This is a genomic window from Actinosynnema sp. NPDC059797 (assembly GCF_042732085.1).
In the GTDB taxonomy this organism is placed as follows: domain Bacteria; phylum Actinomycetota; class Actinomycetes; order Mycobacteriales; family Pseudonocardiaceae; genus Actinosynnema.
Genome location: NZ_JBHWIE010000004.1, coordinates 56518 through 114188, shown reverse-complemented (window position 1 = coordinate 114188; position 57671 = coordinate 56518). Strand labels below are relative to the sequence as shown.

Below are 57671 nucleotides of genomic sequence, written 5' to 3'. Positions count from 1 at the left end.
TAGCCCGTGATCAGCCACAGTGGACGGAACGGCTGACCATTGTGGACACCGGCCGCACGGCGTGGCACCGTGGGTGGTGTGTCGGACCTGAATGCGACGGCGGCGGCCCTGCTCGGGCTGCTGCACGACGGACCCAAGACCGGTGGCCAGCTCGTGGCTGAGGCCGGGGAGCGCTTCGGTGCGTTCTTCAGCGTCACCCGCAGCCAGGTCTACCGCGAGCTGCCCGCGCTGGCGGACGCCGGCCTGCTCCGCCTCGGCAAGCAGGGACCGCGCTCCAGCCAGCAGTACGTCCTCACGGCGGCGGGCAAGAAGGCGTTCAAGAACTGGTTGCTCTCCGAGCCCGGTCCGGACCACCTGCGCAGCCCGTTGATCCTGCGCCTGGTGCACGCCGGCTCGCTGACGCCCAAGCAGCGGCAGGGCCTGATCGACTCGGCGCGCGCCACCTACGGCGCCGAGCAGGACGCCGCGCGGGCCGCCGTCAAGACCGCCGAGGACGCCTACTCGAAGGCGGTCGCCGAGTTCGGCCTGGCCCACGCCAAGGCCGTGCTCAAGCTGCTCGACGCCATCCCGCACGGCTGAGGTGCGCCAATCCGGTCGCGCTCCGCGACCGGTCCTGGCGTAATCTTCTGCCGTGAACCCCGACGTCGAAGCAGACATCAAGGACCTCTCCGCCACGCTCGCGAGCATCGAGGCGGTGATGGACCTCGATTCGCTGCGCGCGCAGGTCGCCGAGCTGGAGCAGGAGGCGGCCCGCCCCGACCTGTGGGACGACCAGGAGAAGGCGCAGCGCGTCAACAGCCAGCTCTCGCACAAGCAGGGTGAGCTGCGCCGGGTCACCGGGCTGCGCGACCGGCTGGACGACCTCGGCGTGCTCTACGAGCTGGCCGAGGACGAGGGCGACGAGGGCAGCATCGCCGAGGCCGACGGCGAGCGCGCGAAGCTCCGCGAGGAGATCTCGTCGCTGGAGGTCCGCACCCTGCTGTCCGGCGAGTACGACGAGCGCAACGCGCTGGTCACCATCCGCGCCGAGGCGGGCGGCGTCGACGCGGCGGACTTCGCCGAGATGCTCCTGCGCATGTACTCGCGGTGGGCGGAGCGCCACGGCTACGGCGTGGACGTGTTCGACACCTCCTACGCGGAGGAGGCGGGCATCAAGTCCGCCACGTTCCGGGTCACCGCCCCCTACGCCTACGGCACGCTGAGCGTCGAGCAGGGCACGCACCGCCTCGTGCGCATCTCGCCGTTCGACAACCAGGGGCGCCGGCAGACGTCGTTCGCGGGCGTCGAGGTGGTGCCCGTGGTCGAGCAGTCCGACCACGTCGACATCGACGAGAAGGAGCTGCGGGTCGACGTCTACCGCTCGTCCGGCCCCGGCGGCCAGGGCGTGAACACGACCGACTCGGCGGTCCGCATCACCCACCTCCCGACCGGCATCGTGGTCTCCTGCCAGAACGAGCGGTCGCAGCTGCAGAACAAGGCCACCGCCATGGCCGTGCTCCAGGCGAAGCTGCTGGAGCGGCAGCGGCAGGAGGAGCAGGCGAAGATGGACGCCCTCAAGGACACCGGGTCCAGCTGGGGCAACCAGATGCGCTCCTACGTGCTGCACCCCTACCAGATGGTCAAGGACCTGCGCACCGAGCACGAGGTCGGCAACCCGTCCGCGGTGCTCGACGGCGAGATCGACGACTTCCTGGAGGCCGGCATCCGCTGGCGCAAGCAGCACCAGTCCTGATCGGTCAAGCCCCCGTCCGGCAGTGCTGCAAATGGGCGAGACGGGGGCTTTACCCCGCCGGTGAGTAGACTCGCGCCTCGTGATTCGCCTCGAACACGTGTCCAAGGTCTACAAGACCTCCTCGCGCCCCGCGCTCGACAACGTCTCCGTCGAGATCGCCAAGGGTGAGTTCGTGTTCCTCATCGGGCCGTCCGGGTCCGGCAAGTCCACGTTCCTGCGCCTGCTGCTGCGCGAAGAGGTGCCCAGCAAGGGCCGCGTGTACGTGTCGAACTTCGACGTCGCCAAGATGTCCCGGCGCCGCGTCCCCCGCCTGCGCCAGTCGATCGGCTGCGTGTTCCAGGACTTCCGGCTGCTGACCGCCAAGACCGTCGCGGAGAACGTCGCGTTCGCGCTGGAGGTCATCGGCAAGCCGCGCAACACCATCGTCAAGGTGGTGCCCGAGGTGCTCCAGCTGGTCGGCCTGGACGGCAAGGCCGACCGGATGCCGCACGAGCTGTCGGGTGGCGAGCAGCAGCGGGTGGCCATCGCCCGCGCGTTCGTCAACCGGCCCCTGGTGCTGCTCGCCGACGAGCCGACGGGGAACCTGGACCCCGACACGAGCCAGGACATCATGCTGCTGCTGGAGCGGATCAACCGCACCGGCACGACGGTGCTGATGGCCACCCACGACCACTCGATCGTCGACTCGATGCGCCGCCGCGTGGTCGAACTGGACAACGGCCGCATCATCCGCGACGACGCGCGGGGCGTTTACGGCGTGGGCCGCTGAACACCCCCTCCGAACCCCGACCCTGAGGAACGCTCCCCCGATGCGTACCAGCTTCGTGTTCAGCGAGGTCGTCACCGGCCTTCGCCGGAACGTCACGATGACCATCGCGATGGTGCTGACGACCGCGATCTCGCTCTTCCTGTTCGGCGTCGGCCTGCTGGTCGTCAACATGGTCGGCAAGATGCAGGACGACTACCTGGGCCAGCTCGAAGTGGCCGTCATGCTGACCAACGACATCAGCTCGAACGACAAGGACTGCACGCAGGAGCCGTGCCGGGGCCTGCGCACCGACCTGGAGACCATGTCGGGGGTCGACACGGTCGTCTTCGAGAACCGCGAGAAGGGCTACGAGCGGTTCCAGAAGATCTTCGAGGCCCAGCCCGAGCTGGTGAAGCTGGCCCGGCCGGAGGCCATCCCGGCCATGTTCCGGGTCAAGCTGGAGGACCCCGAGCGGTCCGACGTGATCGTGCAGGAGTTCAGCGGCAAGGCGGGCGTGAAGAACGTCGACGACCAGAGCCAGGACCTCGACCGGCTGTTCGGCTTCCTCAACGGCGTGCGCGACGCCGCCCTGGCCCTGGCGCTGCTCCAGGCCGCCGCGGCCCTGCTGCTGATCTCGAACACCATCCAGGTGTCGGCGTTCACCAGGCGCACGGAGGTCGGCATCATGCGGCTGGTGGGCGCGACCCGCTGGTACACGCAGCTGCCGTTCCTCATCGAGGCGGTGGTCGCCGGCGTGATCGGCGCCATCGCGGCGATCGGCCTGCTCGTGGTGACCAAGGTGTTCCTGCTCAACCGGGTGCTGGGCGAGCTGTTCTCGTCCAACATCATCCCCGAGGTGAGCATGGTCGAGATCCTCTTCCTGTCACCCGTCCTGGTGGGTGTGGCGATCCTGATCTCGGCGTTGACCGGGTACGTCACGCTCCGCCTCTACGTGCGCCTATAACCGCTGGCGCAGTCACGTAAGGTTGCGGTCATGGTCAAGGAGCGCGGTCAGAAGGTGATCGCGTCGAACCGCAAGGCTCGGCACGACTACACCATCCTCGACACCTACGAAGCGGGCATCGTGCTGGTGGGCACCGAGGTGAAGAGCCTGCGGATGGGCAGGGCGTCCCTTGTGGACGCCTTCGGCCAGGTCGACGACGGCGAGATCTGGCTGCACGCGCTGCACATCCCCGAGTACGTGGCGGGCACCTGGACCAACCACGAGGTGCGGCGCAAGCGGAAGCTGCTGCTGCACAAGAGCGAGATCGAGCGGCTGATCGGCAAGACCAAGGAGAGCGGCCTGTCGCTGGTCCCGCTCCAGATGTACTTCAAGGACGGGTACGTCAAGGTCGAGCTGGCGCTCGCGCGCGGCAAGAAGTCCTACGACAAGCGCCAGGACCTGGCCAAGCGGGACGCGCAGCGGGAGATCCAGCGGGCGCACGGGCGGGCGTTGAAGGGCCGGTACTGAAACCGGCCCCTCACGGTCCGCGGCGGAGCGGTTACGCCAGGTTGAGGTAGGCCAGCACGGCCCGGACCCGGCGGTGCTCGGAGGCGCCGGGCTCCAGGCCGAGCTTGGCGAAGATGTTGCCCACGTGCTTCTCGACCGCGCCGTCCGACACGACCAGCGACGCGGCGATGGCGCTGTTGGACAGGCCCTGCGCCATCAGGCCCAGCACCTCCCGCTCGCGCTGGGTGAGCGCGTCGACCGGGTTGCGCCTGGCCCGCACCATCAGCTGCATCATGACCTCGTGGTCGATGCTGGTGCCGCCGGCGGCGACCCGGCGCACCGCGGCCACGAACTCGGCCACGTCGGCCACCCGCTCCTTGAGCAGGTAGCCGACGCCGGTCGAGCCGCCCGCGAGCAGCTCGACGGCGTACCGCTCCTCCACGTACTGCGAGAGCACCAGCACCGGCAGGTCCGGCACCCGCTTGCGCGCCTCGATGGCCGCCCGCAGGCCCTCGTCGGTGAACGTCGGGGGCATCCGCACGTCCACCACGGCCAGGTCGGGCCGGTGCTCCTCGATCGCGGCGAGCAGCGCGTCGCCGTCCTCCACGGCCGCGACGGTCTCGATGCCCTCGTCGGCCAGCAGGCGCTGCACGCCCACCCTGAGCAGCACCGAGTCCTCGGCGATCACCACGCGCACGGCAACTCCGCCCGGATCACAGTCGGCCCACCGACGGGGCTCAGCACGACCACCACGCCGTCGATCGTCGCAGCCCGGTCCGCCAGGCCCGCGAGCCCACCCCCCGGACGGGCCTCCGCGCCGCCGCGCCCGTCGTCCACGACCTCCACGACCACGGAGTTCTCCGTGCGGGTCACGCTCACGTGCGCCGCGGTCGCCCCGGAGTGCTTGGCGAGGTTCGTCAGCGCCTCGGCGACGGTGAAGTAGGCGGTGCTCTCCACGGCCGTCGGCGGGCGCGGCTCGACGTCCACCTCGACCGTGACCGGGACCGGGCACCGGGCGGCCAGCGACGACAGCGCCGCGTCCAGGCCCCGGTCGCCCAGCACCGACGGGTAGATGCCGCGGGCCAGGTCGCGCAGCTCGGAGATGGCCAGCTTGGCGTCGGCGTGGGCCTCGGCGATCAGCTCGCGGGCCGACTCGGGGTCGGTGTCCAGCTTGCCGCGCGCCCGGCCCAGGCCCATGGCGACCGCCACCAGCCGCTGCTGCGCGCCGTCGTGCAGGTCGCGCTCGATGCGCCTGCGCTCGGCCTCGGCCGCCTCCACGCCCCGGGCCCGGCTGGCGGACAGCCGCTCGGCCTCGGCCGACAGCAGGCTCGTCCGCGTCGGGCCGAGCACCGCCTTGGCGAGCGCGGCGTGGCCCTTGCCCATGAGCTTGACCAGGCGGGCGGCGACCAGGGCGGCCAGCACGCCGAGCACGCTGACCGGGATGGCCTTGGCGAAGGTGTCGATCGCCCAGACGTCGCCCCAGGGCAGCAGCACCTCCCAGGTGGCGGACAGCCAGTGCTGGTAGAAGGGCAGCAGGACCATGGCCGCGACCGAGGTCCACAGGACCAGGGTGATCGTGAACTCGGCCACGCCCAGCGGCAGCATGAGCAGCCAGTAGCCGAGGTCGCGCCACGTCGCCGGGTCCTTGGTGATCGACTTGGCGCGGTCCAGGAGGCCGGTGGCGGGCAGCGGGCGGTGCGGGTTGGGGATGTCCACCCCCAGGGCGGCGCGCAGCAGCGCCCGCTCGCCGGACGCCGCCGTGCGCGCCAGGACGAGGGTCAGCACGCCCAGCGGCAGGCCGACCCAGATCAGCAGCGTGCTGACGCTGATCGCGGCCAGCGGGACCAGCAGGCAGAACCAGAACAGGCCGGTCGCCAGGTTGAGCAGGAGGTAACCGCTGGTCCGGACCACGTCCGGGTCGGTCCGCGTCGTCATGTTCCCCACTTTCACCGCCGATGTACCCGACCAGCATCGCCGGACCGGGTGACATCGGGCCATCAGGTGCGCCGGACAACAGCAGGTGGGGACAGCCCTACCGCCTCGTGGGCGGTAATGGGAATGAACGGCGGGCGGCGGGGCGTTATGATGTGCGCAGACCCAAGACCAGGGGGTGAACGGTTTCGACTTTGTGCGTTGATTCAAGGGAAGCGTGCCGGTGCAGGCGAGAGACCACCGCAAGCGTCATCGCAAACCAATAAGCGCCGAGTCTAACGACCAGCGCGCGTTCGCCCTCGCCGCCTGAGGCTAGGAGCGACGCTGTCGGCCCGGAGGAGCCTCCGCTCCGGTCGCCGGCATCAGCTAGGAGGCTCACCGCCGTCCCCGGCCACGGGGAACGGTCGGGACACCCACAGTGGCTGGGCCCGTCACGGCGACTTGTCCGCGTGATCGTCGGGGTCGAGTAGAGGCTTAGCGGACTGCGCACGGAGAAGCCTTGATGAGGCGGCAGAGGACCCGGGTTCGATTCCCGGCACCTCCACCGGTAGCGGAGCGGCCCCCTTCCTCGCGGGAGGGGGCCGCTCCCGTTCCTCCACCCCCGGTGCCGAACCCCCGTGGGCACATGCCGAAGTCCCGTGCGGCCACCGACCGCCCACCCGGCCCTAGGGTCCGGGCATCGGATTTCGAGTGGATCTTCAGGGGGATGGTGCGGTGGACCTCCGACTGCAGGGCAGGACCGCGTTGGTCACGGGTTCCTCGGCGGGCATCGGGTACGCGATCGCCGAGGGCTTCGCGCGCGAGGGGGCGAAGGTCGTCCTCAACGGCCGGGACGGGGAGCGGCTCGCCCGGGCCGCCGAGCGGCTGGTCGCCGCGGTGCCCGGGGCCGAGGTGGTCGAGGTCGTCGCGGACGTCGGCACGGCGGAGGGCTCCGACGCCGTCATCGAGGCCGTGCCGGACGTCGACGTGCTGGTCAACAACGTGTCCTCGTTCGAGCTGCGGCCGTTCCGGGAGATCTCCGACGAGGAGTGGCTGCGGTACTTCCAGACCAACGTCCTGAGCGGGGTGCGGCTGTCCCGGCACCACCTGGACCGGATGATCTCGCGGAACCGGGGGCGCGTCATCTTCATCAGCAGCGACGCCGCCGTCGACATGGCCGTGGAGATGCTCCACTACTCGGTCACCAAGACCGCGACGCTGGCGTTGGCGCGCGGGCTGGCGGAGCTGACCAAGGGCACCGCCGTCACGGTCAACACGGTGCTGCCCGGACCGACCGTCACCGAGGGCGTCGCCGAGATGCTGGACGGCGCGTCGGCCCGGAGCGGGCTGTCCCGCGACCAGCTCGAGGCCCAGTTCTTCCAGGACAACCGCCCCACGTCGCTGATCCAGCGGTTCGCCACGCCCGACGAGGTCGCCAACCTGGTCCTCTTCCTGGCCAGCCCGTTGGCGGCGATCACCAACGGCGCGGCCGTGCGGGCCGAGGGCGGTGTGGTGCGCTCGGTGCTCTGACCGGCGGGTTCCCGGGGCCCGCGCGGGCCCCGGGAGCGCCAGGTGTCAGACCAGGTCCTCGGCGAGGACCCGGGCGATGTTGCGCTCGGCCAGGGCCGTGATGGTGACGAACGGGTTCACGCCCAGCGAGCCGGGCACCAGGGCGCCGTCGGTGACGTACAGCCGGCGGTAGCCGTGGACGCGGCCGAACGCGTCGGTCGCCCGGCCCAGCACCGCGCCGCCCAGCGGGTGGTAGCAGAAGTCGGCGGCGAACGGCTGGTTGTTGGCGAACACGTCGTAGCGGTAGGTCGTGCCGTTGGCGTCGTTGATGTCGTCGAGCAGCCCGCGCGCGGCGGCCACGGAGGGTTCGGCCTGCGCGGCGGTCCACTGCAGCTCGGCGCGGTCCAGCGCGTGGTTGAACGTGAAGCGGCCCCGGTTGGGGTTCTTGGTGATGGCCAGGTACAGGCTCACGTAGGTCTCGACGCCCGCGGGCACGGGGGCGATCTCGGCGATCACGTCGCGCGCGGGGTCCTCGATCGCGAGCACGGGGATGGACGACTGCTTGAAGCCGGTCGGGTGCAGCAGGTGGTTGTTGCGGGCGGCCATCACGTTGCCGTTGGGCCCCCAGCCCTCGCCGACCTCGTCGCTGAGGTCCGGCAGGTCGCCGGTCTCGCGGGCGCGCAGCAGCAGCTCCGTCGACCCGAGGCTGCCCGCGCCCAGGAACAGGTGGTCGCACGTCAGGTGCTTCTCGGCGACCAGTTCGCCGTCGGGGGTGATCTGGCGGACCGCCAGCGCGTACCCGGTGGCGGTGGGCTGGATCCGCGTCACCCGGTGCAGCGGCGCGATGGTGACGTTGCCGGTGGCCGTCGCCTGCGCCAGGTACCCCTTGTCCAGGGAGAACTTGCCGTGGTTGTTGCCGTAGAGCACCTCGGTGGCCAGCGCGGACCTGGGCACCTCGCCGCGCTCCTCGCGGGCCATGTAGTCGAACGAGTAGACGTTCGGCAGGAACCTGGTGCCGTACCCGGCGCGGCCGGCGAGGGTCCGCGACAGCCTGGCGTACCGGTAGTACTCGCTGCCCTCGAAGTACGCGCCGGGGATGGCGTTGACCCGCAGCATCCGCTGGGCCAGCGGGAACCACCGCCCGTACATCTCCGCGGCGTCCACGCCGGGCAGCACCTGCTCGAAGTACGCCCGGTCGGGGACCACGGCCATGCCGCCGTTGACCAGGGAGCCGCCGCCGACGCCCCGGCCGACGTAGACGCCCATGTCGGGGAAGTTCACCCGGTCCAGGACGCCCGCCCAGCGCGGGATCGGCCGGTTGGCCAGGTCGAGGAAGAGGATGCCGTTGACCGGCGCCTCGGTGCGGTCCTTGAACCACATCGAGCGCCGGTCCGGGTTGATCATGTCGCAGTGGACGTCGCCGTCCGGGCCGGGCGTCGTCCACGCCTGGCCCATCTCCAGCACCAGGGTGCGGACGCCCGCCTCGCCCAGCCGCAACGCCGAGACGGCCGCGCCGTACCCGCTGCCGACGACGATCGCGGGGACGTGGCCGTCGGACGCGGCGGCGCGGCCGGTGGTCAGGGCGGCGGTGGTGAGCGCGGTTAAACCGAAGAAGCTACGACGGGAAAGATCCTTCATGTTCCGGGAGGCTAAGCCGGCGGCCGTCGAGGTACCTCTCGATCAAGTCGGCCACCAGCCCCGGCTGCTCGAACGCGACGGCGTGCGTGGCGTCCAGGCGCACCACCTCGACGTTGTCCGGCAGCGTCGCGAGGTCGCGTTCGAGCCCCCGCCGGTACGGCTCGAACAGCGCCTGACCTGCCATCGGCCGCGTCGCCACGGCGAGCAGCACCGGGCAGCGGACCTCCCGGAACACCTCGAAGCAGTCCAGCCCCTCCAGGGCCTCCTGCAGCTCCGGCTCCCCGTAGGCGCGGAACGCCTCGCGCAGCTCGTCGATCTCCGCCAGCGGCGCCGGGTCGAGGTAGCGCCGGACCTGCGTCGGCACGCCGTGCCCGTCGATGTCGATCACCGCCGGGCACTCGGGGTGCCGCCGCCCCCACAGCGCGGCGACCATGCCGCCCATCGACATGCCGACCACGGCCGGGTTGTCCGCCGCGTGCGGCTCGATCCGGTCGAGCACCGACTCCCAGTCCCACGGGCCGCGCAGCTCCAGGGGCACGACCTCGTGCCGGCCCGTCATCGCCTCGACCACCGGCGCCCAGTCCGCGGGCGATCCACCCGCACCGTGCAGCGCTAACACCCTCATGCGTTCAACCTCGCCATCACCGAGGCGACGGTCACGCCGCCGCCGTCCGGGTCCTTGGTCAACTTGCCGCGTCGCACCAGGTCGTGGACGCCCTGCTTGGTGACGCCGAGCATCGCGCCGGCCACCGAGTACGAGACCGCTTGCGCCGCCGGGTGACCCATCCGCCGGGCGACGACCCGCCCGAGCGGGGTCCGCCACCAGTCGGCGGGCGGGTCGAACGGCGCGTCGCCGGGGTAGAGCGCGCCGACGAGCCGCGCGATGGCGTACCGGGCGTCCACCTCGTCCTCGCCCAGGAGGGTCGCGGCCATCCGCTCGGCCACCGCGTCGACGCGGTCGGGCAGGTCGCCGACGTCGTCGAAGAGGATCTCCAGCGGGTCCAGCAGCCGGGTTCGGATGACGGTGGCGATCTGGTCGGCGAGCACGGCGCACCTCCTTGACGACCATCGTCAAGTACTTGACGCCTGCCGTCAAGTGGTCAGCGGCGGGCGGGCGGGGCGGTCATCGGGTCCTCCGGCCACCGGTGCTTCGGGTACCGGCCCCGCAGCTCGGCCCTGACCCGCGGGTATCCGGTCCGCCAGAAGGACGCGAGGTCGCCGGTCACCGCGGTCGGCCGCCCGGCCGGGGACAGCAGGTGCAGCACCACCGGCACCCGGCCGCCGGCCAGGCGCGGCGTGTCGGTCCAGCCGAACACCTCCTGCACCTTCACCGGCAGCACCGGCTCGGGCCCCGAGTAGTCGACGCGGACCCGCGAGCCGGACGGCACCTCCAGCCGGTCGGGCGCCAGCTCGTCGAAGCGCGCCGCCGCGGGCCACGGCAGCAGCCGCCGCACCACCTGCTCGCCGCTGATCCGCTGGAGGTCCGACTTCCGGCGCGCGTCACCGAGGTCCACGACCCCCAGCAGCGCCTCGTCGTCCACCGCGGGCCACGGGTCGCCCAGCACGCGGTGCAGGAACGCCATCCGCTCGCGCGTGCGCACGCCGTCCGCGTCCCAGCGCAGCAGGCCGACGCCCTCGGCGCGCAGGCCCTCCAGCAGCGCCCGCCGCGCCGCGCCGGGGTCGCGCAGCGGCTTGGTGGACAGCGGGATCGCGCCCAGCCTGCGCACCCGGTTCGCCACCACGTCGCCGTCCCACCGCACGTCGTCCTCCTCGACGACCAGGGCGGGCGCGGCGGCCAGGGCCAGCTCCTCGTCGGCGCGCGCGGCCAGCCGGACCCGCCCGTGCGCGCGGCCGGGCTCCCGGTCGGCCACCGCGACGGCCAGCCACTCGGCGTCGGCCAGGCCGCTGCCCGGCGGCAGCTCCACCGCGGTGCCGCCGGCCATCAGGTAGACCGGCGAGCCGGGGGCGCGCCTGCGCGCCAACCGCTCGGGGTGCGCCAGGGCCACGACGAGCGCCGGGTCGCCGCCGTGGGGGGACCGGTCGGTTCCGCGCGCGGGTGCGGCGCGGTGGCCGGCCGAGGTGCCGCCGTGGGAGGTCCGGGCGCCGCCGCGCGCGGGTGCGGTGCTCGTGCCGCTCGTGCCCCTGTGCGCGGGTGCGGTGCGGTCGGGGTGGTCGCCGCTCGTGCCACCGGCCGGGTCCGGCGCCCGGTCGTCGCCGCCCACCAGCGCGGCCAGTCTGCGCACCTCGCGCGGGTCGGCGTCGCGCACGTCCAGCTCCACCCCGGACGACGCGCGGTCGTCGTCCAGCAGCGCCACCACCCGCGCCGCCGTGCGCGCGCCCACGGCCTCCGCGCCGTCCAGCAGCGCCCGCGCCAGCCGCGGGTGCAGGCCAAGGTCGGCCATCCGCCTGCCCCGGTCCGTCGCGCCCCGCCCGTCCAGCGCGCCCAGGGCCCGCAGCACCGACCGGCCCGCGTCCAGCGCGCCCGGCGGCGGTGCGTCCCACCAGCCCAGGCCCTCCCCGTCGGGCACGCCCCAGCACGCCAGCTCCAGCGCCAACCGGGTCAGGTCGGCGGTGCGGATCTCGGGTTCCGGGTAGCGGGGCAGGGTGCCGTGCTCGTGCGCGGGCCAGCAGCGGTAGACCCGGCCCGGCGCCTCGCGACCCGCCCGGCCCGCCCGCTGGTCGGCCACCGCCGCGCTGACCCGCACCGTGGCCAGGCCCGCCAGGCCGCGCCGGTGGTCCACCCGCGGCACCCGCGCCAGCCCCGAGTCCACCACCGCCCGCACCCCCGGCACGGTCAGGCTCGACTCGGCGATCGCGGTGGCCAGCACCACGCGGCGGCGGGCGCCGGGGCGCAGCGCCGCGTCCTGGGCGGACGCGGCCAGCCTGCCGTGCAGCGGGAGCACGTCCACGTCGTCGCCCAGCAGCGCCGCGCACCGCCGGATCTCCGCCACGCCGGGCAGGAACGCCAGCACGCCGCCGTCCACTTCGGACAGCGCCCGGTGGATCGCGCGGGCCGCGGTCGCCTCGACGCGCTCGCCGCGCGCGGGCGGCACGTGGGCCAGGTCCACCGGGAACGTCCGCGCCCCCACCCGCAGCACGGGCGCGTCGCCCAGCAGCTCCGCGAGCCGGTCGGCGGCGACCGTGGCCGAGGTCGCCAGCAGCCTCAGGTCGGGCCGCAGCCCGGCCCGCGCGTCGAGCAGCAGCGCCAGCAGCAGGTCCGCGTCCAGGTGCCGCTCGTGGCACTCGTCCAGCAGCACCGTGCCCACGCCCGCCAGCTCCGGGTCGTGCTGGAGCCGCCGCACCAGCAGACCCGAGGTCACCACCTCGACCCGCGTGTCCTTCGAGGTCCGGCGGTCGCCGCGCACCGAGTAGCCGACGGTCCGCCCGACCGGCTCGCCCAGCAGGCTCGCCATCCGCGCGGCGGCGGCGCGGGCGGCCAGCCGGCGGGGCTCGGCGACCACCACGCGGCCCTCCAGGGCGAGCGGCACCAGCGTCGTCTTGCCCGTGCCGGGCGGCGCGACCAGCACCAGCGAGCCGTGGTCGGCCAGCGCGCCGGCGATGTCCCCGAGCAGCGGGCGGATGGGCAGGTCGGGCAGCTCCACGGGACCGAGTGTGCCAATGTGGACCCATGGGGAAATGGGGAGTCCTCGGGGCCGCGCTGACCTTGGCGCGCGCGGCGGTGACGGTGAAGGTGTGGCGCGAGGTCGAGCGGCTGCCCCGCGAGGGGGTCCACGACGGCCCGGTGACGGTCGTCGTGCCCGCCCGGGACGAGGAGCGGACCATCGACCGCTGCCTCGCCGGGCTGCGGGCGCAGGACTACCCGGACCTGCGGATCGTCGTGGTCGACGACGCCTCGACCGACCGCACCGCCGAGGTCGTGCGGCGGCACGCGGCCGAGGACCCGCGCGTGCGGCTGGTCACCGGCTCCGGCCCGCCGTCCGGGTGGGCGGGCAAGGTGCACGCGCTGCACCTGGGCAGCGCCGACGTCGACACCGACTGGCTGCTGTACGTGGACGCCGACACCGAGGCCGCGCCGGACCTGGTCGGCAGGCTGCTCGCGGGCGCCCGCCGCTGGGACGTCGACCTGGTGTCCACCTCCGGCCGCGGCACCCGGCCCGGCCCCGGCTGGTGGCTGTTGCTGCCGCCCACCAACCAGCTGTTGTTCGAGACGACCACGGTCGACGGGCGGCGCGGCATGGCGCTGGCCGTGGGCCACTGCGTCCTGGTGCGGCGCGAGGCCTGCGAGCGGGCGGGCGGCTGGGCCGCGATCGCCGGGTCCCGCGCGGACGACGTGGGCTTCGCCACCCTGGTCCGCGACGCCGGCGGCCGCACCCGGTACGCCGACGGCGCCGACTCGCTGACCACCTCGGGCCTGGACTCGTTCGGCGACACGTGGAGGTCGATGCGCAAGAGCATGGTCGCCGGCACCGACGTCTACTCGAAGGGCCCGGCCACCGCGTTCCTCGGGCTGGCCGCGATGGGCGTGGCGCACGTCGCGTACGGCGCGGTGCCGCTGGTGGCGACCCTGCGCGGGTCCAGGGCGGGCCTGGTGACGTGGCTGGCGCAGTCGCTGGCGCTGTACGCGTTCCTGCGCCGCACCGGGCAGCCGCGGGTCGCGGCGGTGCTCGGGCCGGTGGCCCCGGTGGTGTTCGGCGTGCTGTCGCTGGAGGCGGCGTGGCACGCGCTGCGCGGCACCGCCCGGTGGAAGGGGCGGGAGCTGCGTGGTTGACCCGCTGCGCGACCCCGACGACCCGGAGCTGCTGGACCCGTACCGGGCCCGCGAGCTGGCCGGGCTGGTGGAGGCCGCCCGGCTCGCCTCCGGCGCGGTGCGGTACGGCAAGGTCGGCCGGGTGGGCGCGGCCCAGGTCGTGGTGAACCGGGACGACCCGCTGCCCGGCGGCAACCACGCGTGCGCGGTGTACGGGTCGTCGGCCGAGGTCGCGGGCACGCTGATGCGGTTGGAGCGGACCTTCGCCGACGTGGGCCGGGCCGAGGCGGTGCTCTACGCGTCGCCGACCACCGTGGCCGAGATCGAGGGCATCGCCGACGACACCGGGTGGCACGCGGTGGAGGAGGCGCTGGCCGTCGTGCACCGGGGCCCGACGACCCGGTCGCCCTCGGTGCGGCCCGCGCGGGACGTGGACCTGCCCGGCATCACCGAGCTGCTGGCCGACGACCTGGGCGTGGACGGGCCGAGGCTGCTGCGGCACCTCGGGCAGCGGCTGGACGACCCGCGCTGCCTGTTCGTGGTGGTCGACGACGGCGACCGGCTCGGCGGGTTCGCCTCCGGGTTCGGCGAGCGGGGGGTCGGCCTGGTCGAGCACGTGGTGGTGCGGCCGGCCCGGCGGCGGCGCGGGCTCGGTGGCGCGCTGGTCGCGACCGCGGTGGCAGAGCTGCGGGACGCGGGATCGCTGCTGGTGGCGGCCCACGTGGCCGAGGGCGGCGCGGGGGAGCGGTTCGCGGAGGCGTGCGGGTTCGAGGTCTGCTACCCGGTGACCGCCTATGCGCGGAGGGTGGACGAGCTCCTCGATTGAGTATTTAGTTGCCGCAGCGCATATCCTTAGCAGGGCTAAAGGACGTCGTACTCGGCCTGCCGAGGGAACCGGAGGGGGAGCGCTGTGCGGGGGAGTGCCAAGGAAGCCGAGGTAAAGCTGCCGAGCGAGGTGTGGGTCCTCGTGGCGGCGAGCTTCATCATCGCCCTCGGGTTCGGCATCGTCGCGCCGGTCCTGCCCGCCTTCGCCAAGAGCTTCGACGTCGGCACGTTCGCCGTGTCCGTGGTGATCAGCGCGTTCGCCCTGGTCAGGCTCGTGTTCGCGCCGCTGAGCGGCCGGCTGGTCGACCGGTTCGGCGAGCCGCGCGTCTACATCGTCGGCATCCTCATCGTGGCCCTCGGCACCGGCGCGTGCGGCTTCGTCGGCTCGTACTGGCAGCTGCTGGTGTTCCGCTCGTTCGCGGGCGTCGGCTCGACCATGTTCACCGTCGCCGCGGTCGGCCTGCTGATCCGCATCACGCCGGCGCCCCTGCGCGGCCGGGCGTCCGGGCTGTGGGCCACCGGGTTCCTGCTCGGCAACATCGGCGGCCCCATCGTCGGCGCCGCCCTGGTCGAGATCTCGATCGAGGCCCCGTTCGTCGCCTACGCCGCCGCGCTCGTGGTCGCCGCCTTCGTCGTCTGGTGGTTCCTGCGCCGCTCCACCCTCGCCTCCCTGGACCGGTCCGCCGACCAGGAGACGCTGACCGTGCGCGCGGCCGCGCGGCTGCCCGCCTACCGCGCCACGCTGGCCTCCGGGTTCACCAACGGCTGGGCGGTGTTCGGCGTGCGGATGTCGCTGGTGCCGCTGTTCGTGGTGGAGGCGCTGCGCAGCACGCCCGCCGTGGCCGGCATCTCCCTGTCGGTGTTCGCCGCGGGCAACGCCGCCACGCTGATGGTGTCCGGCAAGCTGTCCGACAGCACCGGGCGCAAGCCCGTGGCCATCGCCGGGCTCGTGGTGTCCGCGATCGGCACCGTCGGCCTGGGCCTGAGCCCCAACGTGACCGTGTTCATGGTCGCCTCGCTGGTCGCCGGCGCCGGCGCCGGGCTGCTCAACCCGCCGCAGAACGCCGTGGTGGCCGACGTCATCGGCGAGAAGGCCAAGGGCGGACCGGTGCTCGCCGCGTTCCAGATGGCCGCCGACCTCGGCGCGATCGTCGGCCCGCTGCTCGCCGGCGTGCTCGTCGACGCCTTCTCCTACCAGGCCGCGTTCACCCTGACGGGTGCGATGCTCGCCCTCTCGCTGGTGTTCTGGTTCGCCGCGCCCGAGACCTTGCCGAAGAAGGCGGAGGCGCACGTCGCGACCACGGTGGCCGGTGAGTGCGGGCGGCTCGACGAGGGGCCCGAGGTGCCCACCGGCGAGCGCCTGGCCGGTCGCCCGCGTCAGCCGGAGGCATGAGCACTCAGGTTCCGCTCAGCATCCCTCGGTAGCCTGCGGGCGCAGCGGACCGGGAAGGACGGGCTGACAAGTGGGTGGCGCGGAGCGCAACGCTCGGAAGAAGAAGCAGGCGCAGCAGGCGGCGCAGGTCGTGGCGGCGGCGCGATCCGGAGGCGGTGACCGCAACAAGGTCGTCCTCGGCATCGCCGTCGTGGCGGTGCTGGCGCTGGTCGTCATCGGCGGTGTCATCTGGACCGCCCAGAGCAAGGACGACGACCAGGCCCTGACCCCGCCCGCGGGCATCACCGGCATCTCCGCCCCGGTCGAGCGCGACGGCGCCGTCGTGGTCGTGGGCGAAGAGGGCGCCAAGGCCACGATCGACCTGTACGAGGACTTCCTCTGCCCGGCGTGCCGCAACTTCAAGGAGATCTACGGCGCGCAGATCAAGAGCGAGGTCGAGGCGGGCAACCTGCGCGTCCGGTACCACGCGCTGCCGTTCCTCATCCGGTACTCCGACCCCGAGGGCTACTCGCGGGACTCGTCCAACGCGGCGCTGTGCGCGGCCGACCAGGGCAAGTTCTGGGAGTACCACGAGACGCTGTTCGCCCGGCAGCCCGACGAGGGCGGGCCCGGCTACACCAAGGAAGAGCTGGTGAAGCTCGGCACGGACCTCGGCATCACCGGTGACGCGTTCAAGCAGTGCGTCGACGGCGGGACCCACGAGGCCGAGGCCCAGTCCGGGCTCGACGAGCTGCGCGCCGGCGGCCAGTTCAAGGGCACGCCGACCGTGATGAAGGACGGCCAGGTCATCGACTTCGGCGACGAGAACTGGCTGACCAACCTGGTCAGGTGAGCCCGGCCACCGGCGGCGGTCCCCCGTCCCACCGGACCAGCCGCCGGGCCTTGCCGGTCTCCGCGCGGGGCACCGCGCCGACCGGCACGACCACGACGCGGCACGTGACGCCGAGGCGCTCCCGGAGCGCGGAGGTGAGGTCGGGCGCCACGTCGTGCCCGCTCTCGACCACCACGCGCAGCTCGGGCCGCCCGGCGTCCCGCCGGTCCTCCACGACCAGGTAGTGCGGACCCACCCGGGCGTCCGCCAGGACCACCGCCTCGACCTCGGTGGGGAACACGTTGACGCCGCGCACCACGAGCATGTCGTCCCGCCGCCCCAACAGCTTGCTCATGCGCCGGAGCGTCCGGGGGGCGCCCGGGACCGGAGGCGCGAGCGAGGCGACGTCGCCGGTGCGGTAGCGCAGCAACGGCATCCCGGTCTTGGTCACCGTGGTGAACACCAGCTCGCCCGGCGTGCCGTCCGGCACCGGCCGACCGCCCTCGTCCACCGCCTCCACCAGGAAGTGGTCCTCGGCGACGTTGAGCATGCGGTCGGAGTCCAACGACTCGCACGCCACCCCGGGACCGATGACCTCGGAGAGCCCGTAGATGTCCAGCGCCCGGACGCCCAACAGCTCCTCGACCTGCCGGCGCATCCCCTCGGTCCACGGCTCGGCGCCGAACAGCCCCACCCGGAACGGCGAGCCCACGCCGGCGGCCCTCAGCGCCTCCCCGAGGTGGATCGCGTAAGAAGGCGTGCAACACAACACGTCCGGCTCGAGGTCGGCGATGAGGCGCACCTGGCGCTCGGTCATGCCGCCCGACAGGGGAACCACGGTGGCCCCCAACCGCATCCCGCCGTGGTGCACGCCCAAGCCGCCGGTGAACAACCCGTAGCCGTAGGCGTTGTGGACGAGGCTGCCGCGGGTGACCCCGGCCCCACCGAGCGCGCGGGCCATCACCCGAGCCCAGACGTCCACGTCCTGCGCGGTGTAGGGGACGAGGGTCGGCCTCCCGCCCGTCCCGGAGGACCCGTGGACGCACACGACGCGGTCGTCGACCTGGAAACCGAACGGGTAGTGGTCCCACAGGTCCTGCTTGGTCACGAACGGCAGCGCCGGCAGGTCGTCAACCGGACGTCCCGGGCCCGCGCGACACCGACGTCCCGCAGCCGCTCGGCCTGGACCCCGCCCGCGTCGAGCAGGAGGGTGAGGAGCCGGCGCAACCGGCGTTCCTGGAGGGCGCGCCGTGCGGTGGGCGACATGCCCTCGGCCTCGGGCTCGACGAGCGGTACGGGACCCATGCACCCCGGTCTAGCAGGCCGGATGCGGAAGGGGTACCCCCGATTTCGTCGGAACGGGGGTGGTGATGTACGGTATTGCCACACGAGAACGGCGGGGGAACCGGCCGGGAACGTGGGGAGTACGGGGCTGTGGCGCAGCTGGTAGCGCATCACACTGGCAGTGTGAGGGTCAGGGGTTCGAGTCCCCTCAGCTCCACAAGTGAACATGGTATGAGAATCGCCCGCTGACCTGCGGTAATGCAGGTAGCGGGCGATCTTGCTTTTAGGTCCATTGTGGACTGGTCCTGCTGAACTGGAGCAAATCTGGAGCAGGGGTGCGCTCCGCGCGAAATGTTGTCAGCCGTGTGCTCCAGGTCTCACTAACCCGGCTGGGTGGATCTGCCTGGGGACTTTTCGGGCGCCGTGGCCGCCGTCAATGTCCGGCGCCGGTTCAATGACCCCAGGATGGTCCGGTGCGGCCGTCAGTGGGCGTCTGGTGCCCGAACCCGTGGTTGGTCTGTCTATTGGTCGCGAGGACGGCGGTGGTCGCCGCGCACGACGACGCGGCTGAGCCTCGGCGGCGAACTTCTTCGACAACTCGTTCGTGAATCCGCCACACCGGCCGATCTCCCGGGACGGCGGAGGGGTCTCGGCATCATGGGTGGCTGCCAACCCGCCACAGGGAGCTCGCTGTGATCGTGTCCTCGGTGATGACCGACCATCCCTCCTGGTTGTCGGCAGGTGGAACCGCCTATCGCGTCGTCCGTTCGGGAAGCTCCACCTGGGTGCTGACCTGCACACCTGCGGGGACCGGTGGCAACCGGGCGGAGGCACACCCGGTGCGGGGTGAAGAGGGCGCTCCTGTGCTCGATGTCGTCGACCCGGATGGGCTGACCGGCGCCGATGAGGTGGTGGACGTGCTGCGCGCGGCTGGCACGGTGGGGCGCTGGCGCAACCCGGACCTGTGGGACGCCCTGGCGACGTCGATCATCCGGCAGGTGATCCGAGCGGGTCAGGCGCGCAAGCTCTACCGGGCGTTCTGCGAGGCGCACGGCGAGGAAGTCCTCACGCCTCACGGGCTGGCGTGGTTGTTCCCGACACCGGAAGCCGTCCTCGCGCTCCCGGACGACGAGTTCACCGCCCTGGGGATGGCCTTCAAGCGCCGCCCCCTGAAAGCCGCCGCCGAGGCAGTGCTGGAGTTCGGCGCGAAGTGGGCCGAACTCGACCCGGCCGTCCTACTGGACGAGGTGCAGAGCGTGCCGCGCATCGGCCCGTGGACCGCGGGCGCGACCGTCGCCGATCTCACCAACGACTACTCGCTGTACCCGTACGCTGATCTGGCTGTGCGCACCTGGTCGGGGCGCCTTTCGACCAGGAGGACCTGGCCCGAAACCGAACCGGAGTTCGCCCGCCTCTGGGCACGGTTGGCGGGCAAGGACCTGTCAGCTTGGACGCTGCTCACACTCGCATGGGGAGTACGTCATGCCAACACCTCAGGAGCCGTCGCCGTCTGACGCATTCGCAGCACTGCTCACCGTCGCAGAACGACTCCTGTCCAATGACCAGAAGTCGCTCGCCCGGTTCTACCCGCAGGGACCGGATTTCACCGGCCTGCTGTTGCGGTCGATCCGGTTCGAGCGTCGCGGCCCCGGCTGCACGCTGCGCGTCGACCTGCCGGTCGCCTCGGACGTGCCCGGTTGCAGCCGCGTGCAGGCGCACCTGGGGTTCCTGGCGGTCGACGATGTCCGGCTGTCCGGTGCAGTGCTACCCGCCACCGTCTCGGTCGAGTTCGAGGAACGGCCGATGGCGAGGCTGGCCGTGTCGGTGACCGGCGAGTCGTTGCGCCTGACGCTGACGTGCGCCGAGCAGTTCCGCTTCGGCAAGGTCAGCGCCCACAACTCGCCGCCGGACGCGGTGGACGACGGGCCGCACGAGTTCACGAGCAGGCTGGACCAGCGGCTGTACACGGCAGTCCCCGGACCGGAGATCGACACCTACCATGAGCACATCTGACCTCTCGGCGTTCGAGCTCTACGCCCTGCACTGGGACGAACGCGGCCAAGCGATCACCGCGTACTTCGAAGGACCGCTGGACGAAGCCGCCCGCCGGACGTGGGAAGCACCACCCGAGCACGACTGGGTCCGGTTCCACCTCAGGTTCGCCGCGGTCGACGACGTGGAGGTGCGCGGCTGGAGCTACCAACTGCCCACCAGGGTGGAGCAGGTGCCCGTGGGAGATCGGGTGTCGGTCACGGTGACGGGGGAGGGCACCGACGTCCGGTTCACCTCAGCCCCCGCCGTGCGGGTGGGGAGCCGAACGTCCAAGGCCGGGTCGCTCTGACCAGCACGCGCAACGGCATCAAGAGCCGACAGGTCACATCTCCTGAAGCTCCGCGACCGCCGGTCCGTCCGGAGGGCCGGGGCGCCCTGTTCGCGGCGATGGCCGGCTACAGTGCGGAACTCCTGGCAGAGCGGCGCTTCGACAACGTCCGCCCCGCCAGGAGTTCCCTCATGGACTCTTCACCCGCTCAAGCTCGAAAACGGGCGCTCAGGAGCGACTGTCAGTAGTCGTGCAGGGACGAGACCCGGTTGTCCCACGCGTCGCCGAAGTTCTTGCCGCCGACGTACGGCTCCGAGTGCCGAATGGCCCCGTCGTACCCGGGCAGGTCCCAGAAGTCCCAGTGGTGGCCGCTGTTGTTGAAGAAGCTCTCGATGTTGTTGTTCATCCCGGTAGGGCCGTTGCTGTCGCCCAGGTTGCTGTCACCGACCGCGAAGGCCGCCATGACGCCGGACCCGTTGGGGCCCGTGAACACGCACATCCTGAAGGACGGGCAACGGTCGTAGCCCGTCGCAGCCTGGGCCGGCACGACCGTGGCGCCGGTCAGCGCTACCGCCATCGACGCGGCGGCGATGGCTTTCCCCATTCGCACGAGGTTTCCTCATTTCGTCGTGGGTGGCACAGCGAACGCAAGTCAGTCGACGTGCGTCTGAACTGCCTCCCCAGTGGTATACGTCAGCCAACCGCCGGTGCCGGGAGCGTGCGCTCGTGCGTGAAGGTTGGCGCTGGACAGCATGGTAGATCGGTTTGGTCCGGTAAGGCCGGTTGAGATGTTCGCGGGGCGGCGCTGTCGCTCGCGTCGACCGTTCCAATGTGACATTCATGCCTCAGTGGACCCACCCCTGGTAGCGCGCTGCGGAATTCATTGGGCCGAGCGGGTGAACAGGTATTGCCCAGCGTCGTCGGCGCGGACGGCCGTCCCATACTGGGCCCTTCGAACAGAATCCGACGAAGGTGCCGGAAGGGGATCTCGTTGAACGGTTTCAGAAGGCTGTCCGTCCGCGCGGTGTTGGCAGCGGTCACGTCAGTCGCGCTCGTGGCCGTGTCCGCGCCGACGGCTACGGCCGAAGCCAACCCGTACACGCCCCGCGATGTCTGCGGCTCGGGTTACTACGTCCTCGACGGCGGTCGGATCGCCATCAGGAGGCCCAACGACGGACCGATCTACGGGTATGCCTACATGATGTACAACAGCGCCGTGCAGAAGAACTGCGTCGCCTTGATCAAATCGGTGGACGTCGGCGTCAAGTCGTTCACCTACGTCGGGATTCAAGTCCGGGGCACGAACGTGAAGGGCGAAGGAGACGACTTCGAGTACTACGCTGGACCTGTCTACAAGTACGCGCCGGGCCAGTGCGTGCGAGTCATAGGCACGGTGTGGAACAGGGCGCACACCCTGGCGGCTACCGGGGAATCCGCTTACCGCTGGTGCGACTAGCTTGATTTTTATTGGATTAAAAGTAAGCGGTTGCGGGTGGTGGCGGCGCTGGAGCCTGGGCGGGTCGAGGACTACCCGGAGATCGAGGCAGGCTCGAAGTCCGGGAGCGCCGCGATCGCCTGGGCCGACCAGTGCGTGCTGCGCTCGGATGCCGCTGACGCCCCGCCCGGCCGGCCGTGGGAGTCGAGGGGCCGTACGCCGATCGTGCGGGTGACCGGCAAGCGCCTGCAGATCAACGTCATGTCCGCGGTCGCCTCGCGCGGCGCGTTGTGCTCCGCCGTCTCCACCGAGCGTTTCACCGCCGCCGTGTTCACCGATTTCCTAGACCGCATCGCCCACGAGGCCCGACGCGTCCTACGACGCGGCCAATACCGGCCGTACAGCGTCCGTAGCAGATGAGACCGCGCAGGGCTACGTCATCCTGCGCCAGGTGCTGTCACCGACGTCGATGACGGCCTTGTCCCAGCGGTCCTGTAGGCACTGGAGCAGGCGGGTGGTGACTTCGGGGGCGACGTGGGAGTAGGTGCGTTGGACGGGGTCTTTGAGGATGTGGCCGAGTCGGAGTGACTGGGCGATCTCGGGGATGGTGTCGGCGATCATCCACGTCTTGTGGCTGTGGCGCAGGCCGTGGAAGGTCAGGCCGGGCTTGACCGGTTCGAGGCGCAGCACCGCGCGGGGTTGGTCGAGGTTGCCGTCGGCTGCGGGGCGCATGGCGCGTTTGCTGAAGTTGCTGCGGCGCTGGAGCGCGCCCTCGGGGGTGGTGAAGACGTGCGGGTGGACGTGGTGGTCGAGGTGTGCCCGCAGGAGTCGGACGATGAGGGGTTGAGGGTGATGGTGCGGGCGGAGGTGTCGGTCTTGGGAGGGCCGAGCCAGAGCCTGCCGCCGGCGGATTCGTGCAGGGCGCCGTTCTGGGGGTCGATGATGAGGGAGCCGGTGTCGTCGTCGAACAGGTGCAGGTTGTGGCGTTGCAGGCCGGTCAGCTCGCCCCAGCGGGCGCCGGTCCAGCCCGCGGTGACCACGAGCATGGCTCCGACCGGTCCGTAGAAGGCGGCGACCTGGTCGGCGATGCGCAACACCTCGGCGGGTTGGGCCCAGACCTTCTCGGGGATGCGGGCGACGTGGTTGCGGCGTCCGCGTCGCCGGGGCCGGATGGGGTTGGCGATGATGAGCTTGTCCTCGGCAGCGTCGGTGAGGATCTGGGAGAACAGCTTGACGAACCCGGCGACGGTGACCGGCGACAGGCGTCCGGCGCGCAGTTGCTTGGCCCAGGCTTGAACCTTGAGGTTGGTGATGTCGGCCAGGGCGGTGCTGCCCCAGTGGGGCACGATGTGGTTGCGCACGATGCTGCGGTAGTTGTCCTCGGTGCGGGTGTCGACGTCGAGGGCGTCCCACCAGTCGGTGAGCCACTCCTCCACGGTCGTGCGTCCGCCGGTGGGGTCGAGCCAGGTGCCGCGGCGTTGGTCGGATTCGAGGTCGTTGGCGTGGTCCTGGGCGGCTTTCTCGCTCCTGAAGCCGGGAATGGAGCCGATGGTGCCGTCGTCGCGGCGGAACCGGACGCGCCAGTGGTTGCTTCCTGACTGCTCCACCCAGGCCATGTGCTGCCCTTTCGTCGGTGGTGGTGTGATGGTGACGGCGTGACAGGAGGATGAACGCTCCAGTGGCTGAGCAATGCAAGCGTTGCGGCACAAGAACTTTCGTCAGCCTGGAAACGGCCTGCCGCGCCTGGCCGGTGATCGGAGGGAGCGTGCCGGACGAGCACCGGACCGGGCGATCGAGGCCAGGTCGTCGGGGGAGAAGCGCAGGTGCTTGCCGAGGAAGGTGCATGGGATCTCCCGACGTCCAGCCTTGCGGCGAAGCCATGACTCGCGGACGGCCAGCAGCGCCGCCGCTTCGGCGGGTGTATGGAGCAGGCGGTAGGGGTCGGGATCTGGACGGGACACGGAGTCCTCCGGAGGCGGACGAGTGCTGTGGACACTCCAGAACTCCGAAATAAGGGCCACTGGGGGACACGTGCCGACCAGATTTCTCGACGGCTTCCACCGGACGGGTGACATAGGTGGACTGACCGGACAGGTACCGACCTCTTACCAAACCGGTACCGCGTCCTATAACCGCTGATCAGAGGCTTGATGAGGTAGGAAGAGGTGTTCGGCACGGTGCCTCGCACCGACACGGGGCAGGTTCAAGGCTTCAAGGCACCGATCGAGCCGGTCGAGGTTCAGGCTTCACGGCTCGGTCCGGAGAGGTGTTCGACGGGCCGTCGTGGTGGGTGTACCAGTCGTCCTCGGCCGGGGTCAGGATCGTCATGCCCGCGTCGTTCCAGTGGTCGACGGGGGAGCATCCAGAACACCTCGTGCCGTCGAGCTGCGCCCACGCGAGCCTCCGACTACGCGCGTGTCGCCCGCAGGGCGTTCGCTGGGCGGCTGCACCGGGCGACGACCGGAGCACGCCGCAGCGATGCCGTCAACGGCCGGCATCGCGTCAAGCGGGCCAGCAGGTGAGCCGTTGGGTTCCTTCGAGAACATCGAGAAGGCACGTTGCACTCCTTCACTCTTGGACCCCAAATCGGCCTCCAATGGCCGTGCACCCGTCGACTTTCCGCGCCGCCGCCCGACCAGATGTTGCTTTGGGCTTGCAGGCAAGCGAGTCTGGTATACCAGCGGATCCCCCTGCGGCCCTACTGACCTGCTCTTATGTCTCTGGCAAGGGGTGGCGCTCTAATAGGATCCCCGACCTGATCCCCAATGGGATCCCCCATAGGAACCCCCAACGGAAGTGACCGTACGGAGACCTGATCAAGGTTCAGGGGGCGCTGTGTCCCAGACGTGAACCCTTGTGTTGACCTTGAGCGGCTTGTCGGCCGGCCCCTTGATGTGGGCAGGTACGACCCGCTCCTCGTGCTCGCAGCCGCCCTCAGCGTGGAGTCTGGAATTGAGACAGGTGTTACGCCGGTAGGGACGCACGGGCCACCGGCTACTCCACCGCGGAGCCTCACCTTCGCCCGACGCAGCGTCCCGCCGACGGGCGTGGACACGAACCAATCGAACAGTACCTGCGTCGTCGACGCCCGCACGTTGGTCTCGCTTGCGCCCATGCCGGGAACGAGGAAGTTCCTCAAGTTCGGCGAGGCGGGTGCCACCGTTCTGCGTCATGAGCTGCCAGGCCGTGTAGACGACGTGTTCCCACCTCTTACCGAACGCTGACAGCAGGGGTACCAAAGGCTGACCGAACGGCAACACCGACTCCGCCAGCGGGACGAGCTGCGGTGACCAGCAGGTCAGCCACACACCGTCGAACCCGGGGTGCAGCGGCACCTCGCCACCGGGCGTGTTCAACCTCCAGGTGATCAAGCCGGACCTGTCGTCGAGATCGAGGTGCTGCGGCATCCAATGGGACCAGGACACAGCCAGGATCTGCTCTCCGCCTTGGTCGTCGACCGGCTCGGCGAACACCACCAGTCCGGCCTCGGCGGGCATCCGACGCGCCGCGACCGGTTCCCTCGACGGGCAATCCGCAGCGGCCAGCGTCAGCGCGGTCATGTCTCGGTCGACCCAGTAGAGCTGCGCTTCACCCAGGCGGTGGGCCTCACGCCGAGTCAGGAGCAGCGCACCGGTCACAGCCCTCGCCCGTCTAATCTCCGGCGGCCCGGTCAGCCGAGGCAGGACCGCGCTCCTACCGGCCACGAGGCGGCGCACCAGCTCGTAGCCGCATTCGGTGGTCATGACGTGCTCGCGCATCCGCAGCCGCAGGTCGGGCAGCTCGGAGGGGTCGCCGATCACGAACTGCCCCTACCGGGTCGAGCAACCCGGACCACCTCGAAGAGGTCGTCGAACTGCTTGCCCAACGCGGCCAGCGCACCACCGACGAACGCAGGACCGGGTTGAAGATCCCCCTTGAGCACGCGGGTCACGGTGGAGCGGTTGACCTCCATTCTCCGCGCCAGGGCGTAATCGGAGTGCAAGCGAGCCAAACGCGCCGCCTGGACGAACTCACAGGTGCGAAGCCTGATGGTGTAGGACATCGCAGACCTACACCTGGTGTTGCGGGGTCGTCGAACGAACATGTGGAGAACCTGACCTCTGGCGAGGGAACGGCGGGATGCCCTCAACAACCCGCCACGCCACGTCGCAGTCGACACAGGTAGGCCAGCACCACTCCTGCTTCGTCGCTGGAGCAGCCGGGATGACGAGTTCCTCGCCGCACAACGTGGTGGCCTGGTCATGCGCCACCAGGTCGACATCGACAGCGTGGCGTCGACCGTCATGGGGCAGCCAACGGAAGGGACGCAGCGCCATCAGCGGACCTTCCGGTCGTAGGCATCGGCCCACCGGGCGAAGACCACCCGCGACTGTTCGACACTCAACGCCAACCGCCCCAACCGCCGCATCTTGGCCTCGTAGGCGGCCACGGCCCGTGGATCGTCGTGGAAGACGGTGGCCGCAGCGGTCTCGGTGTAGGCCACCGGCCTGACCGGCGCCGGGAAGGTCAGCAGGCCACCCGGCTCCCGCAGCACCGCATCGGCCACAGCCGAGAACGGCACCAGCCGTAGGTTCATCCGCTCCCAGCCGCACATCAAGGTCAGGCGCAGCAACTGGTCCCGCATGACCTCCCGACCGCCCACCACCAGTCGGAGAGCCGCCTCGTGGAGGTAGAGAACCGTCTCCGGACCGCCCGGCCGACGCAACACCTCCTGCCGCGCCATCCGCGCCTCGACCACCGCCTCATCACCACCGGAAGCACGGGTGTACTCCTCGGTCTGCGCCAAGCCGGGGATGGTCAACGGCTCATAGGCGGCTACGGTCAGAGCTGTCTGCTCGTGCAAGGACAGCGCCAACAGCGAGTCAGGAGAGCCGTCGTGCAGGCGTACGAAGCTGCCGGTGTCCGGCTCGCTGGCGATAGCCATGATCCGCTGCCGTGTGGCCTTATCCGCACCACAGCGCCCCAGCAGCGTGCCGATCTCGCACACACTCGTCCCGCGGCTACCGGCCTCCAACTTGCTTACCTTCCCCAACGACCAGCCCAACGCCTCGGACACGAACGCCGAGGACATCTGCGCTCGATGACGCACCCGGCGCAGCTCCTCTCCCAACTCCCGACTGCGCGCGGTGCTCAACCGAGCTGACGGCTTCTCTTCAACAACGGTCTCCATGGCTCCCCTCCGACACAGGAACGGCTTGCCGAGCCATGAGATCGTTCGAACCACGCATACGGCAGATGACATCCGATGACATCCAGGAAAGGGGCGTCCCAATGATCCGCAACATCACCATCACAGGAACACGAGCTATCGACGCCAACGACGCCGATCGCCTCAACTCGCTCTTCGTCGACTACCTGGCACCGTTCGCCGCCGCACACTTCTACATCGGAGGTGCCGTCGGCATCGACACCGCCACGCTCGACTGGCTCGCCGAACACACCTCGGCACCCCTGACCATCGTCGCCCCGCGCACCGTCGCCGACCAGCCAGAAGTCGCATCATCAGCAATCACATCGTGGCGTTCACGCAACAGATTGACTGAAGTCGTCGAACTGGCGGCACCCACACTCGACACACCGGCCTACCACGCCCGCAACCGTTACATGGTCGACCGGAGCGAGTTCGTCATCGGCTTTCCGCGAGGCAACGACCAGACCTCGGGGACCTGGTACACCCTCAACTATGCATCCGATCAGGGAAAACCTCGATTGGTAGTACCCGTCTAACGCGGAATGAATGCTCTAATGACCCTATGACCACCGCCGAAGGCGAACGCGGAGCCGCCATCCTGCGCCAGCTGCGCGAGTCACGCGGCTGGTCCTGGGCAGACCTGGCACGAGCCCTGCGCGACACAGCCCGAGACCTGGACATGGCATCCCCGGGCAACCTCCCGGTAGCCAGCATCCAACGCACCGTCGCCCGCTGGGAGAGCCCGACCGACCGCACCAAGCCCGGCGACCGCTACCAGTACCTCCTCGCGCAGGTATACGCGAAGACCTCAACAGGGTCGTGGGCACTCGGCGCCGGTTCTGACTTCGCCACCCTCCTGGACGCGCTCCGCCACTTCGGCACCTCGCCCCAACGCGTCGACCGACTCGTCGACTCCATCACCCACGCCCAGAACGCACCTTCACGCACCCCGGCACAACCCACCGAAGACCTGATCGACCACCTGGCCGTCACCGTCGCCAACCTCAACCAACAGGTCGGATCCACCCCGTTCGTCCGCCTGCAACTCCAACTCGCACCAGTTCTCAACACCTGCCGCAAACTCCTGGCGCAGCCCGGCCCCACTACCGACCTGCTGACCACAGCCACCAACGCCTACACCCTGGGCGCCCGCCTGGCCTTCGAAACCCGCGACGACGAGACCGCGATGGCGCTCTACCAAGACGCCGAGACCACTGCCGCACGCCTACCCGACCACAGCCACCTGGCCGCTGTGCGCACCAGCCACACCATGGTCACCCTGCACGCCACCAACAACCTCACCGCCGCCCTCGCCTTGGCCCGCGCCGCCACCCACGACGCCCACCGCGGCTCCAGCCACGCCATCCGAGCCCGCGCCCACGCCGTCCACGCCGAAGTCCAAGCCCGTGCGAGCAATGCCACCGTCGCAGCCACTGCCCTTGACCGAGCCTGGAAAACCGTGGAGCAACTCTCGGCAGACGACCCCTTCGCCGCCTTCAACGCCGACCGCGTCAGCGGCTTCGAGGGCCTGTTCGCCCTCTACAGCGGCCAAGCCCACCGCGCCAACGACCTGCTCACCCGTTCCCTCGCCGGCCTCACCGGCCCACGCGACGCCGTCCAACGAGGCATCGGCGCCACCGACCTCGCCATGGCCCGTCTCGGTCTTGGCGACGTGACAGCCTGCGTCGCCCATCTCCACGAGGCAGTGGACATCACCGCCAACACTGGAGGCCGAGTCCCAGCTCAACGCATCCGCCGCGCACGTAACCGCCTACGCCCATGGCGCACCGAAGCCATCGTCGCCGAACTGGACGACCATATTCACGACACCTTGGTAGGCCGATAAGTCGAAGGCATTCGGAAAATTCCCGACAGGGGCAGCCGGTCGACTGTAAATTCTGTCAGCGGCGGTAAGCCGCTACTTATGTTCTATTCCAGCCTCCACAGATCGGCCAGAGTCGACAGGAGTTCCCGTTGGCGACGATCGAGCAGGGCGGGCGTCCACTGTTGCTCAGTGAGCACCTGGCTGGTCAACGCGAAGGGTGATACCCCGTTCTTGGTCGTGAAGTACTTGCGCTTTTTGATGTCGAAGTCATAGTTACTGGCTTGAGTGTTCTTTCGCCGGGCGAGAAGCGTCAGATTCGCCAGCCGGTGGACCCAATAGCCGTGTTCCTCGTTGGTGAACCAAGATCTCCACATGCTGTCCGTACCAGGAGTCTGCGGCAGGACGTGTTCGACGGTGATCAGCGGGTGGTCGTAGCTGGCGCCGCCGGACGACAGTGCGGAGTCAAGTCTCAGAAGTACATACAACCGAACTCGGGTGACCGTATAGATTTCGTCGCCGAGGCGGCGCAGGGTGTCGTTCCGCTCGGTCTCATCCAACTGGAGCGGCGATCCGGGTTTATACAGGTCCGCGCCCGCCTCGATCGACTCGAGCACGCGACCGTAGCGCTCGACTCGTCGGGTGATGTCCACGCGACGGATGAGCATGCTGGCAGCCAACCGTTCAAGGTCCACCAGAAACTGGTGAAACGTCGCGGTGTCGATCGCCGGGTCGCTGAGGTAGCGGATCGCCGGGGGGATCCAATCCGTGTTGTCCAGCATGTTCAACCAGCGCAACAGACCGTTGACCGTGTCAGCGCCGGTGGCGGCCTTGTAGTCGACGCGGGTGACTACCTCGAACGCATCCGAGAGCGGCACCAGGACTTCGTCGATGAACCGGCAGCCGTCTGGCACTCGGGACAGGACCGCAGACCGGAACTCCTTGAGAATCGACTCGCGGGCCTTGGTCTTCGCAAACACCATGCGGATGTGGGAGAAGAGGTCGGCGAAGTCGGCGCGACCGAGGTCTTCCTCCTCCGACTCCCACTTCTTGGTGTAGGCATCCTGGTCTGGTTCGGCAATCGCGCCGATGATCTCGGATTTGAGGATGTCGGTGTGCGTGAGGTCGAGACCGCGCTCGTTGAGAACGGTGAAGATCCGGTAGGCGGACTCGAAGTCCTGGGTCGACACGACCACCAGGTAGGTGTTGCGATCGATGAAGGAGACCAGCCGGTGACAGTCTCCCCGATCGAGTGCGGCGAGGCGGTCGAGAAACAGGACCGTGTTCCGCACAAGGTTGCGTTGGCTGTCCGACAGCTTGTCGGTGGCCAGCGACGGGAGCTGTTCGACACCGCTTCGCGCCTGAACGTATTTTTCAAAGAACCCATGATCGCGCTCGCGCAACGTGAGCCGCGGCTGGTCGATCGTCCCCTTGATGGGGTCGCCCTTCTGGAACATGCGGCCGTCCAGAGACGCTGCGAAGTCGTCGGCCACGTGCAAGCGCAGCGCGCTGAGCAGCAGCGTTAGTATGGTCAGACGCTGCTGGCCATCCACGACCTCCGCTTCCGCGTCGTTCTCCGCCTTCACCAGCACGATGCTTCCGAGGAAGTACGGGTCGGCCACGTCGAGCGGGGCACCGGTGGACGCGGCTGCCATCAGGTCGTCGAACATCTCACCAGCTTGTTCGGTCGTCCAAGCGTAAGGGCGCTGGTACCGAGGGATTATGAAGCGGTAGTCGTCGCTGAACACGTCGCCGATGGGACGCTCGGCTGCCTGGATCTTCGTGCCGGCCATGGGGTCATCCTTGCACCAGGTGGAACCGTGCCTAGACACGCTTCGTGGGTTCCTGCCGCGACGAAGCCCTCTCCGCAGTCCTGCGGATCCGACTGGAGGCGACACACAGCAACATCGCCGGATGCACCACGGACGTTTCATAGTCGACGCAGCACCTGCGCCCCAATACTCCCTCCCGTTAGCCTAAACTAGCGCTTACCTTGCACGCCTGCTGGTCGACTACAGCGCGAACCGCTCGTAGTGACGATTTTCAGGGCTAATTCGTAATATTTCGATGTTGCTGTCGCCGAGGGTCGAGTGGGAAGACGTGCTGGAGGATTTCAAGGTGGTCGTCGTTGCCGTACTGATTACGGGTTAGTATGACTTCCGCAGTGAACATTTAACGGCCCCGTCCTTTGCTGTCCTCTCCGAGGATGTGATCGAGTGTGGATGGGGTGCCTCGTTTGCCTGATTACCTTTGCGTCTTTTTGTCGATCGCGGTCCTATCTTTGCAGTAAGCGCCAACGAGGCGCGACTGCGGTGTAGTGCGAGTTGGGCGTGAATTAAGGACCGCATTATGCGGGAATATATCATGTTCGGAGACTGAACTCTGCTAACATTCACGCAGCTATGTGTGGAGCAGATCTGGAGCAGGCGATGGGGTTGAACGGTGCGAGACGGCTCCGAACGGCGGTGAACGGAACCGGCTGACGTGCGCGTTCTCTGTTTGTGCTGGTCAGGAAAACGGTAGGACCACGCTGGTGGTCTGCACTGCCATTGCCGGTGCCGCTGCCCACTCGTCACCAGCAGTTCCAGTCCTTACGCAACCAGCCTGCCGAGGGCGTCCGCGATCAGGTCACGCACGAACTCCCGGACCGCCGCCACGATCTCGCCCACGATGGTGACTACGGCACCCACGTCGTCGCACACTCGCGACGCGCCGCGCAGCTCGTCGACCACCTGCACCGCTCGCGCCCGGTGCGAGCCACCGGCAGTACCGATCCACTCGGCCGTGCGTTGGCGGGACGTGGTCTCCAATTCATTGAACCTTTTTCATCGTGGTTGGCGGCGGGTCTCGATGTGGTGCAGGACGAGGATGGCCGCGACGATCGCGGTGGCTCGGCGTGGGCAGCAGCGCAGCTTGGTCAGGATTTTCCAGCCCTTGAGCAGCGAGACGGCGCGTTCGCCGAGTGCGCGAATGCGGGCGTGGGCACGGTTGACCGCCTTCTGACCTCGTGACAGCCGCGGTCTGGTGGCGTGGCGCTTGAACGGGGTGCGCACCGTGCCACCCGCGCCTTGGTAGGCCTTGTCGGCGAAGGTGGTCACCTCATGCTCGGTCAGCACATCGATCAGGCCGTGGGTGCGGGCCGCGGTCAGGTCGTGGACGGCGCCGGGCAGGGCTGGCGAGGCCCACACCAGCCGACCCGCCGGGTCGGCGAGAACCTGGACGTTGACGCCGTGGCGACGGTGTTTACCCGAGTAGTACGGCTTCTGGTCGGCGACGCGGTCGATCGGGACCAGGGTGCCGTCGAGGATCGCGTAGGCGAGGCGGGCGGCGTGTTCACCGGCGGCGTTGAGGTCGTCGGCCAGGGCGGCGAGCAGGTCCACCGCTTCGCGGACATAGCGCCAGGCGGTGCTGTAGGAGATGCCGAACCCGGCGGCGAGTCGGGCGTGGGTGTCGCCGTTGCGCAGGTGCGCGAGCACGAGCAACGCCTGACGACCAGGGGTGAGTCGCCGCCAACGAGACCGATGCCGCGCACGCTCCGCGCGGATCAGGTCGCCCAGACGGACGAGGGTGTGGTTGGACAGCGGAATCGCGGCAGGGTAAGACAGCACGACGAGGCTCCCGGTCGGGGCATCGGATCTTGGTCGACTGCTGTCTTACCGGGAGCCTCGCCCACCGCGCCTCCACCGCTCAGCCTGCGCCGTGACCTGCGACGTCACGATGAAAAAGCCTCATTGGCGGCTCGTTCCAAGCCTTCGGCGATGTTCTGCCAGGTCTGCGCGTAGGCGCGGATCACCGGAGACGTCCCCGCCAGGTCGTTCAGCATGTCCAGCAACGGCTGGACGTGCTCGATCAACCAGTCGACTCCGTAGGAGGCGAGCGTGCCGACCGGGTCCATGTAGACGCCGAGAGCCTCCAGTCCGGCGCCGACTATCCCGAGCCCAGCCTCAACCCGGTCGCCGTTGGTGATCCCGTCCAGCGCAGCCTGCCCGGTTTCCAGGATGCCGACGCCGGCGACCGCGGTGGTGTCGGCATCCGGCGTCGCGACGAACGGTTGTTCACCGCGCTCCAGTCGGTCGAATCGCTCCGCGCTGTCTCCCTCGGCCTGCTCGTATAGCTCGGAGGTCGCCTTCAGTTGGCGAAGGCGTCATATTGCTGCTCAAGGGCTGGAAATTCTGTCCAGGCTGTACTGCCATGTCAGGCCACCGCGATCGCCGCTGCCGTCCTCGTCCTGCGCCACGTCGAAACCTGCTATCGATCACAATGAAAGCGTCTAGTAGGCGAGGACGGCTCCCTGAAATGCCCTCGAAATAGTCGTCTATCTGCAAGGTAGTGACCGGTCCGAGCCGTTCGGTAAGACTGTTCAGGTCTATGAGAACTGATGGTTGGCATCGAGGTCCGTCACGTATACATCTCGTCGATCACGCCATCCGCTGTATTCATGCTGTCGACCTTGGCGTAGCGGAGGTCGTCGAGATCGAGAGTGACTCGGATTGCACTGAAGTGGCACTCGGCCGCGTAGACCTTGCCCTTCTCGGTAGGACGCAACAGTTCGGGATCGATCGAGCCTTTCGTTTCGAAGACCAGGTAGCGGCTGCCGTCGGAGCGTTCGACGACAACTGCCCAGTCAGGGTTGTAGTTGCCAAGTGGTGTCGGGATAGTGAAAGCTGCAGGCAGCTTGACGAATGTCTTGACGTCGTTGCGCTGATTAAGCGCAATGGCGAAGGCACGCTCAACGGGAGAGTCGACGACAATGTATTTGTACGGCGACTTCGCGTCGAACTCGAGCAGCTCGCCATCGTTCCCGGTTACAATGTTGCCACCTAGGCCGGTGTAGCCGGCTAGGTCGGCCTCGGCGAAGATCGAGAGTGGGTACTGACGGGCAGACTCAGGTCTGGTGTCATCGACAAGCTCGTAACGGAGGCCGGTGACGAGCAACTGCTCCTTAGCGCTGTTGATTGCTTGAGTGGCCTGGTTGACATAGACCTGTGGGTTCTTTCGGAACTGCGCCAGCGTGCCTGATTCGGTCAACGCCTGGGCGAGGGTCCGGCGGGTGAGTTGAGTACGGTCGGCGAGAACGGACAGGATGTCTGGCAGGTCTTCGCGGTCTGCGTAGACCACGTCCACCCGCTCGCTCCGCATGGTGGTGCTACGCAGGCCGCCCTGGTCGATGCCGTCGACAACGGTGGTTTCCCACATCCCTTTGCGGTCCGGCACTGGGGGTAGGGCACGCAGCGCCGAGACGACGGCCACCTGTAGCCGGGCTTCGTCGACATTGACGCGAAATTGAGTACGGTGCTTGATCCGCTCCCACAGCGCCTGGAACTCGGGGCTCTCCAGGCGCTCGTCGACCACTGGAACAGAGACCCGGTCACCAGCCTTTTTGACGTCGATCGGCTTGACAAGCCGCTTGATGAGGCGCTGGACAACGAACTGAGCTGTGACGCTGGGAACTGCCGCCGCGACGAGCGCACGCAACTCCTCGGTGTCGCTTGCGACAGCCTCACGGAGCCTGTCCTCGACCTTGGCGACGCCCTTGCCGGTGGGCGTGACGTATCGGCCAGCGGCCAGCGCCTCGAAGAGGGCGTGGGCGGTCTCGTAGCCTACTGGCACCGGCCGGGCATCGGGTGCGGGCTTGTAGGTGAGGCGCGCGAAGCCATCGACGCTCACGCGGCCGAACTCGATGCCGAGGTCGTCGGCGAGCTCGCGCTGGAGCTGCTCCGCGAACTCCTCATACGACTCGTTCGCGATCACTGTGAGACGGTTGACCTCAAAGCCGGGAACGCGTTTGCCATCGCCGTCAATGCAGATACGTAGGCCTCGGCCAATGCTCTGCCGTCGCCACCGCTCAGTGCCCATGGTGCGCAACACGCAGATCTGGAAGACATTCGGGTTGTCCCAGCCCTCCTGTAGTGCGGAGTGTGTGAAGATGAAGCGGATCGGGGTGCCGGGAGTGGTCAGCCCGACCTTGTCCTTCATGATCTGCTCATAAGCCAAGCTCGCCTGCTGTCGGCCCTTATCATTGGCCTCCGAAGTGTCTACAAACCGCTCAGACTTACCCCTGGACCGGTCGATTGAAAAGTAGCCCTGGTGGGCGCGACAAGCTACCGCGTCGGCGGGATCGGCCCCTAGAAGGCTGCGGAACTCCGGCGCGGCGGCAATCCTCGCGTACTCCTCCTCGAACATTCGTGCGTACTCGCCCGGCTGAGCGTCGCCGTTGTCGTCGTAAATGCGGTACTTCGCTACCGAGTCGACGAAGATGAGGCTGAGGACCTTGATCGCCTTACCCGCGACGGCGAATTCTTGCTCCTTGCGTAGGTGCTGCCGGATCGTCTGGGCAATCATCTGCCGAGCACGTTCGTCAACGCTGATCTCAGCGCCAACAGTTTCATGGACCTTCAACTCGATGAGGTCACCGAAGCGGACCGACTCCGAACCAGGTACCACGCTGACCGAGTCGAGAGTGAGGTCGCGATAGCGCGCGCGCCCGGTGATGTCCTCGAGGTTAGCCCCGAGAGGCACGTCGACAACCTTACGCTTGATCTGGTTGCCAGCCTCGACGTCTACCTCCAACCGCGCCTTCAGCACGGAGCCAGTACGCTTGGTCTGAAGCAGACGTACATACGGCACGGTGCCACTCGCCTCGGTGACGAGAGAATCGACCTCGATTCGCTTGACGAGGGCCTGCTCGTATGCGGCGATCGCATCGAGGCGGTAGACGAGATTAGCCTTGTCGTACCGGGGATGTGTGGCAGAGTAGCGCAGCACTGCCGTAGCATGCATGCCCTTCGCCAGGGACTGCTTGCCGACTGTATTGTCTTCCCTGGTCAGCGGGCGCCCTTCGATAGCGATTCGGCCTGCGCCCTTTGCCTTACGCGGGTTGCCGTCATCGCCGTAGACACTCTGTGGCTCATCGACGATAATGATGGGGCGGGTGGCGCGGATCAGGTCCATCGGAATCTCGAAGCCAAGGTCCTCCACTTGTTGATGCACTTTATTGGTGGCCTTGTTGATCGCGGCAGCGGTGGTAATCAACACCTCGATGCCGGATGAGGTGGCGAAGGAGCGGACCCGCGAAAGGTTGCCGCCGTCGAGCCGGAATGAAGAGAGGCGCTGGCCTGGGTAGAGCGCCTCAAAGTGCTCGCGCAAGAGAGCGATCGAGGTAGTCACGCCCTCGCTGATAGCGACCGACGGCACCACGATGACAAACTTCGTGAACCCGTAGAGCTTGTGTAGCTCGTGAATCGTGCGCAGGTAGACGTAGGTCTTGCCGGTGCCGGTCTCCATCTCGATGGTGAAGTTGACCGATGTGAGCTGCTCCTCGTGGGCGAGGCCGGCGCGGTCCTGCACAGTGTGCAGGTTGGCCAGGATGACGTCGGTATGCAGGCGTAGCCGGTTGCCGACACCGAGAGTCTCCACTCGCAAGTCGGCCTCGTCTAGGCCAGGCAGCATGTTGGCGTCCGGGGCCTTACGAGCTTGGACGGTGAACTGGCCAGTAAGAGAATCCTGCCCGCGGAAGAGATCGGTGACGGCGTCGATGGCGGCGCGCTGGTAGTCGAGGTTGGCCTCGAAGTTGAACTTCACGCTGGCCTCAGATGCTGCGCAGGGTCGTGATGCCAGCCTGCCGCAGCGCTGCGGCGAGGTTCAGCTTGGCCGCGGAATCGCGAAAGCCCGTGTCCCGGACCACGACGGTCACATCGGAGTCCACTGGATCCTCCTCCCGCCACCCGACGATCGCCCTCGCAACCTCGTCCGCCTTTGCGACATCCAGATCGCCACCGAAGAAGGCGTACAGCGTGCCTGCGAGGCTGTAAAGGGTGGACCCAGCGACCTCCCTGGTCGCGACCGGTGTCACCAGATCGATGCCCAGCCGTAGCATCATCTCCACCAGGAGATCGTCGGTGCTTCGGCCGTCGACGAGGTTATCGACGGACTGGAGCAGGTCGAGCTCGGCCGTCCCGTCCCAGGGCTTCACGTTAGAGTCAGCCAGCTTATAGGAGCGGAAGCCGGTATCGATGTTCTGCCCATCCAGCGTTCGCTGCTGGGCAATCTGCGCACCCGCGCGACGCAGTCGCTCGCGGGTAATGTCGGCGATCGTCGCGTAGCCGTCTTTATTCACAGGCTCGTCGAGTTGCACTAGAATGTAGCGACGGTTGCCGCCGTCGGCGGCGTTGAGCTCCATTACCGCATGACCTGTCGAGCCCGAGCCGGCGAAAAAGTCGAGAATGACTGCCTCCGGTGCAGACTGAGTGACCGTCTTAATCCAATTCGCTAGAACCAAGTGATCCTTTGGATAGGCAAAGACATCGCTGCCTAGAAGGCGTCGGAGGCGAACTCCCGCCGCAGCACGATCTTGCTCGAAAACCGGGCGAATGGGCTGATCCTCAAGCTCGTCAAGGAAACGTTTGTAGCGCGGACTGGTCGACTCATCCTCACCGAATAGAATCCTGCCTTCGGCGATCTTCTGTGCCATTGTCGATTGAGAATAAACCCAACCGTTCGGATGGCGCTTAACCGGCTTTCCGGTGACCGGATGCAGCAAGTCGTACATGAGGTTTTCTCGTGGATTGGGAGACCTTAGGTCGCCCCTTGCGAAGACCCGTCCCGCTTCGTCAATTTCCTTATAGCCGCGCGATCCGCCTAGCCCTTTCGCGATGTCAGCGGGCGCTGATTGCCACCATTCCTTTAGGATTTGAGTCGCCTGAACCGGATCTCTGCCGCTTGACTCCCATGCACGAAGTGCGGCATTCGAAACCTCGTCCGCACCCTTCTTTCGTTCGGTCCATCGAACGTTGGAATCAACGAGCAATGCCTTCGATTTCGCATACAACAGCATGTAGTCCACCCCTAGTGATGTGAACCGTGAATCATTTCGCCCGGATCCTTGCCACACAATGTTCGCGGCAAAATTCTCGGCTCCAAAGACTCGATCCAGCAACAACCTTAGGTGGGAGTGTTCCGTGTCGTCGATCGCAACAATAATGATGCCAGATTCTTTTAGAAGATGATGGGCTAGCAGGAGGCGCGGATAGAGCATCGAGAGCCACTTGGAGTGGCGCGAAGCCCCAGCGCGGCGATCAGCTACGAGATCGGACGCGGTGCCGTTCTCCAGAAAGCCATTCTCGTCACGAAGACCGGCGGCCATCTCAGTTTCCGTGCGGGAGGCGCCGAACTTGTCGTCGTAGACGAAATCATTTCCGGTGTTGTACGGCGGGTCGATGTAGACAACGTCGACTGTGCCGGTGTAGCCCCGGCGCAGCAGCCGAAGGACCTCGAGGTTGTCGCCCTCGATTACGATGTTGCGGGTAGTGTCCCAGTCCACCGACTCACCTGGGCGCGGGAGCAGTGTCTGAGTAGCTGGCTGGGCTGAGAGCTTGCGAGCTTCGTTCATGCCGGGCCAGCGCAGTCCGAAGCCCTCTCCGCCGCTCCGGTCGGTCTTCTCGCCGATCAGGTCAGCTAGAACGCCGAGATCGACCCTCCCGTCGACGACGGCGTCGGGGAAGAGCCGGGCGAGGGCGTCGATATTGCCCTGCACCTCTCCGGGACCATGGTGGTCGCGCTTGTCGTTGATCGGCTCGAACGGGATGCTGTCCGCGGTCACGTCGTTGTCTCTCCTGGGGTAGTGCACCGGCGATGGAGGTCTCACCGGATCACTGCGATGGTTCAGCACTGTAGAGGTTGGCGCGTACGGTAGCGATCTGTTGTCTCAATGCTTTAGCTGTGGTGTTGAGCGCAATGCGCGACTGCTGCGACCTCGCACGCTTCGCCTCCCGCGCGACGACGTCGAGCTCCGCTTGGAGAGTGGCAAGCCGATGGTGCAACTGCACTGCCTCATCGGCCCCGAGCGCGGCCGACGCGGGACGGCCTCCGGTTGCGGCGATGCGCACCAGGTCGCGATAGAGCACCCGTAAGTCGGTGCGATGACAGCGGGTGATATCGAGAGCACCGTCGGGCAGCTCGGCCACCGGGACGGTGATGGTGGCGTCGATAACTGAGGTCCGCCTCTCCGGGTCGGTGCGGCTTACGTGGGTGAGAGCGAGGGCCAGCTCCCCCGGCAGGTCGGGCCCGTCGAGGAAGAGCACCACTGGCCGGGGCATGGCTCGCTGGACCAGTTCAACCAGGCGACGTCGGTCGGATGAGGCGATCTTCGGGTTCATCCGTATGTGCAGGACGGGAACGTCGGAAATTTCGTGGTCGCCGGTTCCGTCGCGGTATACGGGTACCAGGATCGTCTCCGGGCGGAGGATTCCGACGACCTGCGCCGAGGCGACGGCCCTGTCGACGAGTCTGCGGTTGGGTGTGCTCTTCGTGTCGCCGCTGACCTGGTCTCGCAACAGCCGTTTCGTAAGCCGCTTGGAGAGCTGGGCTCGTTCAGGTAACCCTAGGACCTCCGCAGGGTCTAAAGAGGTTTTCTCGCTCACGGCACTACCGCCAACCAAGCGACGACATCGACGGCGTCAAGACTGGCGGTACCGTCGCTGATGCCTAGGATTGAGGGCCCAGGCGAGAACAGGGAGCCCACGGCGGTTTCTGTCGCCTGCTTGGAGGCCGCCCTGACGGCCACGTCGAGTAGGCTCTGGTAGTGGGTCATTCGGGTGCCGTCTATGGTCGCCCGATTGAATGCTGCGAGAACGGCCTCGTCGGGCTCCGTGCGGTCCAGGCAGTGACGGCGCAGGACGTTGAGGGCAAGCTTCGGCTCGTCAATTGGGTGAGCCAGCACGCCGTCGTCCCCGACGTAGGCCAGCAGGTGGGGAGCTAATGGGTAAGAGGCCGGTATCGCGATCGCGTTCCCCCGCACCCGGAGCAGGAAGACCGCGCCTGGTGTGAGCCCGTCGGCGGCGAGTGTTTGATCGAAACGAGTCACGCCGAACAGAGCCAAGGGCCAGTTGGCCAGAGCCTTGCGCTGCCGCCATGGACGCGAGGCAGCATCCATGCGGAAATCACCCAAGGTGAGGTCGGTGATGCTCAGCCCTCCGGCAAGGTCCTCCATCGTCGGAGCGGCGTTCTGCATCTGCTCGAGCTGCTTGCGGCGGTAATCCAGGTCGTTCATCGCATCGGCATCGAGGATGTTCTCCTCACCGGTGGCCGACACGTCGAGGAGGGTCATTCGACTGGAGACGCGCTTCTCCAAGTTGATGTAGGTATCCAGGTCGATGTCAGGCCAAAAGTTGACCAGTTGCACAGAGGTGTTGGTGGTACCAAGGCGGTCAACGCGACCGAAGCGCTGAACGATGCGAACCGGGTTCCAGTGGATGTCGTAGTTGACGACCATGTCGCAGTCTTGAAGGTTCTGCCCCTCGGAGATGGCATCTGTGGCGATGACGATATCGATCTGCTCAGCAGCCGGATCGCCTCCCTTCGAGCGAGGCGAGAACGCCGTCAGCAGGCTGTGCATGTCGTTTCGCGTGCTCAGAGTGCTTTTATTGTTAGTGCCGGTGATGAGTGCAGCGTGCAGGCCGAGTTCTGCACGTGCCCAGCTGGCTACTTCTGTATAAAGGTAGTCGGCAGTGTCGGAGTAGGCGGTGAAGACCAGTGCCTTCCGATTTCCCTCATTAGTGGGCTCCTCGGCCTTCTGACGAAGCACTTCCTTGAGTGCCAGGAGCTTGGCGTCACGACCAGGGGCAACGGCACCGATGTCGGCCAGCACCATGCGCAGCCGGTCCCGGTCGTCGCGTAGATCCTGAAGCCAGGCAGCGCGGTCGATGTCAGCTAGCAGCACCTTCAAAGTACTGCCGATAACGTCCTCCAACTCTTGATCATCGAGGTCGGCGACATCGTTGAGGCTCTCAATGGAGACACCGGTGCCGCCTGCGGTGTCGTACTCCTCCACTTTGGCGATCACTGCCTCGACCTTGCCGAGTATCTTTGCCACAGTGCGGGTGAGCGATGCCACCGACGACTCCAGCCGCTTTAGCAGCCCAATTCGCAGAAGGTGGACGACGTTGGCGTCACGGTCGGACTGCCGCCAGACCCGGGCGCCACCGGTACGCAGTTGCTGGTCGTAGAGTTCGGCGTACTTCTCTGCCTTGCTAGGCAGCACATATGAGGTCGGCCGGTAGGCAGCCATGTTGAGCATAAGGAGCGCATCATTGAGCTGCTCAGGTCGCATCAATCGACCATCGGCATCGATCGGCGGTGAAAGGTTGACCGGTGCAAGTCGCTCGGGGAATTTCCCAACGTCTGCCGTGCCGTAGTACTTCTCGATATGTTTGCGAGAGCGGGCGATCGTGACCAGGTCGAGCAGGCGGATGTAGTCCATGCCGAGCACGTCAACCAGCGACTTGGCCGACCTGGTAGCGGCGTCGCTCTTCTGCCAGGTCATGAACCGCATCTGCGCCTTACGCAGTGTCTGCTCGATAGAGCTAATACCACTGCTCGCGAGGGCGCCGTCTACACCTTCGGTGGCGAAGAGGACCTGGTTCTTGAGGTCGGCCAAGCGGGTGTTGACGGGGGTGGCGCTGAGCATGAGAACCTTCGTTCTCACCCCTGCCTTGAAAACTTCGTTCATCAGCCGCTGGTAACGGGTGACGTGACCCTTGAGCTGGGGATTGTTTCGAAAGTTGTGAGACTCGTCGATGACCACCAGGTCATAATTGCCCCAGTTGACATGTGCCAGGTCGATGTCACCCGACCTGCCGTCGGCGCGGCTGAGGTCGGTGTGGCTGAGCACGTCGAAGGCGAACCTGTCGGCGAGCAGCGGATTGCGAGTATCGTTGGCACGGAAGATCGTCCAGTTTTCCCGGAGCCGTTTCGGTGTTAGCACGAGGATGCGATTATTGCGCAGCTCGTAGTACTTTATAACGGCCAAGGCCTCGAAGGTCTTGCCGAGACCCACGCTGTCAGCAATAATGCAGCCGTTGTGGAGTTCCAGCTTCTCGATAGCGCCAAGCACGCCATCGCGCTGGAACTTGTAGAGCTTTCGCCACACCTCAGTGTTGAAGAAGCCGGTCTTTCCTTGTTTCTCAGCGTCGTCGTCTGCCTCGCTCACGAAGTCTGAAAAAAGCGTGATCAAGATTCGCAAATAGACCGACTCGGGTGGATTGTCTCGATAGAGCAACTCGAGCTCCGTCAAGAACCGCTCACGCGCGTCCTCACTTGCCTGTTCGTTGTGCCAGATGCTTTCGAAGTTCGCGGCGAGCCGCTTAACGTCGGCAACATCGCTGATTTCTTCCGGAAAAATCAGGTCGTCCGACGGTGCCAGCCCGAGCCCTTCGGCGTCGAGACCAGATCCGCTCACGGCGTACGGGAACATTCCACTGACGCTCACCCACGATTGCCGTGTACGCCTCGTTAATCTACGGACCTGCAGTCGTTCTCTAGCCCACTCTGCACAGTCTCTGGCGATTCGGTGCTGGTTCAGTCTCGCGCGGAGCCGGTGCTCATTGCTCAAGCCATTGAGCGGGTACGACTCCAGTGAGCCATCCCACAGAAGCAGGCGACATGAAACGTCTGAGGCAGCCTTTATTAGCGCGTCGTAGACATACACCGAGAATGACTCGCTCAACGCATCCACCCTCGTCGCTCCTGTGAGATGGCGACGAAGGCTATCGATGATCGGTCCAACGGCCTCTGCGTTTGTCACGTTAGTCCTCACCGCTGCTAGAGTTTTGACCAACCGCCAGACTTCGCGCGGGTGGTGTGTAGACACCGATCCTAAGGGCTCCCAGTTCCGTAGAGGACAGTACCCATCATGCGCAGAGTGAGTCCTTCATCGTGACAGTGCAGGTGGGACTTCACCCAAGGCCGCGTAGTTAGTCGGTGGGTGAGGCTGTCAAGGAGTAGATCAGGCGTGTCGTAGCGGTGGAGCAACGGACCTCGGGTAGAAGCGGGGATCTTCCAAGATCGTCCTACTGGTGAGGTCCTGTTGCGTGATCGGTATGCCGTCCCTGTGCCCGGACCGGTCGGCGATGCCCAGGGCGTGTTCGGACCCGGTCACCTGGGTGAGCTGACCCGTCACCTGCCCGTCGATCTCGTCGACGCCGTCGTGGAGGAGACCCGGACCGTTCAGCGGCGGGTGCGGTGCCTGCCCTCCCGGGTCGGGGTGTACTTCGTGCTGGCGCTGGCGTTGTTCCCGTCGCTGGGATATCTGCGGGTCTGGGACAAGTTGACCGCGGGGCTGAGGCCAAGCCCGCACCCGCGTCCCAGCGAGAAGGCGTTGCGCGACCTGCGTCGCCGGCTCGGGCCGGCGACGCTGAAGGCGGTGTTCGAGGTCGTGGCGGGTCCGTTGGCGCAGCCCAGGACACCGGGTGTGTGTTACCGGCGCTGGCGGACCGTCGCCTTCGACGGATGCAGCTCGGTCAAGGTTCTCGATCACGAACGCAACCGTGCCTGGCTGGGCAGGATCGCGACAGCGGTGGGCTGGGCGGGCTACCCGATGCTGCGGCTGATGACATTGTGCGAGACCGGCACCCGTGGCCTGCTCGGCGCGGTCTTCGGACCGATCTGCGAGTACGAAACCACTTACGCGAACGATTACTGCCACTGCTGACGCCCCGCATGCTGCTACTTGCCGATCGGGGGTTCGACAGCAACGCCTTCCTCCAACAGATCGCAGACACCCGGGCCCAGTTTCTGATCCGTCTGAACCACCGTCGCCGCCCCGGCGTGCTCGCCGTCCTGCCGGACGGCTCCTACCTGACCCGACTGGGCAACCTGCAGGTCCGGGTGGTCGATGCCCGGGTCACGGTGACCACCAGCGGCGGCGACCGGTGGAGCGAGCATTACCGGCTGGCCACAACACTGCTCGACCACCGCCGGGACCCGGCCTCGGCGCTGGTGCGTCTCTACCACGAACGATGGGAAGTCGAGTCCGCCTTCTACGCCCTGCGCCACACTGTGCTCGACGGACTGGTCCTGCGCTCCCAGGACCCGAGCGGGCTCGCGCAGGAACTGTGGGCCCAGTTGACCGTCTACCAGTTGCTGCGCATGGCCATGGTCGAGGCCGCGGAGTCGCGTCCGGGCACCGATCCGGACCGCACCGGCTTCACCATCGCCCTGGAAACCGCCCGCGACCAGGTCATCCTCGCCACCGGCCGAGACGACACCACCAGCATCACGGTGGGGTCGATCGGCCGGGCGGTCCTGGCCGGGCTGCTGCCCTCGCGTCGAACGCGGATCAGCCGCCGCAGGGTCAAAGCACCGATCTCCCGCTACCACTCCCGGCCCGCCGATCCCCGCCCCACACGCAGTCGGCGCATCACGCACCTGGACATCGACATCCACCAGGCCACCGCCACACCACCGCCTCCCGTCGTCGACACACCGCACGACGTTCGACGCGTAAGCCTGGGCCCAGGCGTCCCCGGCTCCGGACACCGCAACTTCACTACGCGGCCTTGGGTCAAGTCCCGGTCGCGATACGGACTGGGTGGTGGGAACAGGGCGGGCAAGGCTTCCGGTAAGGCAGCAGTCGACCAAGATCCAATATCCCAATCGGTAGCCTCACTGTGCTGTAGCACCACGCCTGCGGCCAGGTTCTGAACCGACAGGGGGCGCGCCGCACCAGCGCGCCGCGCCCCCTGTCGATCAGCCGGTCATTCGTCGGTGTCGTCGAAGTCGAGCTCCAACTGCTCCGGCGTGTCACCGATCACAGCAGCTCCGGGTTCAGCCTGCTCGGGATCTTCATGCGGTAGGGCGTAGGCGTGAGTGAGTGCTGCGAGGTGGAGCACCAGCGGCAGTTTCAACGCGTCGGCGTAATCGTCGGCGAGGCGTTGCTGATGCACGAACATTGCCCACTTCTCGGCCTCGTCATCCGGCTGCAACGCCACCACGGCCAGTTCGAGCAGCTCCGGGTTCCACGCGGACTTGTCCGGCTTGCGCTGTGACGGGCCACCGCCGTTCCGGTGCTCGGTGAACTTGCTGACGTCCCGGCCGACCTTGTGCTTGCTCGACTTTTCGCTGGTGCTGTAGAACACGCGGCCCGGGTCATCCTGGTCGACGACCCACAGACCCTTGGCGGTTCCGGCGCTTCCGTCCTTGTCAGGTGCCCACCACTGCGCGGTCTCGTCCCGGTCGCTGCTCGCGACCCGCACGATCCGCAGCTGCCTGCCTTGCGCGGCCAGCCGCTGCAACGGCCCCTTGCCCAGGCGGATCTTGTTTGGGACCAGGCCGCCGTTGGTCAGCCACGGCCACCGCTCCCTGGTGTTCTGCGCGTGCGTGAACACCAGCGTGGGCTCGCCTCGCAGCTTGTACAACGTCTGTTGGACGAACCGGGCGGTGACCTCCTCCTGCTGTTCCCGGGTCTTGAGGTCATCGCCGCGGATCTGCCCGGTGAGGCTCCTGAGCAACTCCGGGTAAGGCACCCACTCGTGCATCTGCGGCGTCCGGCCCATGACGCAGCTCTGGCCCTCGCGGATCAGCACTGCGATCGGGGTGAACACAGGGCGCTGGTTGTCTTCGCTAACACGTCGTTTGACTAGCCAGAACGCCACTTGGTTGAGATTCGTCGGGATGTGCTCGCCGACGGAGTGGCGTGGCGTGAAGCGCATGCCGAGTTGCCGCAGGCCGTCGGCCCACGCCGCTGCGGCGCGGTGGGGCGCGCTGTCGTCGCCCTGCTCGCTCCCGGGCACCTCCAGGAACTGGCTGACCAGACCGGTATCGGCGCAGCCGAGCCTGATGGCGTACTTGGGGTCGGCGGTCCGCTTGAACGCCGCGCGCCCCTCCAACTCGACGAAAGCGACCGACGCAGGACCGGTGGCGTCGCGCATCCAGTCGCGCACCAGGTGGTGCACCGCCGTGCGGCGGTCGAGGATGGCCGCGTCCCAGTCTTTCCCCCGACGGGGCTCCTTGGCTCCACCGAGGCGGTCGCCCAGCGCTCCGAGGTCGCGGACGTGTAGGCGCACGGTCAGTTGGGGGTGTTCCCAAACCCACACGTCTGGCCCGGTGCGCGTCCGGTGTCCCGCGAGCCCCAGGTTAGCCTCGGCTGCCTGGACGAGGTGGTCGCGCATGACGTCGCTCTGCTTGAGCAGCACGGCGTTCAAGCCGGCCGAACCCACCGCAGCGGCGACGAGTCGACGTAGTTCCTCGGCGTTCTCCTCAGCGATCACCGCGTTGTGCGCCTCGGTGACGGCCGCTTCCCCGACCGTGGCATTCTTCTTCATCGGGGCCTTGTCCTGGAGCAGCCTGTGCGGAACCTGCGGCAGGCTGCTCTTGTACAACACGCGGCCGGTGGTGAACTCCGGGGCGAGCGCCTGGGCGGCCCACTCGGTCAGCCTGCGCCTCTCGGCGGGCATGATCCCGGCCTTGACGCCGTGCGCACCCATCATGGTGTGGTGCACGACGGCCGCCGTCACCCCGTCCCGGCCGCCCAGCCAGGTCTCCGGCTCCTTCGCCATGAGTTCCGCCGACGGGAGGTTGGCGATGGGGGTCACCCGGGCGAGCATCCCCTCGGGGCCGCCCTGCGCCCACTCGTTCCCGCGGGTCCTGGGGTTCCACGTCAACCGACCCACCGCGAAGCGCTCGGGTGACGGGCCGTCGGGCACGAAGCTCTCGTCGGCCAGCAGGTACACCGAGACGCTGCCCCGTGCGGGCATCCAGACCATGTCGCGCACCCACCGCCGCACACCGGTGCTGATGTTGACGCGTGGAACCGGGGAGAACGGCACGGTGCGCAGGGAGACCCGGATGTAGGCGGAGTAGTGCCACGACCTGCTCTTCGCGCCCTTGCCGGTGGTGTGTTCGAGTGGTGGCCACGACACCAGTTCGGCGCCGGGCGCACCCGCGGTCTGCGCGACTTGGCGGAAGGTGAGCTTCTCGCCGAAGTGCTCGTAGGGCGCGAGCCGGGCGATCCGGGCGGCGAAGGTCTCGGGCAGGAGCCGCCACAGGTGGGGCGCCGGGACGGCGGTGCCGCCCTCGGACACCGTGTGCTCCAGCATGTCCACGCTCAGCAGGTCCCAGCGCAGCGCACCGACGTTCAGCTCGCGGGCGACCTCCTTGACGAGGGAGTGCGCTTCCGGCTTCGGCTGCATGTCGCGGAGCCAGGCGTGGATGAAGTTCGCCATCACCGAGGTGGGGTACGGGTCGGTCGCGTACAGCCAGGGCCGCGCGTCGTCGAGCGGCGCGTTCGCCGCGACCGAGATCAGGTCCGGGGCGACGGCGGCGATGACCTGGTTGAGCCTGCGGATCGGAACCTGCTTGATTCGCTCGGACCGGTCGTGCCGGTACAGGCGCAACAGCGGCTCGCGCCAGGAGGCGGGGAACGACAACGCGTGCTGCGCGACGAGGAAGGGGCCCGCGTCGGCGGACGGGACGAAGGACGCCGGCTGGATGTGGTGGTACGCCATGATCTGGGGCCTTTCGGGGAGGTGTCGTTCAGTCCATCTCGGCGAGCGCGCGGTACAGCGGCTCGTACAGCGAGGTGACGAGTGACTTGTCGATGTCGGGCACGGAGTCCTCGTCGCCGAAGTACGGCGCGAGCAGCGCCCGCATCCCGGCCAGCAGGCTGGTCGCCGGGGTGTCCGTCGCGTCCAGGCCCGCTTCGCGAGGCGAGAACGCGGCATCGACGAACACCACGCGGGCAGGCACCCCGCCGCGCACCAACCGGCCGATGACCTGCCACATCACCACCAACTGATCCCAGGTGAACGCGGCCTTCTCGGCTTCGGGCAGGCTGCTCCACGACAGCCGGCGGGTCAGGAACCGGTTCCACTTCCCCCGGGCGGCCCGGCGGAAGGCCAGCGCGGCCAGGTCCGGGGTGCCCGCGGCGAGCGCGGCCTGGTGGAACTCTCGCCGCGCACCGCGCACCTGGCGCACCGCCCAGTCGTTGATCGCCTGGACGGCGAGGGCGATGTCGTCGGGGCGCGGGTGCGGCCGGGCGAGGAAGTAGACGGTGCCGATGGCGGCCTTGCCCCCGGTGACCACGATGTTGTGCCCGCGCTCGACGGCGAGCAGCGGGGCGACGAGGATCTCCCCGCCCCTGCGGGCGAACGTCGCGACGTCCCCTCGGCGCAGTGCCTTGACGTCCTTGTCGCGGGGCAGTGCCGTCCAGGCCGAGTCGACGTCCGCGTCGTCGGAGACCAGCAGCGTGATCCGCCCCGTCCACTCGGGGATCGAGTTGAGGTAGTGCGCCGCCCGCTTGGCCTCCTCGTAACTGCCGACCAGCAGCAGGGCGCGGCGCCGGTCGGGGTCCTCGATGTCGGCGAGCTCCAGTTCCAGCGCGCTGCGCGAACCGGCCAGGCTGCGATCCGGCTCGGCCAGCTGGTGCAGCATCTGGATCAGCGCGTGCGGGCGCTTGTCCGGATCGCAACCCGACAACCGGATCGCGTTCGTGCTGTCGGGCCAGTACAGGAACTCCTTGCGGAACTCGGTCCGCAGGATGGCGTCGACCTCCTCGGCGTGGGGGCGCAGCACGGCCCCCACCTCCGCGTGGACGTGGTAGCGGCTGGAGGTCCCCGCCCAACTGGTGGCCGACATCAGCAGCACCTGCGGACCGGGGCGGCCGTCGACGGCCGGCAGGTTCGGCAGGTCGAGCAGGAGCTCTCGCCCCACGCCGCTGCACCGGAAGAAACGCAGCTCCCCGCTCTGCTCGCCGTCCTCGCGGCGTTCGTCGAGCTGGAACTGGAAGCCCAGCACGTTGCCCATCGGTGACTCCGGGATCACCGGCTCGTAGTCGCGCGGCGGCCGACGTGACAGCACGTTGGACGTCGAGTCGAGGTTGAGGGCGGCCTCGACGCGTTGCCACATGTCGGTCATGAAGTTCAGCCGGTGGTGCAGCGCGGCCAGGACGAGGGTGAGTTCGAAACGTGGTGCGTGCACGGCGAGATCCGCCGCGATCGCGGCATCGTTCGCGACCAGGTCCAGCAGGACGGCCCGCACCCGCGCCCGCGCGCCCGACCCGTGCGGCGCGTGCAGCAGGCCCAGCGTGAGGTCGACCAATTCGTTCACCAAGCCGACGGTGTCGTCGTCCGCGCCCGTCGCCGGTTGCCGTTGTAGCGGGTCGTCCCGGAAGCGGTCGAGGACGCGGTCGATTCGGTCCCGCGCCCCGGTGCGCTCCTCGACCGTGGCCCCGGCGGGGGTGGGTTTCGGATCGTCCTCCCGCAGGTCCGGGAACCACGTGTTGATCAGCCACTGATGCAAGGTGAGCGCGCTGAAGTAGTCCTGGGTGATCCACGAGCGCAGTGAGGCGTCCTGGATGAGCAGCGCGTACAAGCGATCGGTGGCGGCCGTAACCGTGTTGACGGCGTTCGTCCAGTCGTCGACGTCCTGGGCGGAGAGCTGAAGCCGTCCCTGCCGTGCGAGCTCCTGCAACTTGTGGCCGGCGACCTCGTCCAGCCATGAGTTCGGCGAACGGCCGACGAGCGTCGTCGCCGGGGCGAACGCGGTGTCCAGCTGCATCTGCACCCGGTCGGCTTCGTCAACCACGACCAGGTCGCTCATCCGGCAGGCGAGTTCCAGGTAGCGCAACCGCTGCTCGTGCAAGGGCTGGGGCACGGACGTGTGCACGAGGCTGGCCGGGGTCGCCACCCACACGTCGGTGTCGACGAGTTCCCTGGCTCCTCGGTGGCGCGGACAGCGCGTCCACAGCGGGCAGACGTGTCGCTTCGGCCGTTCGGCGGGTGCGGGTTCCGCGTCCGAGGGCTCGTGCTCCTCGACGAAGAGGGCCGTCGCAGAGGGGGTCGCCGGCTTCGGCACCGGGTAGAGGCTGGTGCACGGGGCCTGCCCGATCCGCAACGCCCGGTCGGCGTCGAGACCGCGTAGCGCGTCGAGGGGGCACGCGCTGGTGACGTAGGTGAAGCCGGGGTGGTCGTGGGTGAGCATGGTCGGCTCACCCGCGGTGGTCACGCGCCGGTGCAGCCGCTGGATGTGGCGTTCCAGGGTGGAACGACCGAGCACGGGTGCGGCGCGAACACCCAGGCGGGTGAAGAGGGTGACCACGTTCAAGGCGTCGGCGACATCTCCTACCACGATGGTGGTCCGCAACCCGCGGGTCGTGACCGCGCAGAACGTGAGGATGTCGCGCAGGGTGCTCTTGCCCGCGCCAACCATGCCCACGAGGTGGAGCAGGCCGTCAATGCGCAGTTGTCCGGTGACGGTGAACTTCGCTCGGGCGTCGTTCCTGGCCAGCAGGCTCACCCTGGCCAACCTGTCCGCCCAGTGGTTCGGCTTGCCGTCACTGAGGCCGGACTCGATCTCGTCCATGCGCGCGGCCGCCTGTTCGAGCTCGGTCCAGGTGACCTCGATGGGCCTGCCACCGCCCGACGGCAACGCTTCCAGGTCGTGCCCCTGCGGCGCGGGGGCGGGGAACAGGTCGTCGGTGAAGGTCACCGCGTGTCGCCGGTCGCGTACGGGGAACCAGTGCTCGCCCGGGCCGGCCACCGGCAGTCCCTGCAAGGTGAACGGCGGTGCGCCGCTCAACAGCTGTTCGTACTGGTCGAAGCGCCCCGGTGCCCGGGATGGACTGCGCCGTCTCGGAACGTCGTCGGCGGAGTCGAGGTCATAACCGCGCAGTGCCTGCGGTACCCGGACGTAGGCGTCGAGTGCCCGCAGCCACTCGCGACGTCGCCGCAAGGGGAACAGGTAGTGCCGGCCGCGTCGAATGCGAACCCGCTGCGCGTCCGTGCGGACGTCGCCGAACGCCTCGCTGTAGGGGTATCCGCTGAACAGCGTCCACGCGTCGGCTGCGGTGCGCATCGGCATCGTGCCTTCGAGCAGGTGCAGACCCAGTTCGACATCCAGCAGGTCCGCCGGGCGGAAGGAGGTCAGATCCTTGGGCCAGGCTCCCCTGAGCTCGGTGGACATGCCGCTGTGCCAGCCGCTGCGGTCACGCATCCCTATCTCCTCCGGTGTTCGCGACGGTGCGGCGCCGTCGCAGCGTCGCCTTCGCCTCCCGTACGAGTTCGCGGTCGGTGAGCAGCGAGACGTAATCCGCCATCCCCTCTGGCAGGTTCTGGAGGAACACCTCGCGGTACCCGTCGCGCTCGGTGAAGCGGTAGTGCGGCACGACGAGCAGCCCCCGGTCGTAGGGCGGGTCGGGCCGCAGCGGCACCGTGGCCCGACCGAGTAGCGCGGGATTGGCCCGGTCCTTCACGTCGAGCGCCCACACCCGTCCGTCCGGGAAGCGCACCTCCAGGTCGTAGGCGTCAAAGTTCGGCCACATCACGGGTGTCAGCCCTAGAGCACGCAGTTCGGCCTCCAACTCGATCTCGGCGAGTCCCGGTCCGGTGATGAACGTCCGCAACGGTCGGGTCAGCTGGTGGATGCCACCGCCAGCGGCCGGGTCGAGCACACGGGAGACCCGGACGGGTTGGCGACGGCACCGATCGAGCAGGCAGATGTAGCGGTCTTCCCCGACGGGCACGAGCAGGCAGTTGCACCCCGCGCAGACGGCGGCCTTCCCGTCGCGGACGTACCGAGCTGTGATCGGTGAGTACGACCGCTTGACCGTGTCGTGCAGCAGGTCGAGATCAAGGTTTTCACCGAGTCGGGCAAGCTCGATCGAGGTCAAGGTCGGTTGCTCGATGAGCAACCTGCGGAACGCGGTGTACGCCTCCGGCGCCCGCGCCGCCCGACACAGCGTCAGCACCTCCCGCATCAGGTCGTTCTCGAACCGCTCGGCGGCGGGGTCCGGCGCGGAGACGGCCCACTCCAGACACTCCTGGGTCGGGCTGCCGGTCTCCGCGTCCACCAGCACGAGTTCACCCGCATCCTGGTCGGCGGGAAGCGTGAACGGCCACCGGGACAGCGGGCGTTCGGCAGCCCAGCGCACCAAGTCCGGGACACTGCCCGGAGGCCGCACTCCGCGCCGGATGCAGTGCAGCACCACGTGGTTGTAGGCGTTCTGCACCACGTCTGGATACACGGGATCGCCCGCCGTGCGCAGCTGCGACAGCCGGACGAAGGCGGTCGCCAAGAGCCGCACGAGCGGCTCACCGTCGAAGTACGCCAGCCCGGCTGTGGGCTTGTCACCGGCCACGACGGCCACCTCCGAGGGCACTGGAACACCACCGCGACACGGGACAGGTGCCACACACCCTGGCAGTCGGCCGGGCGGTGAAAACCTCGTCGCTGCGCCATGGCTCGGCGAGGTCGTGCAGCACCTGCCGCGCCTTGGCGACCCGGTCCGGCTCGTGGAACGGCTCGATGCACTCGACCGTCGCGCCACCGGGGCGCAGCGTTTCCAGCTCGACCCGCGCCCCGGTCAGGTCTCCGCCGAGGTGGCCGTCGTTCAACAGCACCGTGGCCAACGCGAGCTGGGGGTAGGCGTCGAGCGGATCGTCGTGGAAGCGGCCCTCGAGCTGGGTCGTCTTGGTCTCCCGCCACACGACACCGCCATTGTCGTGGAAGAGCACGTCGGGCTTGGCGATGACGATGACGTTTGCCGTCGTGTCGTAAAAGGTCAACTCCGGTTCGACTCGCACGTCGGTGATCGCACCCGCGTTGAACGGGCAGGTGTCCAGATGCTGCCCGAGCATCTGTGAACCGGCCCGTCCCAACTCGCCCGACATGATGTCGGGGTCCTCGCTCCAGACCCAATCCGCCATTGGCATGTCGTAGGCGGTGCACTCGCCCTTACCGAGGCCGTGGTTGACCTCCAGCACCTGGTGCACCGCCTTGCCGAGTTCAGCCTCCGCGCTGTATTCGTCGGTGCGCGGCAGACGGACGCCGTACGCGAAGGACATGGCAGGGCAGTCGCGGTAATACCTGAGGTCGCTCATCGACACCTTGCGCAGCGGCCACGGCGAGCGCCGCCCTGGGACGCCGAGCAGGTTAGGCGCCTTCGGGAGGTCTTCGCACGAGGTCAGCAGCTTGCACTTGAGGCATGACGCACCAGGACGGGCCTGTCCGCCCCGCACCAGGGTCTTGACCGGTTCCGCTGCGTGTTCGGCGAAGCGCTCACGCGCCTGTTCCGGAGTGCCGTCGAACAGCAGCGCGTACGAACCGTCCGTCACGCCGACCTCGGCGACCCGAACCCGGTTGACGGGTTCCGCGCCCAGCAGCCGGTATGGCTCGGCATACCTCTCCGGCCGCGTGGCAGGCTCGCCCGACGCGGCGACGTGCGCGGCGTGTGCGATCTGGGCGGCTGGACGTTCGCGCTTCCCGGCCTGACCGACCACCAGGAGCCGGAACTCGCGCAGCTCCGTGGTCGGGTCGTGGTAGCGCCGTCCCCAGGAGGTGTACTCCCAGGTCCGGCCGTCCCTCCTGGCCCGGAGCACCCATTCGTGCTCACAAGGCACCACCGGAGGCGCGTCGGTCGGTCGGCTGTTGTCCAGGTAGGCCCGCACCGCGTGTTGGACGAAGGTTCGCTGGACGTCGTGCAGCGGAGGTGCCGCCCGCTCGGCTCGCTGTAGTGCGGCGTCGAGCGGGAGGTCGCCGAACTCGATCATGTCCAGCACGTCCTGGACCCGACCGAGCTGGAAGTCCTCTAGTCGCTCCCGAGGGTGACGGGCGGGGAACCGCGCCGAAACAGCGGGCCTGACCTTGGCCGCCGTGTGAGGCAGACATGCCTTCTCGGCCTGCCCGGCCATTGAGGAGCTGACGCGCAGCCGTCGGGAATCACCCTTCAAGCCGGCTGGCATCCGCCAGGGGTCGGTCACCGGACCTCCCAGTCCTTGATCCGCTGTTGTGGCCCCACCTGACCGACGGAGCATGTGAACTCTAACAGATCTAACTGTGAACAGTGCCAACCAACTAACGTTGGCATGGTCAGCGTAGCCGTGACCAGGGCTTCACGGCATGGGTGAGCTATGATCGCCTTGGTGTTTCTGCACGTAGACGACTCGATGGGAGATGCGGCATGGCAACGCGAGGGGTCGAGGTGACCGCTGCGGACATCGCTCGCATCGCCGATGTGAAGCCAACTGCTGTCAGTAACTGGCGCAAGCGGCATGGTGACTTCCCGCGTCCGGTCGGTGGTACGGACCGCAGTCCGCGCTTCGACCTCGCCGAAGTCGAAGCATGGCTCACCAAGCAGGGCAAGGTCGGCGGGATCGCTGCTGCCGAGAGGCTCTGGCAGGCGTTCGAGTCCGCACGCGACGTCATGCCGAGCGAAGCTGCCCTTGCCCTGGTCGGGCTCCTGTTGTTCCAGTTGCATCAATGCCCGGACCGGGAGATACCCGAAGACAAAGCCGACTTCGCACGTCTTGTCGAGCATGCGGAGCACACCTTCGCCGAGGCCCCCGGAGCCGATGCGGGGGGCTTGGGGGAACTGCTCCTTTCGGTTCAATACGACCTGGGAGCGCGTCACCTCAGCCTGCTCACGGCAGCCGCTGCCGCAGCAGCCGTCGACGGGGCCGCGGCCACCTTCAATCAGATCTGTGATCGATTTCTGGAGCAAGGAGCTCGGGTTGGCTTCGCCACCACTCCTTGGGAAGTCGCCGACCTCATGGTGACCTTGGCCGGAGACATCACGGGTACCGTGGTCGATCCCGCATGCGGGAGCGGCACTTTTCTCCTGTCCGCTGTCGAGCACGGGTGTCGAAGGGTGCAAGGGCAGGATGTGAACCCCTCGACAGCACTGGTCGCGGCACTCCGCCTGGCGTTTCGCAATGCGGATCCGGCGAACGATGTAGTCTCATTCGACGTTCACGCGAACGATTCGCTGTTGGATCCGGTGTTTTCACGTGGGAAAGCGGCGGCGGTTTTCAGCCACCCGCCTTTCGCGGAGCGGAATTGGGTTTACGAAGAACTGCAGGACGAGGTCGACTGGGAGTACGGCCTGCCGCCTCGCACGGAGTCGGAACTCGCTTGGGTTCAACGAGCGCTGTCCCATGCCGCGGCTGGTGCGCCGGTCGTGATGCTGCTTCCGCCCGGCGCAGCATTTCGACGTTCTGGACGGCGTATTCGTGCGGAGCTACTGAAGCGAGGGGCGTTGAGGGCGGTGATCTCACTGCCGCCCGGATTCGCTGCCCACTACTCGCTTCCACTTCAAATTTGGGTGTTGCAGCGACCGCTTCCTGGAGCGTCGATGCCCTACCCGCTGCTGCTGGTCGACGTGGGCGAGGTTGTGAAGGACTACAGAGGCGCATCAGAACAAGGAGAAGAGATCCGCGCCTTGGTCACTGACATCTGGTCAGAGTTCACCTCGGCGCCGGACAAGTTCGCTGAACGTCCCGAAGTCGCCAGAGCCGTTCCAATTGTGACACTGTTGGACGATGAGTGCGACCTGACTCCGCGCCGCCATCTGCCACGACCGGTGCGCCAGGCCACATCGGCGACAGCGTTGAACTCGACACGCGCTGCCTTCGAGGACGCGCTGCGTAGTCTGACGCGAGCGGTCCCTTCGATGCCACGCTTTCCTGTTCCCGAACTGGCGGGCGCGCGCACTGTGACGCTGAACGAGTTGACGAAATCCGGCGTCGTTTTGCTGCGTCGTCCTTTGTCGACCGGCCCGCATCTGATCGCCGGAGATGCGAATGCGGGCCTCGTCCGCTACCTCACAAGTCAGGACATTCTCCTTGGGCGCGCGCCCTCGCGGACCGGCCCTCTGCCCGATGATATCCTCGAAAACCCCCCGATTCGGGTAGACGACATTCTCGTGCCGATGTTCGCCAAAACGTCCATTGCAAGAGTGGCAACGGAAGATGACGCCGGTGCCCACCTCGATGTCGGCATCTATCTTGTCCGCACTGATGTCAACATCTTGGACCCCTGGTACTTGGCTGGCTGTCTGTCCAGTGGTGAAGGGAGTCGTCAAGCCCGCTCGGTGACGAGCTCGGCAGCAGTTGGCAGTCGCATCGACCCGCGTCGGGTCCGAATATTCCTCCTGCCTCTCGAGCAACAGCAGGAGTATGGCGCGGAATTCCGTCGAATTGCCGACTTTGTGCGATCCATGCGCACCGCGCACGACATTGGTTGCGAACTGGCTCGCAACTCTGCTGATGCCATTTCGGCCACCTTGAGCGTGGCCGTAGAAGAAAATGCACCGCCTTTCTCGTCGATCCTTAATGGTTCGCAATAAGTTGCAACTTGCGAGGCGAGCGATTGTCCGAGCGGTTGGCTGCGCAGGCCTGGGGCCACTCGGTGACGAATGTCTGCCGGGACGGACGCGCGGCCTGATCGGCGGACGTCCCACCCGAAGAACGCCATGGCTGCTGGTCAGATGGGGTGGACACGAGCACAAGGTCTCCGATCCCGTCCATGGCCAGGAATTCCCGCTTACACGAGGCGTCTCACAGCAGTCTGACCAGGAGGTATGGGGCCCGTAACGGGATGGTTCTAGTTAGCGATCAAAGTTAGGTCGTGAATCGCTTGAGGGAGGGCTTTGACAGTGTCTGCGCCGTCGTGGGTGCGAGGTGACGGGTCGGCTGCCGAAGACCTGTTACGCCGCGCGGTCAGCTCCCTCCGAGGCCGTCAGGACGCGCTGCTTCTTGCTGCGGACGGCCCAGACCGGCCCGACCTGGTGCTTGTCGACCGCCGGGTCGGGCTGTACGCGATCGAGGTGGAGCCGCATGGGTATTCGGCCGAGGATCGAGCACCGTTTGTTCGGCTCAACCGCAAGCGTGCCGAGCTGCGCGATGCACTCGGCGACCTCGCGGCCACCGGTGTCGGCGCTGCCGTGGTCCTGGGCGCGGTGACAGGGCGTTCGGTGAGCACGGCACCGGGCAGCCTGGTGCTCACCGGCTCCGACTTCGATGACCCGGCGTGGCCGGACCGCCTCCCGGCGCGCCCCCTCGATGAGGTGGCATTCCGCGCAGTCGTCGAGCAGCTCGCGCCGTCCGTCGTGTTCACCCGTCACGGGCGGACGACCACCGCTGATCCGGGGTCCTCCTCTCGCACAGACGCCCGGATCCAGCTTGACGGGGCGCAGGCCGCCGCAGCGCTGGCACCGGTTGACGACATCGCGGTAGTCACCGGCCCGCCGGGCAGTGGCAAAACCCTCTTGCTCGCTGCCCGTGCCCGTCACCTCGCCGCACACCATCCCGACTGGCATGTGGCGGTGGTGATGTACAACCGTGCGCTTGTGCCATACGTAGCGAGCCTGGTCGGCTTGCCCTCGGTCACCGTCGCGACGGCAGGGCGGTTCGCGCACTCGCTCGGGTTGCGGATCAACTTCGAAGGCGGCGAGCCGGCGGCCGAGGAGTTAGCGAGGGCCCGGAGCCAGGGCATTCCGCGCACCGTTGACGCGCTGCTAGTCGATGAGGCACAGGACTTCGACCCGGCCTGGCTGGAGTTACTTCTCGATACCGTGCGCCCCGGTCGCGGCGGCGCCCTGATCGTGGGGGACGCGGCGCAGAGTCTCTACCGCGAGTTCGACCTTAACGAGGTACTGTGCGAGCGCAACGTTGTGCGCCACACCCTCATGCGGCCTTACCGCAGCACACGTCCGATCCTGCGGGTCGCCGGGGCGTTGACACCGACCGCTTCGCTGCACGGGCTCGAATGGGCGATGGACGGCGAGCCAGTAGACCTGGTTTGGGCGAGTTCCTGGGACGAGCAGGCAGCCTGCGTGGCCGCCGAGGTGCACGCGATGATTACCGACGGGCTACGGGAGCCCCACGACATCGCGATCCTCGTGACGAAGCGAGCCGGGACACTGCGGAGACTGCAGAACGCGTTGAACACCCGTCAGGTTCCATACGAGTTGGTCGATCGCGCGAATGCCGACACGTTCGACCCGTCCGCTCCGACGGTGAAGCTGCTCACTGTGCACTCCGGCAAGGGACACGAATTTCCCGTCGTGGTCCTGTTCGGTCTGGAGGCGCTTCCGGTGAGCGTCGATGACCGAACCCGTCAGCAGGAACGGGTCGGCTTCGTCGGGGCGACACGCGCCAAGGACCAGCTGCTGATCACCTACACCCGCGCGAACGCGCACCTGGAACGGCTCATTGAGCTCGGCGACGATGTCCGTCGCTGGATCTGGCCCGACGACTACGAGGAAAGCTGATGGCGCACCTGCACGTCCTGGGGGACTGGCACGGCCCGGGGGAGCAGAAGACGGCCGAGCGGCTGGCGGCCGATCTAC

At 67.9% G+C, this 57671-nt stretch carries 48 protein-coding genes, 1 tRNA gene, 1 other RNA gene and 1 pseudogene (1 of these 51 running past the window's edge); 23 read left to right on the top strand and 28 right to left on the bottom strand.

Translation table 11 applies throughout. The features are described from left to right. Positions 1-78 precede the first annotated feature (78 nt). From ACFV4N_RS02840 to smpB, 5 genes are all read left to right on the top strand, one after another. On the top strand, positions 79-579 hold the full coding sequence (locus ACFV4N_RS02840; RefSeq protein WP_499670781.1) for a PadR family transcriptional regulator: 501 nt from the start codon (positions 79-81) through the stop codon (positions 577-579). A gap of 52 nt (positions 580-631) precedes the next feature. Further along, positions 632-1732: a peptide chain release factor 2 gene (gene prfB / locus ACFV4N_RS02835; protein WP_499670780.1), complete on the top strand. Its 1101-nt coding sequence runs from the start codon at positions 632-634 to the stop codon at positions 1730-1732. Positions 1733-1811: 79 nt separating this feature from the next. Next, entirely contained in the window at positions 1812-2501 is a 690-nt protein-coding gene (gene ftsE / locus ACFV4N_RS02830) for a cell division ATP-binding protein FtsE (RefSeq protein ID WP_344042577.1), read from the top strand. Between the two features lie 40 nt (positions 2502-2541). Continuing rightward, positions 2542-3444, top strand: coding sequence for a permease-like cell division protein FtsX (gene ftsX, locus ACFV4N_RS02825; RefSeq protein ID WP_499670779.1), 903 nt, complete (start codon positions 2542-2544; stop codon positions 3442-3444). 30 nt (positions 3445-3474) lie between these two features. Further along, positions 3475-3951, top strand: a complete 477-nt coding sequence (gene smpB, locus ACFV4N_RS02820; protein WP_499670778.1) for an SsrA-binding protein SmpB — start codon at positions 3475-3477, stop codon at positions 3949-3951. Between the two features lie 31 nt (positions 3952-3982). Here smpB and ACFV4N_RS02815 read toward each other — a convergent pair whose 3' ends face one another. Continuing rightward, complete coding sequence (locus ACFV4N_RS02815; protein WP_499670777.1) at positions 3983-4627, bottom strand: response regulator transcription factor; 645 nt, start codon at positions 4625-4627, stop codon at positions 3983-3985. After that, a complete protein-coding gene (locus ACFV4N_RS02810; protein WP_499670776.1) occupies positions 4615-5865 on the bottom strand; it encodes a sensor histidine kinase in 1251 nt (416 codons plus the stop codon). Before ACFV4N_RS02810 ends, ACFV4N_RS02815 begins: the two co-directional genes overlap by 13 nt. A 171-nt stretch (positions 5866-6036) precedes the next feature. On the opposite strand from ACFV4N_RS02810, the gene ssrA reads away from it, so the two are divergent. After that, positions 6037-6409, top strand: a transfer-messenger RNA (tmRNA) gene (gene ssrA, locus ACFV4N_RS02805). Between the two features lie 167 nt (positions 6410-6576). Then, positions 6577-7371 (top strand): SDR family NAD(P)-dependent oxidoreductase, encoded by a 795-nt coding sequence (locus ACFV4N_RS02800; protein WP_499670775.1) that lies wholly within the window; start codon positions 6577-6579, stop codon positions 7369-7371. Between the two features lie 45 nt (positions 7372-7416). On the opposite strand, the gene ACFV4N_RS02795 is transcribed toward ACFV4N_RS02800, so the two are convergent. Genes ACFV4N_RS02795 through ACFV4N_RS02780 form a run of 4 tightly spaced genes read right to left on the bottom strand, consistent with a single transcriptional unit; the run spans position 7417 to position 12590 of the window. Beyond that, complete coding sequence (locus ACFV4N_RS02795) at positions 7417-8988, bottom strand: GMC oxidoreductase (protein ID WP_499670774.1); 1572 nt, start codon at positions 8986-8988, stop codon at positions 7417-7419. Beyond that, a complete protein-coding gene (locus tag ACFV4N_RS02790; protein ID WP_499670773.1) occupies positions 8966-9613 on the bottom strand; it encodes an alpha/beta fold hydrolase in 648 nt (215 codons plus the stop codon). The genes ACFV4N_RS02795 and ACFV4N_RS02790 overlap by 23 nt, the downstream gene beginning before the upstream one ends. Beyond that, entirely contained in the window at positions 9610-10035 is a 426-nt protein-coding gene (locus tag ACFV4N_RS02785) for a hypothetical protein (protein ID WP_499670772.1), read from the bottom strand. Before ACFV4N_RS02785 ends, ACFV4N_RS02790 begins: the two co-directional genes overlap by 4 nt. A gap of 53 nt (positions 10036-10088) precedes the next feature. After that, a complete protein-coding gene (locus ACFV4N_RS02780) occupies positions 10089-12590 on the bottom strand; it encodes an ATP-dependent RNA helicase (protein ID WP_499670771.1) in 2502 nt (833 codons plus the stop codon). Between the two features lie 26 nt (positions 12591-12616). Here ACFV4N_RS02780 and ACFV4N_RS02775 point away from each other — a divergent pair, with 26 nt between their 5' ends. From ACFV4N_RS02775 to ACFV4N_RS02760, 4 genes are all read left to right on the top strand, one after another. Then, positions 12617-13717, top strand: coding sequence for a glycosyltransferase (locus ACFV4N_RS02775; protein ID WP_499670770.1), 1101 nt, complete (start codon positions 12617-12619; stop codon positions 13715-13717). Next, on the top strand, positions 13710-14522 hold the full coding sequence (locus tag ACFV4N_RS02770; protein WP_499670769.1) for a GNAT family N-acetyltransferase: 813 nt from the start codon (positions 13710-13712) through the stop codon (positions 14520-14522). Before ACFV4N_RS02775 ends, ACFV4N_RS02770 begins: the two co-directional genes overlap by 8 nt. 141 nt (positions 14523-14663) lie before the next feature. After that, a complete protein-coding gene (locus ACFV4N_RS02765; RefSeq protein WP_499670768.1) occupies positions 14664-15914 on the top strand; it encodes an MFS transporter in 1251 nt (416 codons plus the stop codon). 70 nt (positions 15915-15984) lie between these two features. After that, on the top strand, positions 15985-16746 hold the full coding sequence (locus ACFV4N_RS02760) for a DsbA family protein (RefSeq protein WP_499670767.1): 762 nt from the start codon (positions 15985-15987) through the stop codon (positions 16744-16746). Here ACFV4N_RS02760 and ACFV4N_RS02755 read toward each other — a convergent pair. Together ACFV4N_RS02755 and ACFV4N_RS02750 are read right to left on the bottom strand one after the other, a co-directional pair. Further along, a complete protein-coding gene (locus tag ACFV4N_RS02755; RefSeq protein ID WP_499670766.1) occupies positions 16739-17833 on the bottom strand; it encodes a phenylacetate--CoA ligase family protein in 1095 nt (364 codons plus the stop codon). The two genes, ACFV4N_RS02760 and ACFV4N_RS02755, sit on opposite strands and share 8 nt — an antisense overlap. Then, a complete protein-coding gene (locus ACFV4N_RS02750; RefSeq protein WP_499670765.1) occupies positions 17830-18030 on the bottom strand; it encodes a hypothetical protein in 201 nt (66 codons plus the stop codon). The genes ACFV4N_RS02755 and ACFV4N_RS02750 overlap by 4 nt, the downstream gene beginning before the upstream one ends. 123 nt (positions 18031-18153) lie before the next feature. On the opposite strand from ACFV4N_RS02750, the gene ACFV4N_RS02745 reads away from it, so the two are divergent. The 4 genes from ACFV4N_RS02745 (at position 18154) to ACFV4N_RS02730 (ending at position 20350) form a co-directional block, all read left to right on the top strand. Beyond that, positions 18154-18226, top strand: a tRNA-Ala gene (locus tag ACFV4N_RS02745). Positions 18227-18701: 475 nt separating this feature from the next. Further along, positions 18702-19523 carry a DNA glycosylase family protein gene (locus tag ACFV4N_RS02740; RefSeq protein ID WP_499670764.1) on the top strand — a complete coding sequence of 274 codons (822 nt, stop codon included), beginning with the start codon at positions 18702-18704 and terminating at the stop codon, positions 19521-19523. Continuing rightward, positions 19492-20022: a hypothetical protein gene (locus ACFV4N_RS02735; RefSeq protein ID WP_499670763.1), complete on the top strand. Its 531-nt coding sequence runs from the start codon at positions 19492-19494 to the stop codon at positions 20020-20022. Before ACFV4N_RS02740 ends, ACFV4N_RS02735 begins: the two co-directional genes overlap by 32 nt. Beyond that, positions 20009-20350 carry a hypothetical protein gene (locus ACFV4N_RS02730; protein WP_499670762.1) on the top strand — a complete coding sequence of 114 codons (342 nt, stop codon included), beginning with the start codon at positions 20009-20011 and terminating at the stop codon, positions 20348-20350. Before ACFV4N_RS02735 ends, ACFV4N_RS02730 begins: the two co-directional genes overlap by 14 nt. Before the next feature lie 220 nt (positions 20351-20570). On the opposite strand, the gene ACFV4N_RS02725 is transcribed toward ACFV4N_RS02730, so the two are convergent. Beyond that, positions 20571-20933 (bottom strand): peptidase inhibitor family I36 protein, encoded by a 363-nt coding sequence (locus tag ACFV4N_RS02725; RefSeq protein WP_499670761.1) that lies wholly within the window; start codon positions 20931-20933, stop codon positions 20571-20573. A gap of 387 nt (positions 20934-21320) precedes the next feature. Between ACFV4N_RS02725 and ACFV4N_RS02720 the strand changes: the two genes are divergently transcribed. Then, positions 21321-21785: a hypothetical protein gene (locus ACFV4N_RS02720; RefSeq protein WP_499670760.1), complete on the top strand. Its 465-nt coding sequence runs from the start codon at positions 21321-21323 to the stop codon at positions 21783-21785. 39 nt (positions 21786-21824) lie between these two features. After that, on the top strand, positions 21825-22184 hold the full coding sequence (locus ACFV4N_RS02715) for a transposase (protein ID WP_499670759.1): 360 nt from the start codon (positions 21825-21827) through the stop codon (positions 22182-22184). A gap of 12 nt (positions 22185-22196) precedes the next feature. On the opposite strand, the gene ACFV4N_RS02710 is transcribed toward ACFV4N_RS02715, so the two are convergent. From ACFV4N_RS02710 to ACFV4N_RS02680, 7 genes are all read right to left on the bottom strand, one after another. Then, positions 22197-22454, bottom strand: a complete 258-nt coding sequence (locus ACFV4N_RS02710; protein ID WP_499670758.1) for a hypothetical protein — start codon at positions 22452-22454, stop codon at positions 22197-22199. Next, complete coding sequence (locus tag ACFV4N_RS02705) at positions 22421-23371, bottom strand: tyrosine-type recombinase/integrase (protein ID WP_499670757.1); 951 nt, start codon at positions 23369-23371, stop codon at positions 22421-22423. The genes ACFV4N_RS02710 and ACFV4N_RS02705 overlap by 34 nt, the downstream gene beginning before the upstream one ends. Positions 23372-23482: 111 nt before the next feature. Next, on the bottom strand, positions 23483-23839 hold the full coding sequence (locus tag ACFV4N_RS02700; RefSeq protein WP_499670756.1) for a helix-turn-helix domain-containing protein: 357 nt from the start codon (positions 23837-23839) through the stop codon (positions 23483-23485). A 741-nt stretch (positions 23840-24580) separates the two neighbouring features. Then, positions 24581-25564 (bottom strand): hypothetical protein, encoded by a 984-nt coding sequence (locus ACFV4N_RS02695; protein WP_499670755.1) that lies wholly within the window; start codon positions 25562-25564, stop codon positions 24581-24583. After that, on the bottom strand, positions 25561-25806 hold the full coding sequence (locus ACFV4N_RS02690) for a helix-turn-helix domain-containing protein (protein WP_499670754.1): 246 nt from the start codon (positions 25804-25806) through the stop codon (positions 25561-25563). The genes ACFV4N_RS02695 and ACFV4N_RS02690 overlap by 4 nt, the downstream gene beginning before the upstream one ends. Positions 25807-25813: 7 nt before the next feature. Then, the gene (locus ACFV4N_RS02685; RefSeq protein ID WP_499670753.1) at positions 25814-26080 is read right to left on the bottom strand and encodes an HC3 family zinc finger protein; all 267 of its coding nucleotides are present in this window, start codon (positions 26078-26080) and stop codon (positions 25814-25816) included. Further along, the gene (locus ACFV4N_RS02680; protein ID WP_499670752.1) at positions 26080-26934 is read right to left on the bottom strand and encodes a helix-turn-helix domain-containing protein; all 855 of its coding nucleotides are present in this window, start codon (positions 26932-26934) and stop codon (positions 26080-26082) included. The genes ACFV4N_RS02685 and ACFV4N_RS02680 overlap by 1 nt, the downstream gene beginning before the upstream one ends. 101 nt (positions 26935-27035) lie before the next feature. Here ACFV4N_RS02680 and ACFV4N_RS02675 point away from each other — a divergent pair, with 101 nt between their 5' ends. Both ACFV4N_RS02675 and ACFV4N_RS02670 read left to right on the top strand, forming a co-directional pair. Further along, entirely contained in the window at positions 27036-27491 is a 456-nt protein-coding gene (locus tag ACFV4N_RS02675; RefSeq protein WP_499670751.1) for a hypothetical protein, read from the top strand. 26 nt (positions 27492-27517) lie between these two features. Further along, positions 27518-28801, top strand: coding sequence for an NsdA family TPR-like regulatory protein (locus tag ACFV4N_RS02670; protein ID WP_499670750.1), 1284 nt, complete (start codon positions 27518-27520; stop codon positions 28799-28801). 83 nt (positions 28802-28884) lie between these two features. Here ACFV4N_RS02670 and ACFV4N_RS02665 read toward each other — a convergent pair whose 3' ends face one another. The 8 genes from ACFV4N_RS02665 to ACFV4N_RS02630 all read right to left on the bottom strand — a co-directional run bounded on the left by ACFV4N_RS02665 (position 28885) and on the right by ACFV4N_RS02630 (position 42026). Further along, positions 28885-30570 (bottom strand): DUF262 domain-containing protein, encoded by a 1686-nt coding sequence (locus ACFV4N_RS02665; protein ID WP_499670749.1) that lies wholly within the window; start codon positions 30568-30570, stop codon positions 28885-28887. Between the two features lie 798 nt (positions 30571-31368). Beyond that, the gene (locus ACFV4N_RS02660; protein WP_499670748.1) at positions 31369-31509 is read right to left on the bottom strand and encodes a hypothetical protein; all 141 of its coding nucleotides are present in this window, start codon (positions 31507-31509) and stop codon (positions 31369-31371) included. 93 nt (positions 31510-31602) lie between these two features. After that, entirely contained in the window at positions 31603-32385 is a 783-nt protein-coding gene (locus ACFV4N_RS02655) for a transposase family protein (RefSeq protein ID WP_499670747.1), read from the bottom strand. A 104-nt stretch (positions 32386-32489) separates the two neighbouring features. After that, positions 32490-32672: a hypothetical protein gene (locus ACFV4N_RS02650; RefSeq protein WP_499670746.1), complete on the bottom strand. Its 183-nt coding sequence runs from the start codon at positions 32670-32672 to the stop codon at positions 32490-32492. Between the two features lie 503 nt (positions 32673-33175). Continuing rightward, complete coding sequence (locus ACFV4N_RS02645; RefSeq protein ID WP_499670745.1) at positions 33176-36358, bottom strand: restriction endonuclease; 3183 nt, start codon at positions 36356-36358, stop codon at positions 33176-33178. A gap of 7 nt (positions 36359-36365) precedes the next feature. Further along, a complete protein-coding gene (locus tag ACFV4N_RS02640) occupies positions 36366-38375 on the bottom strand; it encodes a site-specific DNA-methyltransferase (RefSeq protein ID WP_499670744.1) in 2010 nt (669 codons plus the stop codon). Positions 38376-38424: 49 nt separating this feature from the next. Further along, on the bottom strand, positions 38425-39195 hold the full coding sequence (locus ACFV4N_RS02635; RefSeq protein ID WP_499670743.1) for a DUF4391 domain-containing protein: 771 nt from the start codon (positions 39193-39195) through the stop codon (positions 38425-38427). Further along, positions 39192-42026 carry a helicase-related protein gene (locus ACFV4N_RS02630; protein WP_499670742.1) on the bottom strand — a complete coding sequence of 945 codons (2835 nt, stop codon included), beginning with the start codon at positions 42024-42026 and terminating at the stop codon, positions 39192-39194. Before ACFV4N_RS02630 ends, ACFV4N_RS02635 begins: the two co-directional genes overlap by 4 nt. Before the next feature lie 609 nt (positions 42027-42635). On the opposite strand from ACFV4N_RS02630, the pseudogene ACFV4N_RS02625 reads away from it, so the two are divergent. Next, a pseudogene (locus ACFV4N_RS02625) lies at positions 42636-44011 on the top strand (IS4 family transposase); the annotation flags it as partial. Between the two features lie 296 nt (positions 44012-44307). On the opposite strand, the gene ACFV4N_RS02620 reads toward ACFV4N_RS02625, so the two are convergent. Genes ACFV4N_RS02620 through ACFV4N_RS02605 form a run of 4 tightly spaced genes read right to left on the bottom strand, consistent with a single transcriptional unit; the run spans position 44308 to position 53094 of the window. Beyond that, positions 44308-47055 carry a pPIWI_RE module domain-containing protein gene (locus ACFV4N_RS02620; protein WP_499670741.1) on the bottom strand — a complete coding sequence of 916 codons (2748 nt, stop codon included), beginning with the start codon at positions 47053-47055 and terminating at the stop codon, positions 44308-44310. Positions 47056-47083: 28 nt separating this feature from the next. Next, positions 47084-50539, bottom strand: a complete 3456-nt coding sequence (locus ACFV4N_RS02615; RefSeq protein ID WP_499670740.1) for a pPIWI_RE_Z domain-containing protein — start codon at positions 50537-50539, stop codon at positions 47084-47086. Beyond that, on the bottom strand, positions 50532-51683 hold the full coding sequence (locus ACFV4N_RS02610) for a pPIWI_RE_Y domain-containing protein (protein WP_499670739.1): 1152 nt from the start codon (positions 51681-51683) through the stop codon (positions 50532-50534). The genes ACFV4N_RS02615 and ACFV4N_RS02610 overlap by 8 nt, the downstream gene beginning before the upstream one ends. After that, positions 51673-53094 carry a PD-(D/E)XK nuclease family protein gene (locus ACFV4N_RS02605; protein ID WP_499670793.1) on the bottom strand — a complete coding sequence of 474 codons (1422 nt, stop codon included), beginning with the start codon at positions 53092-53094 and terminating at the stop codon, positions 51673-51675. The genes ACFV4N_RS02610 and ACFV4N_RS02605 overlap by 11 nt, the downstream gene beginning before the upstream one ends. Before the next feature lie 431 nt (positions 53095-53525). Here ACFV4N_RS02605 and ACFV4N_RS02600 point away from each other — a divergent pair, with 431 nt between their 5' ends. The 3 genes from ACFV4N_RS02600 to ACFV4N_RS02590 form a co-directional block, all read left to right on the top strand. Then, on the top strand, positions 53526-55667 hold the full coding sequence (locus tag ACFV4N_RS02600) for an N-6 DNA methylase (protein ID WP_499670738.1): 2142 nt from the start codon (positions 53526-53528) through the stop codon (positions 55665-55667). 309 nt (positions 55668-55976) lie between these two features. Continuing rightward, positions 55977-57593 (top strand): 3'-5' exonuclease, encoded by a 1617-nt coding sequence (locus tag ACFV4N_RS02595; RefSeq protein ID WP_499670737.1) that lies wholly within the window; start codon positions 55977-55979, stop codon positions 57591-57593. Beyond that, on the top strand, positions 57593-57671 hold the start of the coding sequence (locus ACFV4N_RS02590; RefSeq protein ID WP_499670736.1) for a protein kinase domain-containing protein. The gene runs 3716 nt beyond the window's last position; only the first 79 of its 3795 coding nucleotides appear in the window; it begins with the start codon at positions 57593-57595; the stop codon falls past the right edge of the window. Before ACFV4N_RS02595 ends, ACFV4N_RS02590 begins: the two co-directional genes overlap by 1 nt.

Coding starts and splice junctions, on each gene's coding strand:
- ftsX (WP_499670779.1), top strand. CDS start 2,542: ATGCGTACCAGCTTCGTGTTCAGCGAGGTCGTCACCGGCCTTCGCCGG.
- smpB (WP_499670778.1), top strand. CDS start 3,475: ATGGTCAAGGAGCGCGGTCAGAAGGTGATCGCGTCGAACCGCAAGGCT.
- ACFV4N_RS02810 (WP_499670776.1), bottom strand. CDS start 5,865: ATGACGACGCGGACCGACCCGGACGTGGTCCGGACCAGCGGTTACCTC.
- ACFV4N_RS02795 (WP_499670774.1), bottom strand. CDS start 8,988: ATGAAGGATCTTTCCCGTCGTAGCTTCTTCGGTTTAACCGCGCTCACC.
- ACFV4N_RS02790 (WP_499670773.1), bottom strand. CDS start 9,613: ATGAGGGTGTTAGCGCTGCACGGTGCGGGTGGATCGCCCGCGGACTGG.
- ACFV4N_RS02775 (WP_499670770.1), top strand. CDS start 12,617: ATGGGGAAATGGGGAGTCCTCGGGGCCGCGCTGACCTTGGCGCGCGCG.
- ACFV4N_RS02750 (WP_499670765.1), bottom strand. CDS start 18,030: ATGGGTCCCGTACCGCTCGTCGAGCCCGAGGCCGAGGGCATGTCGCCC.
- ACFV4N_RS02735 (WP_499670763.1), top strand. CDS start 19,492: ATGCCAACACCTCAGGAGCCGTCGCCGTCTGACGCATTCGCAGCACTG.
- ACFV4N_RS02730 (WP_499670762.1), top strand. CDS start 20,009: ATGAGCACATCTGACCTCTCGGCGTTCGAGCTCTACGCCCTGCACTGG.
- ACFV4N_RS02725 (WP_499670761.1), bottom strand. CDS start 20,933: ATGGGGAAAGCCATCGCCGCCGCGTCGATGGCGGTAGCGCTGACCGGC.
- ACFV4N_RS02700 (WP_499670756.1), bottom strand. CDS start 23,839: ATGTCACCCGTCCGGTGGAAGCCGTCGAGAAATCTGGTCGGCACGTGT.
- ACFV4N_RS02690 (WP_499670754.1), bottom strand. CDS start 25,806: ATGTCCTACACCATCAGGCTTCGCACCTGTGAGTTCGTCCAGGCGGCG.
- ACFV4N_RS02685 (WP_499670753.1), bottom strand. CDS start 26,080: ATGGCGCTGCGTCCCTTCCGTTGGCTGCCCCATGACGGTCGACGCCAC.
- ACFV4N_RS02680 (WP_499670752.1), bottom strand. CDS start 26,934: ATGGAGACCGTTGTTGAAGAGAAGCCGTCAGCTCGGTTGAGCACCGCG.
- ACFV4N_RS02675 (WP_499670751.1), top strand. CDS start 27,036: ATGATCCGCAACATCACCATCACAGGAACACGAGCTATCGACGCCAAC.
- ACFV4N_RS02670 (WP_499670750.1), top strand. CDS start 27,518: ATGACCACCGCCGAAGGCGAACGCGGAGCCGCCATCCTGCGCCAGCTG.
- ACFV4N_RS02665 (WP_499670749.1), bottom strand. CDS start 30,570: ATGGCCGGCACGAAGATCCAGGCAGCCGAGCGTCCCATCGGCGACGTG.
- ACFV4N_RS02650 (WP_499670746.1), bottom strand. CDS start 32,672: ATGGACCCGGTCGGCACGCTCGCCTCCTACGGAGTCGACTGGTTGATC.
- ACFV4N_RS02630 (WP_499670742.1), bottom strand. CDS start 42,026: ATGTTCCCGTACGCCGTGAGCGGATCTGGTCTCGACGCCGAAGGGCTC.
- ACFV4N_RS02620 (WP_499670741.1), bottom strand. CDS start 47,055: ATGGCGTACCACCACATCCAGCCGGCGTCCTTCGTCCCGTCCGCCGAC.
- ACFV4N_RS02615 (WP_499670740.1), bottom strand. CDS start 50,539: ATGCGTGACCGCAGCGGCTGGCACAGCGGCATGTCCACCGAGCTCAGG.
- ACFV4N_RS02605 (WP_499670793.1), bottom strand. CDS start 53,094: ATGATCGAGTTCGGCGACCTCCCGCTCGACGCCGCACTACAGCGAGCC.